Origin of the sequence: Vibrio sp. 99-70-13A1 (assembly GCF_013114625.1) — a bacterium.
GTDB lineage: Bacteria > Pseudomonadota > Gammaproteobacteria > Enterobacterales > Vibrionaceae > Vibrio.
In genome coordinates, this window is record NZ_VTXD01000024.1 from 1 (window position 1) to 57,671 (window position 57,671).

The 57,671-nt window shown below is 40.6% G+C and carries 40 protein-coding genes (1 of these 40 running past the window's edge); 10 read left to right on the top strand and 30 right to left on the bottom strand.

Translation table 11 applies throughout. From position 1 onward, the window contains the following. Positions 1–42 precede the first annotated feature (42 nt). Entirely contained in the window at positions 43–930 is an 888-nt protein-coding gene (locus tag F0226_RS15130) for a sensor domain-containing diguanylate cyclase (protein ID WP_253820838.1), read from the top strand. A gap of 80 nt (positions 931–1,010) precedes the next feature. Here the strand turns inward: F0226_RS15130 and F0226_RS15135 are convergent, their stop codons facing one another. The 8 genes from F0226_RS15135 to F0226_RS15170 form a co-directional block, all read right to left on the bottom strand. Continuing rightward, a complete protein-coding gene (locus tag F0226_RS15135) occupies positions 1,011–3,527 on the bottom strand; it encodes a metallophosphoesterase (protein ID WP_171736415.1) in 2,517 nt (838 codons plus the stop codon). A gap of 8 nt (positions 3,528–3,535) precedes the next feature. Then, positions 3,536–8,179, bottom strand: coding sequence for a cellulose synthase complex periplasmic endoglucanase BcsZ (gene bcsZ, locus F0226_RS15140; RefSeq protein WP_171736416.1), 4,644 nt, complete (start codon positions 8,177–8,179; stop codon positions 3,536–3,538). Position 8,180: 1 nt separating this feature from the next. Beyond that, entirely contained in the window at positions 8,181–10,412 is a 2,232-nt protein-coding gene (locus tag F0226_RS15145) for a cellulose biosynthesis cyclic di-GMP-binding regulatory protein BcsB (RefSeq protein WP_171736417.1), read from the bottom strand. Then, positions 10,399–12,963, bottom strand: a complete 2,565-nt coding sequence (bcsA, locus tag F0226_RS15150; RefSeq protein ID WP_171736418.1) for a UDP-forming cellulose synthase catalytic subunit — start codon at positions 12,961–12,963, stop codon at positions 10,399–10,401. The genes F0226_RS15145 and bcsA overlap by 14 nt, the downstream gene beginning before the upstream one ends. Continuing rightward, a complete protein-coding gene (locus F0226_RS15155) occupies positions 12,960–13,697 on the bottom strand; it encodes a cellulose synthase operon protein YhjQ/BcsQ (RefSeq protein ID WP_171736419.1) in 738 nt (245 codons plus the stop codon). Before F0226_RS15155 ends, bcsA begins: the two co-directional genes overlap by 4 nt. A 9-nt stretch (positions 13,698–13,706) precedes the next feature. Next, a complete protein-coding gene (locus F0226_RS15160) occupies positions 13,707–13,934 on the bottom strand; it encodes a hypothetical protein (protein WP_171736420.1) in 228 nt (75 codons plus the stop codon). Positions 13,935–14,007: 73 nt separating this feature from the next. Continuing rightward, positions 14,008–15,615, bottom strand: coding sequence for a cellulose biosynthesis protein BcsG (gene bcsG / locus F0226_RS15165; protein WP_171736421.1), 1,608 nt, complete (start codon positions 15,613–15,615; stop codon positions 14,008–14,010). Between the two features lie 150 nt (positions 15,616–15,765). Further along, a complete protein-coding gene (locus F0226_RS15170; RefSeq protein WP_171736422.1) occupies positions 15,766–17,193 on the bottom strand; it encodes a BcsE family c-di-GMP-binding protein in 1,428 nt (475 codons plus the stop codon). A gap of 404 nt (positions 17,194–17,597) precedes the next feature. Here F0226_RS15170 and F0226_RS15175 point away from each other — a divergent pair, with 404 nt between their 5' ends. Continuing rightward, positions 17,598–17,885 (top strand): TetR/AcrR family transcriptional regulator, encoded by a 288-nt coding sequence (locus F0226_RS15175; RefSeq protein WP_216606644.1) that lies wholly within the window; start codon positions 17,598–17,600, stop codon positions 17,883–17,885. A 273-nt stretch (positions 17,886–18,158) separates the two neighbouring features. Here F0226_RS15175 and F0226_RS15185 read toward each other — a convergent pair whose 3' ends face one another. Further along, positions 18,159–18,395: a hypothetical protein gene (locus F0226_RS15185; RefSeq protein WP_171736423.1), complete on the bottom strand. Its 237-nt coding sequence runs from the start codon at positions 18,393–18,395 to the stop codon at positions 18,159–18,161. A gap of 51 nt (positions 18,396–18,446) precedes the next feature. Continuing rightward, the gene (locus F0226_RS15190) at positions 18,447–19,355 is read right to left on the bottom strand and encodes a LysR family transcriptional regulator (RefSeq protein ID WP_171736424.1); all 909 of its coding nucleotides are present in this window, start codon (positions 19,353–19,355) and stop codon (positions 18,447–18,449) included. Between the two features lie 95 nt (positions 19,356–19,450). Here F0226_RS15190 and F0226_RS15195 point away from each other — a divergent pair, with 95 nt between their 5' ends. After that, a complete protein-coding gene (locus F0226_RS15195; protein WP_171736425.1) occupies positions 19,451–20,179 on the top strand; it encodes an NAD(P)-binding oxidoreductase in 729 nt (242 codons plus the stop codon). A 48-nt stretch (positions 20,180–20,227) separates the two neighbouring features. Here the strand turns inward: F0226_RS15195 and F0226_RS15200 are convergent, their stop codons facing one another. From F0226_RS15200 to F0226_RS15225, 6 genes are all read right to left on the bottom strand, one after another. Continuing rightward, complete coding sequence (locus F0226_RS15200; protein WP_171736426.1) at positions 20,228–21,799, bottom strand: cryptochrome/photolyase family protein; 1,572 nt, start codon at positions 21,797–21,799, stop codon at positions 20,228–20,230. Positions 21,800–21,821: 22 nt separating this feature from the next. Continuing rightward, entirely contained in the window at positions 21,822–21,977 is a 156-nt protein-coding gene (locus tag F0226_RS15205) for a DUF2256 domain-containing protein (RefSeq protein WP_171736427.1), read from the bottom strand. 409 nt (positions 21,978–22,386) lie between these two features. Next, complete coding sequence (locus F0226_RS15210; RefSeq protein ID WP_171736428.1) at positions 22,387–22,929, bottom strand: hypothetical protein; 543 nt, start codon at positions 22,927–22,929, stop codon at positions 22,387–22,389. Positions 22,930–22,986: 57 nt separating this feature from the next. After that, positions 22,987–23,676, bottom strand: a complete 690-nt coding sequence (locus F0226_RS15215; protein ID WP_171736429.1) for a hypothetical protein — start codon at positions 23,674–23,676, stop codon at positions 22,987–22,989. A 170-nt stretch (positions 23,677–23,846) separates the two neighbouring features. Then, on the bottom strand, positions 23,847–25,046 hold the full coding sequence (locus tag F0226_RS15220; protein WP_171736430.1) for an anaerobic sulfatase maturase: 1,200 nt from the start codon (positions 25,044–25,046) through the stop codon (positions 23,847–23,849). Positions 25,047–25,122: 76 nt separating this feature from the next. Next, the gene (locus F0226_RS15225) at positions 25,123–26,574 is read right to left on the bottom strand and encodes a sulfatase-like hydrolase/transferase (RefSeq protein WP_253820839.1); all 1,452 of its coding nucleotides are present in this window, start codon (positions 26,572–26,574) and stop codon (positions 25,123–25,125) included. Positions 26,575–26,656: 82 nt separating this feature from the next. On the opposite strand from F0226_RS15225, the gene F0226_RS15230 reads away from it, so the two are divergent. Then, positions 26,657–27,586: a LysR family transcriptional regulator gene (locus F0226_RS15230; RefSeq protein ID WP_171736432.1), complete on the top strand. Its 930-nt coding sequence runs from the start codon at positions 26,657–26,659 to the stop codon at positions 27,584–27,586. Positions 27,587–28,037: 451 nt separating this feature from the next. Here F0226_RS15230 and F0226_RS15235 read toward each other — a convergent pair whose 3' ends face one another. The 4 genes from F0226_RS15235 to F0226_RS15250 form a co-directional block, all read right to left on the bottom strand. Continuing rightward, a complete protein-coding gene (locus tag F0226_RS15235; RefSeq protein ID WP_171736433.1) occupies positions 28,038–28,469 on the bottom strand; it encodes a hypothetical protein in 432 nt (143 codons plus the stop codon). Positions 28,470–28,680: 211 nt separating this feature from the next. Further along, positions 28,681–28,824 (bottom strand): hypothetical protein, encoded by a 144-nt coding sequence (locus tag F0226_RS15240; RefSeq protein WP_167494077.1) that lies wholly within the window; start codon positions 28,822–28,824, stop codon positions 28,681–28,683. A gap of 16 nt (positions 28,825–28,840) precedes the next feature. Then, a complete protein-coding gene (locus F0226_RS15245; RefSeq protein ID WP_171736434.1) occupies positions 28,841–29,320 on the bottom strand; it encodes a hypothetical protein in 480 nt (159 codons plus the stop codon). Between the two features lie 57 nt (positions 29,321–29,377). Further along, positions 29,378–29,710 (bottom strand): hypothetical protein, encoded by a 333-nt coding sequence (locus F0226_RS15250; protein ID WP_171736435.1) that lies wholly within the window; start codon positions 29,708–29,710, stop codon positions 29,378–29,380. 484 nt (positions 29,711–30,194) lie between these two features. Here F0226_RS15250 and F0226_RS15255 point away from each other — a divergent pair, with 484 nt between their 5' ends. From F0226_RS15255 to F0226_RS15265, 3 genes are read left to right on the top strand one after another with little or no spacing between them, the layout of a single operon-like run. Beyond that, positions 30,195–30,773 (top strand): hypothetical protein, encoded by a 579-nt coding sequence (locus F0226_RS15255; RefSeq protein WP_171736436.1) that lies wholly within the window; start codon positions 30,195–30,197, stop codon positions 30,771–30,773. Next, a complete protein-coding gene (locus tag F0226_RS15260; protein WP_171736437.1) occupies positions 30,766–32,991 on the top strand; it encodes an integrase in 2,226 nt (741 codons plus the stop codon). The genes F0226_RS15255 and F0226_RS15260 overlap by 8 nt, the downstream gene beginning before the upstream one ends. Beyond that, complete coding sequence (locus F0226_RS15265) at positions 32,988–35,957, top strand: tyrosine-type recombinase/integrase (RefSeq protein WP_171736438.1); 2,970 nt, start codon at positions 32,988–32,990, stop codon at positions 35,955–35,957. The genes F0226_RS15260 and F0226_RS15265 overlap by 4 nt, the downstream gene beginning before the upstream one ends. A gap of 626 nt (positions 35,958–36,583) precedes the next feature. Here F0226_RS15265 and F0226_RS15270 read toward each other — a convergent pair. Together F0226_RS15270 and F0226_RS15275 are read right to left on the bottom strand one after the other, a co-directional pair. Next, a complete protein-coding gene (locus F0226_RS15270) occupies positions 36,584–38,239 on the bottom strand; it encodes an EAL domain-containing protein (RefSeq protein WP_253820840.1) in 1,656 nt (551 codons plus the stop codon). 56 nt (positions 38,240–38,295) lie between these two features. Beyond that, positions 38,296–40,179 carry a methyl-accepting chemotaxis protein gene (locus tag F0226_RS15275; protein WP_171736439.1) on the bottom strand — a complete coding sequence of 628 codons (1,884 nt, stop codon included), beginning with the start codon at positions 40,177–40,179 and terminating at the stop codon, positions 38,296–38,298. Positions 40,180–40,711: 532 nt separating this feature from the next. Between F0226_RS15275 and F0226_RS15280 the strand changes: the two genes are divergently transcribed. Next, positions 40,712–41,617: a MalM family protein gene (locus tag F0226_RS15280; RefSeq protein WP_171736440.1), complete on the top strand. Its 906-nt coding sequence runs from the start codon at positions 40,712–40,714 to the stop codon at positions 41,615–41,617. 91 nt (positions 41,618–41,708) lie between these two features. On the opposite strand, the gene F0226_RS15285 is transcribed toward F0226_RS15280, so the two are convergent. Continuing rightward, positions 41,709–44,522 carry a glycoside hydrolase family 3 protein gene (locus F0226_RS15285; protein ID WP_171736441.1) on the bottom strand — a complete coding sequence of 938 codons (2,814 nt, stop codon included), beginning with the start codon at positions 44,520–44,522 and terminating at the stop codon, positions 41,709–41,711. A gap of 142 nt (positions 44,523–44,664) precedes the next feature. On the opposite strand from F0226_RS15285, the gene F0226_RS15290 reads away from it, so the two are divergent. Then, positions 44,665–45,543, top strand: a complete 879-nt coding sequence (locus F0226_RS15290; RefSeq protein WP_171736442.1) for a helix-turn-helix domain-containing protein — start codon at positions 44,665–44,667, stop codon at positions 45,541–45,543. Positions 45,544–45,825: 282 nt separating this feature from the next. Here F0226_RS15290 and F0226_RS15295 read toward each other — a convergent pair whose 3' ends face one another. Both F0226_RS15295 and F0226_RS15300 read right to left on the bottom strand, forming a co-directional pair. Then, complete coding sequence (locus F0226_RS15295) at positions 45,826–47,157, bottom strand: carbohydrate porin (RefSeq protein WP_171736443.1); 1,332 nt, start codon at positions 47,155–47,157, stop codon at positions 45,826–45,828. 456 nt (positions 47,158–47,613) lie between these two features. Beyond that, positions 47,614–49,155, bottom strand: a complete 1,542-nt coding sequence (locus tag F0226_RS15300) for a glycoside hydrolase family 16 protein (RefSeq protein ID WP_253820841.1) — start codon at positions 49,153–49,155, stop codon at positions 47,614–47,616. A gap of 598 nt (positions 49,156–49,753) precedes the next feature. Between F0226_RS15300 and F0226_RS15305 the strand changes: the two genes are divergently transcribed. Continuing rightward, a complete protein-coding gene (locus F0226_RS15305; RefSeq protein WP_171736445.1) occupies positions 49,754–50,749 on the top strand; it encodes a LacI family DNA-binding transcriptional regulator in 996 nt (331 codons plus the stop codon). A 90-nt stretch (positions 50,750–50,839) separates the two neighbouring features. Here the strand turns inward: F0226_RS15305 and F0226_RS15310 are convergent, their stop codons facing one another. The 5 genes from F0226_RS15310 to F0226_RS15330 all read right to left on the bottom strand — a co-directional run. Next, a complete protein-coding gene (locus F0226_RS15310) occupies positions 50,840–54,283 on the bottom strand; it encodes a hypothetical protein (RefSeq protein WP_171736446.1) in 3,444 nt (1,147 codons plus the stop codon). A 74-nt stretch (positions 54,284–54,357) separates the two neighbouring features. Then, positions 54,358–55,347 carry an ABC transporter ATP-binding protein gene (locus tag F0226_RS15315; protein WP_171736447.1) on the bottom strand — a complete coding sequence of 330 codons (990 nt, stop codon included), beginning with the start codon at positions 55,345–55,347 and terminating at the stop codon, positions 54,358–54,360. 10 nt (positions 55,348–55,357) lie between these two features. Continuing rightward, positions 55,358–56,311 carry an ABC transporter ATP-binding protein gene (locus F0226_RS15320; RefSeq protein ID WP_171736448.1) on the bottom strand — a complete coding sequence of 318 codons (954 nt, stop codon included), beginning with the start codon at positions 56,309–56,311 and terminating at the stop codon, positions 55,358–55,360. Beyond that, positions 56,311–57,300 (bottom strand): ABC transporter permease, encoded by a 990-nt coding sequence (locus tag F0226_RS15325; RefSeq protein ID WP_171736449.1) that lies wholly within the window; start codon positions 57,298–57,300, stop codon positions 56,311–56,313. Before F0226_RS15325 ends, F0226_RS15320 begins: the two co-directional genes overlap by 1 nt. Before the next feature lie 8 nt (positions 57,301–57,308). Beyond that, positions 57,309–57,671: the end of an ABC transporter permease gene (locus F0226_RS15330; RefSeq protein WP_171736450.1), read on the bottom strand. The gene runs 612 nt beyond the window's last position; the window shows 363 of its 975 coding nt (coding positions 613–975); the start codon falls outside the window, past its right edge; the stop codon is at positions 57,309–57,311.

Below are 57,671 nucleotides of genomic sequence, written 5' to 3' on the forward strand. Positions count from 1 at the left end.
GAATATACGGATAAATATTAATTTTAAAAATAGGATTTGACTATGGAAGAGTTAGAGGATTGGCAGGCAATAGCTTCTGCCCTTCCTGATCTTGTCTTTGTACTGACAGACTCAGGAAGATACGCAGAGATTTTAGGTGGAGAAAGCCCCGAACAATTTCATAATGCAGTGAACTTAAAAGGCATGAGTTTGTATGATGTGTTACCAGAACACAAAGCTGATTGGTTTGTGAATCGGATCAATGAAACGCTTAATGCTGACAAGCTTATGATATACGAGTATTCATTATCAGCTTACGATGTTGAAGGCGTTGATGCCGTTTCCGGCCCCGATGGAGAGCTAAGATTTGAAGGTCGTGTTTGTCCTCTCAAAACAACCCGCTACGGTGAGAAAGCTGTTGTATGGGTTGCACGGAATATTTCCGAGCGCTATGAACTTGAGCAACAACTTATCTATCAATCCGAGTTTGATCCCCTCACTAACGCATTGAACCGTAGAAAGCTCTTTAAATGTCTTGATGATTCGCTGCTCTCTTTCAAACGGCATAAAATAAACTCAAGCTTTATATTAATTGATATCGACAACTTTAAAGCCGTCAATGATAATTTAGGACACCAGGCTGGAGACAAAGTTATCTGCGATTTGGTTGCTTTATGCCAATCTGAACTCAAAGAATCCGATCTATTTGGCAGGATTGGTGGCGATGAATTTGGAATCATCTATCGCGGTACTCATAACGCTGCACTTAAATTCTCCAACTACCTACGTGAACTCGTCGTTAGCATGACAAGTGAACAGCATATAAGTATGAGCGTTGGGATCAGTCAATTTCAATTGGATGATGAGACGATTGATCAAGTCTATCAACGATCAGATATTGCCCTATATAAATCGAAGCGTGCTGGGAAAAACATTTCTACACTTATGTAACCTTTTATTCGCCATTAATGGGGTTGCACAAGAACAACCATTAATGGCGCTAGATTACTGACTTAAAGTCGATGGATTACTTAAGGAAAATTAAACTTATTCCTTTGTATTAACCACTTGTGACTCCAATCCATAGGTGCAGCGCTGTACGCTCTTTCGACCGTGGCACTCAGTTCTCTTGAGGGAAGTGTATAATCCAACCTTTCACTGACAGTTGCTAAACTTTCAATTTCTTCGGTTGTAAGTTGCCTTGATGCGAATAGCAGTGCATTTAAATAAACCGTTGATGACTCTGAGAAATTATCCGTATCAGTAAGAAGCCTGATCGGGCTGTCATCAAGTGTCCAATTAGCTAGCACTGTTTGAGAGTTAGCCTCAGCGGTATGAACTAGCTTTCCATCAATATAGAGTTTATATAAGTGCCCATTTATTTCTGAGATAACAAAGCTAAAAGCGATTCGATGCCAAGTATCTGGGAGGATTTCACCATAGTATCCACCAGCACTGGTTTTACCAATAGTTGCATACTGACCGTCGTTACCATCATTATTTTCCAGTTGAAGGTACAACTCTGGTGCATCATCCAGTGTATTTGCCGATAAAAGAGCACTATATTTATTATCTTTAAGGCTATTTGAAGGCCAGTAAGCATCGAATACCAACGTAAAGTGCGTTCCTTCAACCGAGTTATGGATTAATTCTAATGTCGCCTCCTTAGACTCAAGAGAATCTAGACGGATAACTTGACCAATTTCATTATCTGGTAAATCAGAAATTCCAAACTCTTGAGTTGTACCGCAACTCACCGGAATAGCCTCATCGGTACATATATCTGTCAGTTGTGCGCCATCAACATCTACCAATAGTAAGACTGCAGGAGCAGTATCGCCGCCATCAGAAACTAAAGCGCTCGAGGTATTAAATTGCCAGACAGTGACGGGGTCGATGTAGCCATCGCATCCAGGTAGCAATTCTTCTTTGTCAAAAAAATAACATTGTCCAGTTCTATATCTCGCATAAGAATCCAGTAGATACCAAGACTCCCCAACAAACTCGATGTCTTCTCTGGTGAATGGGGGTGTTTCAAAAAACAACTCTGGATTAAATGCAGCCCCTTTAAACAACGCAAGCGTATAAGTGTCGTTGAGTCGGAATTCCTCAGAATCCATATCAAGTCCGGAATAAACCAAATTTATTGTGGCTTCTACATCACCTTCTCCTCGATCTATCCAATTGTTTTTCAAATTGAATAGTTCTGAGCCAGTGACCTCAACTTTGTAGACAGAATTGAACCCAGGTGTATTTGATGTTTGGCGTTCAACAGGAAACATTTGATGGAAATCTTCTTGAGTCATTGCCCCTAATGACCAACTCTGACCATCGACTTCCTCCGTATCAAATAGAGCTGCATCTATCGAATTATCTACGTGTGATGATGCATCATGTAACACTTCCATAATTTTTGTACTGTCCGCGAAATCATACGCTATTGCTATTTCAGTGCTGGCATCTGGCGCATACTCCCCCATTATTTTGTCGATGGCATCCTTCACTTCTTGGTCGGTATCATCGTCTTCTAAAATGCCAATATTGTTAGCATTATATTCTCCATACAGACCAAAGTTATGCGAGACGACTTGTTTATTTTCTGTGTTAAAAGTGATTTCAATGTCGGTATAACCTTTCGCATTGAAATCTGGCAAGAAGACATCGGTCGAAAAACTTCCGTCATCTTTGTTAATCACGTGAGCATATTGTGGTAGTTCATGGCTGTGACCACCAAGCACCAAATCAATACCTTCAACATAAGAAAACTCAACCACATCTGTGTCGATTCCTAAATGACTGAGTAACACGATATAGTCAACTTGATCGCCATAACCATCGATTAATTCTTGTGCTTGCGCAGACCAATCCCAGCGCATAGCGAAATCTTCAATAAAATCCGCGGGAAGTTCGACTTCTTCATCTAACTCATTCCACGGAGCAGAGGTCAACCCAAGGAAACCAATGTTGATACAGCCAACTTCTGCGATAGCAAAAGACACACCGCTAAAACCAAGTGGGTCATCGCCAACATACGTGGTATTTGAGGCTAAAACATTCTGGATATGTTCATCACCATCATCATCTCTTGCATACATGAGTAACTGCTCAGGTCCCCATGCAAAGTCGTGATTGCCTATTACCCGGTAGTCAAATTTCATCGCCTTTATGGTTTCAGAAACTGCATTACCTTGGCTAAGTTGCTCTGCAACTGTGCCCTTTTCATAGTCATCACCACCGTTGGTGAATAAAGTGAACTCATTCTCTTCTTTCGCATTTAGGTAAGCTTTTCTTATCTTGCTAAAATACTGCTCCTCAAAGCCAAAGTGTCCATGTAGATCGGCAACATGAATGAATCGGACAGTTTGGTTTATGACGTCCGAATTACAGACTCCATATGTACTCACTGGCGCATTGGGAAGTACAGGCGTTGGCTCTACCGGTGTAGTTACTGGTACATTAATTACGGTTTCTTCCGGGCTACAACCCAACAAAAATAATAAACCTAGGTAACTCAACTTTTTTAATATAATTATTTGTTTTTTCATCATAATAACTACTAATAATAATCTGAATACATTTCCATCGGACGATGTTGTAATTTCACAATCATTTCCGTCGGTTTAAAATCGTATCGAATGTTAATTTGCAATCGACTTGGTAGGTAGTCTGTCGAAATGTTTTGGCTTGCATATGCACCCAAAGTCCATTGGTTAGACAGCCTATATTCGGTGTAAATTTCCAAGAGCCCACTCAAACCATGGGAGGTTTCAGGCTCTGTATCCTCTTGATAAACAGAGTCAAATTTCGCGGAACTATATGACATCCCAACTCTTCCACCGTAACTCCATTGGTAGCTGTCACGTTTAAAGTAGCTTAGGTTGATTGGTAAAGAATAAAATGACTGTGGACTGTAGTAGTTGCCATAACCCATTTTTAATATGTCTAGGTTCTTCTCGTATTGCATATAAAACAATCCAGCACCTACAGATAATATGTCGGATTCTGATTCATCAAGTACATGATACCCACCTACCATTCCAGCAAATTTCTTATTATCCGCCACATTGACACCGGTTATTGAGTAATACTCACCAAAAGCCCATACACCCGAATCTGCTTTTTCATTACTCCAAGAAACGGACAGTGACGGTCCCATTCTCGTGATACCTCCAAACTCCCCTTTTTGGTCATCTTGTGAGATTCGAATACCAGAATAGGCAACGTAATCCGTGCTGTAAGGTCTTTTCGAAAAACTGGCTTGGTAAGAGAAGCCCCCAAATTCTGTATTTGCTTTTACCCCTCCGAACCAATCTTCAAAGACAAAGCCAATGGGTGACGAACCAATATCTACAGCCCATGAATCGGCTTGCCAAGCCAAAGATAGTGATTGCCCGACACCCTTAGTACTAAACGAATCTTCAGAACCGTAGTAAGTCAATTCTCGGCTATCTAAATAAACATTCTCAGTTCTTACTTTTAAATGTCCTTCATACTTAGGGAGCCCGATACTGAATTCAATTGGAGAGATAATTGTCCAGCCTTTGCTCGGAATATGCACGGACTCAGTTCCAGCAATGATGTAACTCAGACGACTTTCTTTATAGTCTGCAAGCGTACTTTCCAGATCATTGATCATCCATTGATTCGTGCTGTCCTGCACTCCTGATTCTACAGCTTGAGAATTGACAGCTAACGCAGCATTCGCATATTTTACAGCCAGATCTTTGTCGTCAACTTGATGAGCAGCCTCATGTAATGTCCAATAGTGAAATGCGCTAAGGTCATAATTACTGCTTATGTTCGACAACAAGTTAATATCTTCTTGCTTACCTGAATTTATTGCTAATTCATAGAGACCAACAAATTCTTCTAAAGATAACTCCTGCTGTTTTGAATAGAGATAGTTCACCACATCAGAGCTATATTCATTATTACGCTCAGCAAAAGCCACCAGCTCACTGCTTAGGTTAACAATACCCTTACGATCAATAGCAATAAGTGAATCTAGTGCCTGTTTGGTACTTCCTTCATTTTCAAGATTAAGGCTTAAGAAATATTGATGACGAGCATCAATCGTTGGAATATTGCCGCTCCTAATTAAATATTCATTAACGATAGTTTGATGCTTCTCGCTATCTCCAATTTCAAATGCAATATAAGAAGCAAGTTCCAATTCGGATTGACTCAATTCATTGAGCTTTACATTCTTTAGCCATTCTATCGGTTGTTTTAAATAACCAAACTCCATGGCAAGTGAAAAGCCAACCTTATAATCTGAGACCATAAGTTCATCTAAATACTCTTCTAACTCATCACCGACGATCTGACGATCTGTGATAATTCCCCTGTGATACGCTAAACGTACCCTAGTTTGTTCTTGTTCATCTACATACTCGATAAGTGCGAGGGCTGATTCCCACTCATTATTCCCTGTGAGGTAGTAGAAATAAGCCTGACCGCTTTCCTGATTTTTATTACGTTGATGCTGTTTATGCATAAATGAATCAGCGAGATCCTTCTGTCCAAACGCGATTAAACGTTCAGAAAGATCTTTGATGACCCACGGCTGAGCCATCGGCCCATTTTGAACGAAACGTAAGTATTCTTTGAATGGTTCATCACTAGGGTATGTACCGGCTGAATCTAATCTTCCAAGTAAATAACGTAGAGTAATTTCTTCTTCATACTTACGAACCAACTTTCTTTCCTGACGCTTTAGGTATGTGAACGCAGACAGTTCTGACTCTACGCTCTGAACAGGTCCATAAGTCTGGACCCACAACGTGATAGCCAACTCTGAATCATTGGTCATATTTCGTACTCGTTTAGCGTATGAATGAGCTTTCTTTCTTTCACCCTTGAGTACTGCAACCTGAGCTTTAATTAGGTACGAGTGATAAAGGGTAGGATCTACCTTGATTGCTCGTTCAGCATACTGCATCGCTTGTTGATATTTGGCTTTTTCTAAGGCTTGTTTGGATTGATCAATGTACTCCCAGTACTGGACTGATTTAATATTGATATCATAAGCATCGTATTGGTTTGGATTGGATAAAGCTTTAGCTTTCTTGTAGTAAGCCGTGGCACTTTTATATTCGTCTCGATAATATTTGTGCTGAGCAATTGCCTCTATAATTTCGATATCTTCTGGCCAGCTTTTTAAACTTGCGAGTAAGGTGCTGTAATCAGAGCTTCGGTACTCACCTTTAGATGTTCTCTCAACAGCCTGTTTTTTCTTCCTATATAGGGGAACCTCAAGCTTCACTAACTCTTCTTTCCAAAGTCTCTGAGTGGTTTCATTATGTTGCTGGATAGTAAGGCTTGAAGAATGATAGTTCGCTAACATTGCTACCATCTCAACCTTTTTCTCACTTATTGGGTCCGTCTCTAACTCATCAATTATTGCTAAAGCAGCTCGCTCACCAACGTACTGATTTTTGTAAAGATCAAGATACATGGCGATCGCTTCATCACGGTTATAATATCGAGCGATATGCTTGGCTAAATGAAATTTAATTACGCCCACATCAGGAAATAAGCGATTAAGTTGACGAAACAACCTCAACGTTTCTTCAGCCATTTCTGGGATATTGGATTTTATGCTGAGATATTCCACTTGCTGCGTCATTGTCGGGCGAATAGACTTAAATAAAGCTTCATATTCATCAAGTGCTTTTTTGTACGCTTCCGTTTTAACCAAAAGCTGTATTCTATTAAGTCGGCTTACATCATCGGTGTGAAGGGCAATATATTGCTCAAGTTCAGTGACTCGCTTGTATTGCCCGTATTCCTTCATTTTACCGATAATTTCATTTACCAAATCAAAGTAATTATTTCTCATCGCCCAACGGGCTCGTGCATACAAAGCATCTGGACTTTTAGGCTCGACAGCTAACCATTTATTTGTGGCATCAGCCACCAGACTGTCTATGTGATGTAATTCCCCTATAACTATTTTAGTTTGCAGCCATTTGGGTACATTATTATAGAGGCTAGTAAGCTCAGTAAAACCTTTGACTAGCTCTTCATTCTCTTCAACAAAGTTGTGTTCCACTACTTCATCAAATGGTTTAATTTCAGCATGATTGTTAAAACTTGAGTGCCACTTAACCGCAAGATCACCATCTTGCTCAAAGTAAAAACGTTTTTGATACCAAGCTTTTGAGAACATGGTCAGTACACTATTGTAGTACTCATCTTTCTGGTCTCTTTTCCAATTTTTATCGATAAATTCAACAAACAATTCTGATGTATCATTACGACCATATTGCTCTAGCAATGGCAACATTGAAGATACAAACCCAACAGGAGCTTCTCCTTGTTTTTTTCCACTACGGGCATAGGTTTCCTCAGGAACCTGGTTGGGCTTGTTCAACTCTTTATGAATCCATTTATAAAGACTGAGTAGCTCTTTACGACCTTCCATACCCTCAGGCATCATACCTGCCCAAAGGTAGTTTCTTATGGCATCGTAACTGCCTAAATCACTCGTCTCATCTGAGTAGGTATAAGCGCTTCCATCGTAAAGAACCCAATCAGGAGCGACACCTTTCTTTTGAGTCGAAAGTAGTAGATCAAGCGAACTATCGTACAGTTTCTGCCATTGTTGTGATTGCTCCCCCTGCATGAATTTGGTCATAATAGGCAGCACCAAATAGCTAGGATTAAGTTTAATAACCCTGCCATCTTGCTTAATAAAACCATGCTTACCCGGCAGCAAATAAAGCTCGTCACCAAAGCTATAAGTCTCTTCATTAAGAATCCTCATCGCAAGCAGGTAACCTAAGTTTTGGTAGTAAGTATCGTTCCATAATCTACCAGCTTCAATCAAGGTATAAGCAAACCAAAGATCGGCATCAGAGGCTGAATTTGCATCAAGCACAGCGTAATTCTTGCGGTCTTCACGCCCCCACAACCAAGCAGGCAACCTACCTGTCAGATCGCCTCCCGCTAATTCAACCCGCGTCCAGTTGAGCAAGTCATCAAACATCTGCTTGTCATTAGCGACCAAAGCAAAAAACATAGCGTAAGACTGCCCTTCAGAGGTTGTGATCGATTTTTTTGATGAGCCATCAATCACTCGCCCCTGTGAGATATAAACCTCTTTAAAAGTGTTCCAATCTGCCCACGCGCCCGGTTGAGGGCTTGCCAATACAACACATGAAAACACCAAGCTGGTTATTGCACCTAAAAGCCTCATGCTAGTCTTCCTTATGCGTCTCACGCATGCGCAACCTTGCTTGACGATTTAGCCAACGCCATATCATCGCCGATAACACACTCACCAACAGAATCGCCATTATTGCCATTACAAATGGGAAGCGAGAAAGGTGATACCAGATAAGGTTTACAATCGATAATTCTCCCACATGATAGGTCGAACCAAGGTTGTACCCATTAGTATCGTATGGCGTAAGCGTAACCACAGCCCCCTTAACAAGATCGAGTCTTTCTTCTAGTGCTACACCTAAAAGCTGCAAAGACATCGAAGTTCGACCGGAAAGAAGTGTGACGGTTCGCATTGGTGATATAGGCGACTCAAACATAGAAACTGAAGCAAATGTGCCACGCGTTGTGATTCTTGATGATACCGTTGGCTCTACATAATCCTTGGTAAATGCTTCGTCACTCAAATCATCGTTTTGTGAGTTATAGGTGGAATCCATCGCCACCTCGTTTTCTTTCGACTTCACAAATGTGAGTAGGGAGTTTTCATCTTCAATAATGCTCGTGACACCAACACCCATGACCAGGATGTCTTTGTCTTGTAACTCATTAAAATCCCACTCGGTAGCTAAAGTAAAACGATGAGCAGGAAGACCAGTATTAGCCGAAATTCGACCCAGAGTTTCGAGCAGCAATTGCACTTCTGCGGTATCAGTAGGGTCACCAATAATCACAGCGGTTTCCGATAAATCTGCCATTCGTGAATAAGGAAAACCCGACTGAGCAAAGCTCTGAGTATCTGGCATCTTTTTGTAGTGTGAATACCCGGTGAAATCGATCGTGGAATCCCCATCGATAGAGGCATAGAGATCAATAGGTTTCACGTTGCCAATACACATCTCTTCGTTGAGACGAGCGATGTCAAATCGAAACGAAAGTAAGTTATCTGTCTCTGTTTTAGCACCTGGAATACCTAGGGTTTCTTTATTAATATTTTTCGTGCCTAACGGATCAAACCAAACTGATGATTGAGCGATCTCTTGCTCATTTTGCAGCGGATAGGCTTGAATAAACTTGTTATTGATCAGAACGTTTAACCGCGAGCCATTCGCACTCTCACTCGGTGGAGAATATCGATATTGGAAATCAAGAGGCACTGAAGCTGCATTCCACGTAAATAAATCCGGTGGAAGCGTAAAATTAAGATCAATACTATAAAGCGATGGGCCACTGATATTCAGCTGTTCGCGGTAGTCAAGCAGCTCTTTTAGTTGCACTGGGCGCTCTGTCGTCAACCAGTTTGGGGCATCATATGGTGTTCTTGTTTTAAGCTCTTCTACTTTTTCAATGTAAACAAAATCCCCAGACATCAACTGCTTACTGCTGATTAAGCCTGATGCTGCTACAGCTAATTGCTCTACATCTTTACCCAAAACCAAAAGCATTTTCTTATTCGGGTTCTCAGGGTTTGTAACCATCTGTACCGTTGGTTGATGAATTTTAGGTAAGTGCGATAAAAAACGAGGCTTAGATTTATTGGTTGCGAAAACTAGCGTATGTTGATCTTCTGACAGCTCTCTAGATACTGGGAACGCTACGTTTCTCCATCCAGCATGACTAGCAAAATAGTTAGTTACTATTGCTGCTGAACGCAATTCTTCAATGCCAAACTGTGCAGGGATCACGACTGGGATTTCAATGTCTCTTGTATCACGGTAGTCAACAAATGGTGCGGGTAATAAGCTTAGTTCACTTGCCAGTGAGATATCTTTAACGGACAGTTCAATACGGCTAGATGACCCTAGCTCCCACCATTCAAGATGTGAGCCTTGGTCAGGACAAACAATTTTACCAATCATCTGCAACCTAAGCTCATTGTGGTCTTCAAAGAATAAGCCATCGAGGTCAACGACTTTGCTGAGCATTCGAGTCGTATCTTCGTTCTGCATCTCGATGACATCCATCAACTCATTGTTTAAATAAACCTTAATCTGGCTGATATTGTTTTGGAATGCAGGAGACGGCAAAAAGTCCAAGTGTAATTTACCTCCTATCACAATTTGATCCAGTCTCGAACCGAAAAACAGCGAATATTGGCTTCCGTTCCCCACGACAGTGATGGAGCGTGAACCATTCAACTCTTCAAATGTATATGTTGTTACTTCAACATCAGGGCCCTCTATCTCCACCGCATCACTCGCCATTGCAAAACCAGAGAATAGGTTGAAAAACAGAATCAATAATATCGGAAAGCTAGTTAGTCTCATGGTTAACCCCATCTGTATAAACAGGTCGAAAAGAAAGAATGGTGCGGCTTGATAATTCAATGCGTTTGTATACTTTTTTAATCGGTCGAGGACTGCGCTCAATCACCTTACGAACCCCCATAAAGCTTGTTGCTATAATGGATATCAAACTCTTGATAGGACGATCAGAAACATAATTATGTTGCCACTTAGACCAAGTATCAGAGCGAGCAAACGTACACTGTATGTAGTGCTTTTCTTGTTCCAAACTCATTGGTAGTAAACTTACGCCTATCCTACCGTCATGGATAAATTGAACGCGGCACTGGAATGATTCCTCGACACCATATTTGTCTAATACAACGTAAATAACCTCATCGTGTTCAAGGGGAACTTCAGGTCCCACATCAAACCCTACACCTCCAAAAGAGAAGTCGGTCAACGTGGCTACATAGCTGTGCCCTGACTGCGTCATAACTGAAATGGGATAATCGGCGTCTATTCGGTGTGTGTGTCGTATCTGTTTTTCTTCAAAAGCGACCGAAAGACAAACACCTAAAATAATGAGGTTATAAGTCACCCAAAATAGGTTGATTAAAATCGCTGATACTGTGAAATGGCTGACGAAAAATAACTTGCTCACCGCAAATACAAACCCAATCATGTTTAAGATCAGCAACACAATGATCGGCTTACTGATATCCCAATCGAAATGGGTTTTATCATTCAAACCGCCTTTTTTCGTTACGTTAAAGCTGCCTTTCCATGGCGCGATCAAGGCAACCGTTGTTGGAATGGCGATATACCACGCCAGAATGGCTTCATAGACTTCACCCCAATAAGAATGACGGTGGTTTCCTTGAATCGCGCTGTTAGCAATATTGGCGTGAATAATATGTGGCATTACGAACAGCAAAATAGCTAATGCAGGCGCAGCAATAATACGAATGTCAAAAATCAAAAAGGCTAATGGTGCAACCATGAAGATCAATCGTGGAATGCCGCTGAGAAAGTGCATCATTGCATTGGTGTAACATAGCTTTTGTCGCCAATTAAGCCCTACTCCTCGTAGAGGGTTATCCAAGCGGAATATCTGAGCCATTCCTCTAGCCCATCGGATACGTTGCCCAATATGCGTAGAAAGGTTTTCCGTGGCTAACCCTGCTGAAAGCGGTTCTCTAAGATAGGCACTTCGATAGCCTTTCCGGTGTAACTTTAATGCGGTATGAGAATCCTCAGTAACGGTTTCAATAGCGATACCCCCTACTTCCATCAGGTAGGTTTTTCGCAATACGGCACAAGAACCACAAAAGAATGCAGCATTCCAAGTATCATTCCCGTCTTGAACTAATCCGTAAAATAAATTGCCTTCATTGGGAAGCTTCTTAAATTTATGTAGATTCCTCTCAAATGGATCTGGAGAAAAAAAATGGTGAGGCGTTTGTATTAATGCCAACTTGTTGTCTTGCAGGAACTCGCCCATGGTAAATTGTAAAAATCCGCGTGTTGGAATGTGGTCACAATCAAAAATCGCAACAAATTCACCTTGGACTCTCTCTAATGCATAGTTCAGGTTACCGGCTTTAGCGTGTTCATTGGTTGGTCTGCGGATATACCCAACATTGGCATGCTCAGCAAACTCCTTAAATTCATCCCTTTTACCATCATCAAGAATGTAGATATTGAGCTTGTCTTCTGGCCAATCTATCGCGAGTGCAGCCAGTACGGTGGCACGTACGACATCTAGAGGCTCGTTGTAAGTTGGAATAAGTAAATCAACTACAGGCCAGCGAGAAGAATCACTAGGTAACTGAACAGGAGTTCTATTCAACGGCCAGATACTTTGAAAATAGCTGAGAACTAAGATCAGCCAAGAATAGGTCTCAGCAAAAAGTAATATCAAACCACACGTTAGATCTAGCGGATTATCCCAATTAATAGTCGAAGAATAGCGCCACCACATATAGCGAGTTGACACCACTAGCGATAAGACAATCAGCAGCATTTTTGATAATTTTCCTTTTGAGCGTCTTATCGATAATGCAGATGCACAAAGGATGCTCACAAACAAAAACTGAGATGTCAGTGAAAATGGTACCGTGAGGCAAACCAAAGTTAATATGACGAGTAGAGCCAACAAAACCAAATCTAAAAAGTTATGTCGTTGATTGGTGGTCTTTTTCGATGGTAGAACGACTCGTTTTTCTAACAAGACTAAATAGCCATGACCCACTTGGTGGATCTTCCCAATAATCCAACTCGATGCGTTTTTCAATTGCCGACAGTGCTGGGTAAAAATCCATTTATCCATCGAAAACTGCTGGTGTATTGCAAACAGCCATATTGATTGAAATAACACTTTGACGTTATCGGACCATCGGTAGTTATTAATATCTACATGCGGATAAAAAGTGCTCCAGCTATCTTTCGTGAGCGCTTGAGCTGAAAACACGACTGAGAATAAATAGAAAACGAACAGCGGCGAGTGTCGCCAGCTCATTCTGTAAATTGGCAATTCAACCGTTTGGCTAAAGCCGCCAACGAGTTTTGAATTAACTAGGGTCGCTATCATGCAGGTTCAACCTTAGCCGCAAACCTTTCAAGAAGTGAAAGCGTCACAATGGCCAACTGATTGAATTCCTTGCAGGCGTGAGATTCCGAATACTGGTGTTGTTCAACCACATTAGTAAGTTGTGACAATGAATCTTGGATCGCCGCGTCACTACGTAACTTCACCGATAAAAGGCGGTTTGGTAGTAAGGTCTCTAAAAGTAATAAGATACCATGTGTAAGCTGATTATTAGGGTTGCACTGGTTAACGACCAACTTCAACGATTCATCGCTAGAAAAAGTGTCCATTTGCCTTTTTATTTTCACTACAGTATTCACCGTAGGCGTAACGACCATTAAATTTAAAACGACTGGAATATGGAGGTGAGAAACGGGCTTTCGAACTGGGAACAACGCGATAATGAGATCAAACTTTGTCTCTAACATCGGTATCATATTCTCAAAATGCCTAAGCACAACATCAAAATCGATGTTGGTTCCACCATAAGGAATACAGCAAGCACCACTTGCATTTTGGTATATAGATTCCATCCAACCTTTATTATTCGTTGGGTAATCTGACCAACCTTTTTGCTTAGTTAAATCAACCCCCAGCCCAAATCCAACTAGATTTCGGGAATCAAGATCGACGACAACGACTTTTTTACCTAACAAGGCTAACGAGGATGCAAGACCGCTAGTTACCGTTGTTGCGCCACTGCCACCAAGTAAGCTTTGAATAATGATTACACTCATATCTTTGCCCTACACTTGCTGCTCTTTTTCTACCCGCCCAGCTGCTTTGCCAGACATTCCGACTACTTGTTTGTTCTTCGGTACTTCTTCATTAAATATTGAATTGATGAGAGATGAAGAGCTGAACAATTCTTTCTTTTCATTATCACGCTGTATGTTGAGGTATTGAAAATCACTCAATTCGTAGGCATCAATTATCTGTGCTACATCCATGTATCGTGTTCTATTCGTGTCCATGACTTTCCCCTTTTCAGACATTTCTAGGTATTACTAGTTGATGCTAAGTGATCCTCGGTATTGCTAGGTGACGCTAATTTGGTGAATATTCGTCCCAGTTACTTCTATCAAACGTATAATATTGGTGACCATTAACTTCAATGACGGTTGTACCCTTGTTCTGAGAGACAAAAGGAGTTACTGGTAGATCTGACGTGATGTCATTGAGTGCGACTGGTTGCCCTGCGTACATACCACTACTAATGACGTTATTCAGTATCTTACTTACTGCAATGTAACTACTTGATTCATGAACTTCGGTAGCCACGTCACCAGACATTTGATAATCACCAAAAAACCTAACGCCAACCGGAACATGCGTGATCGCTTTAGTTGGTATTTCTCTCATGCCGGAAACTTGCATTTTGTCGCCACTCAATGCGCCACCATGTTCAGGAATCAACACAACAACTAAGTTTTTTCCTGACTCTTCAACTCGTTGAAAAAACACCAATAAATCATCAAGCAACATGGTTTGGTGACGTTTATAGATTTCGACTCGCGAACCAGTAGAACCCAAAGACTGATTGCCATCATGAATGGAGATGGTGTTATATAAACTGACAGAAGGTGATTCATCATTATTTCTACGCCAAGCTTCAAGCACCTCACCATCTCTATAGAGCTTGCTTCCATCAAACGCCAATTGGTTGGGTTTAAGTGTATTTAGGTCAACCTCAGGAGAAAATTCCCCAATATTGTTGCCTATGCTTTTACGAAACCCACCAAACTCACCGTTATGGTTCATGAACACGCCTTTACTAAAGCCAAGATCAGCTAGCTGATCGAATAACAAGCACTGTTGTGGTTGGCGACTTTCTAAAATAGTACTGTGGTCTCTTTGACCGCAGCTTGCCTGCAAAAGGCGTAATACAGCCGGTCCACTGTATGAAGTGGCAGAATTGAACTCAGTAAAAGTTATGTTCATTTGCTTAAATAATGGGTGGTTTAACTGCCCTGTAAACTCCAGGTCATCCCATGAAAGCGAACAAATATTTAAAAGAAGCACATCAAAATTAATGGGATAAGCGACATCATTAATAAAAGCTAATTGCTCTTGATTCTGCTCCATAAAGAATTGATTTAAATAATCGCTAAGACCTTGAGATGAAGTATCGACGATATTGTCTTGAGCCTTTGACTCGTCAATAAGGACAACCTCCACATTCGTATTTTTAATAGGTTCACTGCTCACAGGTAGAATAGTGAGCGGCTTTAAAGCCAAAACTAAAATTCCAACAATAATGAGAGAAGATATTTTGACTATCTGGTGTAAATACAAGTAACCAACGCTCAGAACGACTATCAAAGCTATCAGTTCTATCGACAGGCTATCCCAAATAATCGAGAGCAAGTAAGACGCATCAAACTGGCTCAAGTTTGAAATTTGCGAGGTTAAAAACTGTAGAGGTGGTAAATAAGACTCATGATGTAAAAGCAGTACCGCACACACACACCCAACGGTATTTCTTACCCAACTCAGAGGACGGAAATAAGTAGGAATAGATAGAAGCAGAATCAGTGCAATATTTAAAGGTGCGTCAAACTCTATAACGCCTTGAGAAAATAAGACGAGTTTTAGCGCAAAGTAAATGCTCCACGCACCGAGTTTCCATTGTGAAAAATGGTAATTACTTTGCATTATTTACCACCTTCTTTTTCAAATGTTTTGGCTTATTCATAAGTCGAGTTAAACCATTCGAAGTTTTGTCTTTCATGAATTGAAAAGTGGCGTGTAATAATGCACCAAGCATCATAAATAGCGTGGCAAAGAAAAATAACTCGTAGATATTCATAAATCCTCCCAATTACACTTCGTGGCAACTTTCGTCGAAGAATTTAAAAAAGAATCACTTATATTTACTTTTTCGGGTCTGCCACTATGGACAACTTCCCAACCAGAAGAAGGGCTTTGTAGGTCATCTTTCAAATGGTCGATGACATTAACGGTTGAGTAAATCTCACTAAAGCACTCTATTTTTGCTGCTACTTCCTCAAGTGAAATAACGAATACATGCTTAAGTGTGTTATTCAATTCTTCCAACCTGAGTGAACTAAAGAACAGATACATTTCGTTATTGATAATGGTGGATACATCACCATGTCTAACGAGGTTGCAATAGTTTTTCAGTTTGTAAGTAGGAACCGATTTGAAAGGTTTAATTTTTACGAGTGCAAAAGTCACACCCGCGGGGTTAATCGTATTCAGAGTCTCATCGACAACTTGAATGAACTCCTGCCGATCTAAATGTCCTTTCATTTTTAATGGCGATGAATAAAGCTTGTACAGCTCTTCTGCATTATATGGGATATAAGGTTTCTCACAGCGCTCAACTTTTTTTATGCCATCGAGAACTGCATAGCTTGGTCTGTAATGTTCTACGATCTCCTGAGCACCAGATTTTAAAAGCATATCTTTATCGGTATATCGAATAGATGGCACAACTTCTCTGACAATAACTTTGATGTCACGACCATGCTTTTCTTTTAAAGAGAGAATGGTTTCTACTTTTTCTGGAATCTCTTTTGGATTGGAAACACTCAAGATAACCATGGATTTTTCATCAAGGGTTAAGAAATCGACTATCTCTTCTATGCCGACAAAAAAGAACAAGCCTTGTGCTTCTAATTTCTCAACATCAATTGCATTAATTTCCATGTATACACGGCAACTTTCATCATGTCGGCTATCTGTAATTTCAAAGCCTTTTAGATTAATGATCTTGTTAAACAGTTTTACTTGGCCATCCAATCGCTCAATAACAGAGAATATCGCTCTGGTGTCACTTTCAAAAAATTCCGCTAAGAGATGACGCTCATTATTTATGAGCCTAGTGTCTGCTTGATTTGAATCGATATTAGTGACGATGGTACATGAGGAGTATTTTGAGAAAATAAACTTAATGAGACCTAGTGTCTCCTTCTCTCCCCAAACATCTTGATCGATAACGATCAACATATTGCCTTGGTGAATATGGGCAATTCTATGTACATCTAGTACAAAGGCATCCACTTTTACTGGCTGGTCTAAGTAATACTGATCAGCACTTGCTACTTCTTCAATTGGCTTTCCATAACAAGGTAATTTTCCAAAATCAGTATCAGAAACATTCAATATAATTGTCGAGAAATTAAGTTCTACTACAGCCCTCAACTCTCTATATTCTTGTAGAAGAGTAGATATCCCTGTTATTGAGTTTACTATGATTAGTTGCTGCATAAACTTCCTTAATTACAATGTGATATCCATTCCATTGATCTACATTAATGCTACAACTAAACCATTAGCTTACTTGGTATCAGTTTGGTATCAGAAGTATCTTCAACCTAAACTTAAGACGTAGCATTAAGTAATAAATCAGTTTGAATGGCCCCAATTAAGAAAAGGAGAGAATGATGGTGATTTGCTTTAAATATCTTCTAGTGCCTGTAGTGATTTCTTAGAAAACCGAAGTAGAAGATTTAGGAAGGATTCAGCAACAATACCTTTTGGCAAATACATTGACTGAAACTTATCTTTTTTGATTAAAAACACACCAAGTAGGACAAGATTTATCGAAAATTTAATTACGCAACAAAGCTGACTGTTGAATAACTTTAAAGTTAATATCACTCGGAGTATTATTGAATGACTTCATAGCAACTGGATTATATAAAGTGGTTAGAGCGATATCAGAAAAGGGAACTATTACAAAACAGAAAATTGTTGATGCTGCTTTTGAAATAACGATGGCTGGTGGATTTGATTCCGCTACGTTCTCCGAAATTGCGAATAAAGCTGGCGTTTCTCGTTCTGGAATTAACTCCCATTTTAAGAGAAAGTCAGATATTGCAGAAGAGCTTTGCATGAATGACAGGTTTACTGATTGTGCCTTTAAAGTTCATGTTATGAGCGGTGCACATTCTTACTGAAGCTTTAAGCACTACCTCATCAACCGCACTAGATATGACAATTTCGCCAGCAAAATCAGTTTCAGCAAGTAACCGAAGTAAAGTAATGCCAGGCATGTTTAAGTCACAAATGACCATATCGGTTCGATGAATACGAATATGCTCTAAAGCTTGATCAGCACCTCCAACCGCATCAGCAATGACATGACATGATCAAATTGCTTCAGTAACGTCAGTAGTGCAATCCTTTGAAAGGATGCTCTTCTATTATCAGTATACGTTTTTCTGCCATTCTCACTTTACCTTTTCGCCAAGTTGAGTTGAACGCCAAATATCAATAAGCTGAATATAATTGACGTCACTTTTACCTGCCGTTCCATTTCTAGAGAATGACACCCATAATTCTTTTGTCGTTGCCTGTTGTTTCTCTTCATTAATGAGAGCGGCGAGCACAATGTGAAGTTTATGACTTAAGGATGCCCAAACCGATCCTTTTGACCAAGTAGACCAAGTGTTTAGTGCTTTTGGCATGTATGTTTTGCTATCTAACCCACTCGCCACTAACAAAATATAGGCGCGACCCTATAATTTTTCGCTCAGCTGAGCGTGTAATTGATTAGCGACAAAATCGAATACCCGGCGAATTCTCGGGTTGGTATGAAGCTCTTGATGGCAAACCATCCAAACTGGCAGTCGCATAATTGGACCAAACTGAGGAAATGCCTGACTCAGTTCTGGTTCATGTTCTGCCATATCTTGAGGAAGGTAAATAAGGCCAAGGTGCCGCTTACACAAATTCAGTTGCAAAGGTTGAAAGGAGGTCATCAATTGAAAATTCTCTTTCGTTAGCTGCCAACCTCGTTGGATCATCACCTCCATGATTCGATTTACATCACTAAAGCTAATCAATTGAATGTCTTGTAGCTGTGTTAATTTGGTGACATTGCGATAGCGATGTAAATACTCCGGAGTGCCGTATAACCAAATAACTTCTTCACCTACTTTTCTAGCAATCAAGTCCGGTTGGCTTGGGCGAAAACTACGAATAGCAATATCGGCATCACGCCGTTTGAGATCGCTCACTTCATTAGTCACAACAACTTCGATACTAATACCTGGCTCTGCTTGTCTCAGTTGAGCAATGATATTCGGTAAACGATAGATAGCGTCAACTTCACAAACCGATAGAACCACATTACCTTCAAGCTGCTGAGAATGCCCTCCGGCCACCAAAGAAAATTCTTGTGCGGCATTTCCCATTTTCTTCGCCATGGCAAGCAATGCTATGCCGCTAGGGGTCAGTTTTAACTTTTGACCAACCCGTTCAAAAAGCATAACGCCGATTTCTTCTTCAAGTGCCGCGACTTGTCGGCTCAGGGTTGGCTGAGTCATACCCAATGCTTTTGCAGCCGCAGACAAACTGCCTTCCTCTGCGGTTACCAAAAAAGCGCGAGTTCGATTCCAATCAAAGCAAACAGATGACCAACTCATACAAATACGCATAGCTCCATGCAATTATCGTCAATATTCACACCATAGATGCATAGGTATAGTAACGGTAATTCCAATACTTACAAGGTTACGTGATGACAACACTAATTTTAGGAGCGACAGGTGCAACAGGACGATTAGTCGTTGATCAATTAATACAACGCGGAGAAAAGACGAAGCTAATTGTAAGAAGTTCAGATCGGTTACCACCGCATTTAAAGGTTCATGATCTCGTCACAATCACGACAGCTAATGTACTGGATTTGAGTAATGAACAGCTCATGGAGCACGTTAAAGATTGTGATGCTGTCATCTCGTGTTTGGGTCATAACCTAACGCTACAAGGTATGTTCGGTCATCCAAGAAGATTGGTAACAGAGACAACGGAAAAAATTTGCTTTGCCATAGAAGCGATAAAACCAGATAAGCCGATTAAGTTTATTTTGATGAATACAACGGGAAATCAAAATAAAAGTGCAGGAGAGATGGTTTCGCTTCCTCACATTATGGTCGTATGTTTATTAAGAACACTGCTTCCTCCTCATGCCGACAACGAACAAGCGGCGGCATTTCTACAGCAACAGGTTTCAAAAAAATCCATATACATTGAATGGGTAGGAGTAAGACCCGATAGCTTAATCAACCAAGCAGCACCCAGCGCTTATGAAATCTACAGTTCTCCTATTCGCGACCCCATTTTTAACGCAGGAAAAACCAGTAGAGCGAATGTCGCTCATTTCATGATATCGCTATTGACCGACCCTATTCTTTGGCAATGTTGGCGAGGGCAACTGCCTGTGATTTATAATTCCGATTACCCTTGATGTTCAAGAGACAGATAAGATCTGACCCTATTTTTCATCATGAAAAAGTCATAACTCCTCAACATTCAATATCAGCTGTTTCGCTTTATCTAAGATAACTTGTTGCTGCTCTGCTGATTTTTTATTCCAATTAGCATAAACCATTCGAGTACGTGGGTTATTATTAAACTGCTCAATGTGCGTATGCATAAAATTCCAATATAGTGCGTTTAGCGGGCACGCAGTCTCCTCACTCACCTGCTTCACGTTATAGTGACAATCCGTGCAGTAATCACTCATTTTATTCACATAATTACCGCTAGCAGCGTAAGCCTTAGAAGCAACAATACCTCCATCAGCAAACTGGCTCATACCGCGTGTGTTGGGCATTTCAACCCACTCAATCGCATCGATATAAATGCCTAAGTACCAAGCATCAACTTGGTCAGGTTGAATGCCGGTTAACAAAGAAAAATTACCAGTGATCATTAAACGTTGAATATGATGAGCATAGGCGAAATCAAGTGACTGCTTAATCGCATGGTGCATGCAATTCATTTTTGTATTACCTGTCCAAAACCAACTTGGTAATGCCAATGAAGCGTTGAGCTGATTCAGGTTTTGATAGCCAGGCATATTGCGCCAGTAGATCCCACGTACAAATTCCCGCCATCCTAGAATTTGACGAACAAAGCCTTCTATTTGAGCAATATTTATTTCATCAGGGCGTTGGTTAAATTCCATAATAGCGGCATCGATCACTTGCCGAGGGCTGAGGATTTTTGCGTTTAATGCGAAAGATAAACGGCTATGAAACAAACTCCATTGCTTTTGGGTGAGCATATCATCTAGCTTACAGGTCATTGCATCTTGAAACTGACCAAACAGTGGCAAACAATAACGACAGAAAAACACCAGTAATTCACTCGCCTGCTGCCTGTTAACAGGCCACAATAATTGCTTATCTGCTTGACCAATGGTTTCTATGTTATGCCTTTCTAGACGTTTCAAAATATCAGAAACATCGTTAGCGAATAAAAGAGGCTCAGGCACACTATCAAATTCACTGCGCTTTAATTTGTTTTGATTTGCACTGTCAAAGTTCCATTTCTCCGCAACTGGCTCTCCGTCTTGCATTAAAATGTCAAAACGTTTTCTCATCTTACGGTAGAAGGCTTCCATACGATGATGGTGGTCAGGCTTAAAGTCTTTTTCTATTTGCGCTTCTGACAGGAAGAAATGTTCACTTTCATAAGCTTGAGAAGATATAGATAACGACAGGCAATATTTATCGAGCATGCTGCGTAAACGGTACTCATCGGGTAATTGATATTCAAAGTGAGTAATGTTGTGCTCAGCAATAAGATGATTTAATAGATCATCTATTTTTTCAAATCGTTGCGTATCGTCTAACGTTAAATGTATTACCCGATGCCCTGCCCTTTCTAACGCAGTTGCAAATTGCCCCATGGCAGAAAAAAATGCGCACACCTTCTGCACATGATGTTTTACATAGGTAGCTTCTTGATGCATTTCAGCGATCACATACAGTGTTTGCGGAACAGTTTGCTCAAACCAAGAGTGACTCGCATTCAGTTGATCACCAAAAATAAATCGTAAACGTTGTGGGGTGGCGTTCATATATATCCTCTAACTAAAACTATCATATTGCGCTCGGTTGCTTATTTTGACGTCGCAAAGACTGACAACGTTTGGAGCAATACTTAACCTTAAGCCAATCTCGCTCCCACTTTTTTCGCCAACTGAATGGCCTTTGACAAACAACACATTCTTTTTCTGGTAATTGTGATTTTTTCATCGTTTTTCGCCCGAACTGATCTGTCGTAATGCCACTTTTCCTGCATTTGGATTGTTTTCGACATACTCCAATATAGTTACGCAAAAAAGAGCATTATGGTTCACAAAAAGTAACGAATTCGAGCTAATCGTTTAGTTAATATCATGATTAATGTGCCAGCAGGCTTATGTACAATCTCGCTGCAGTTACGATAAATTTTACGAGTTACGCAATATTTTGCTTACGCTGAAATGTTATGCAATCTAGAAAACAGAGACATTTCCTGCTTAATCAAGCTGTCTTTCAGTATTTTCTGTAGCCAATAAGATGCGACATGAATGCTTGGCTGAGTGGGCTTTGTTGCTTGGAGTTCGGAAAGACAAAGTTCCAGTGTGTTTCTACAGGGAACGTGTCGACTGACAAGTTACACTTAGTATTTACCGAGCGCAATTACGCCTTCTCCGAGTAAAGTAGAGCTTTCATCAACTGACGATGACTTAAATACAGCTTTGATACTAGCGTTATATTCATTGCCTAACCCACCAGAACAAGGTGGAAGATACACTCCATCTTTGCCTCTGTTACTGCGAAACCTCTCTTCAATGAACATCCCTGGAGGCAAGTCATTTGATTCTCCCGCAACAGATGGAATTACCACGGATGTTTGATCATCTTTGATCCAGAGACCAACAATTCCATGACCACCATTATCATTCTTTATGAACGTTTTGTCGTTAAAGGAAACCAGTATTGCATTAGTGCCTTTAGGGATATTACTAATTTTCATTTCAGGTGAGGACCCATTTCCTTCAAACATTTTACATTGTTGACCATTCGGTACGGTCTTGCCATTCCAGTCCGAATTTACGAATGAGGCATCTAACATAGACAGTTTTTTAACAGGGATATATTGCTGTCCGTATGTCAACATTGAAACCCCACAAAGCAGTGGAACTATCATTGAAATTTTCATTTTTAGAACTCTCTACTGTTATAGCAAACGAATTGACCAGTCATAATTTTTAAGTAATCACTTTTGAGCAAAGCAGTAAAACTTCCCACTACCACCAGTTTCATTAAAATTTTCCAAAGCACATCCATTTGTTGCATGAGAAGAATTCCAAGATGTATTCCATGAACTCATCCGGTCATGGTGACCAACCATCGCCTGACCATTAGGACCTGAATAACTCCAATTATCACATGTTAAATTATAATATCTCATCGCCCCAGCCGGAAATGCTCGACCATGAGAGTCTGACCCAGTTAGCATATCGTGTTCATTAGCTGCACCTTTGTCTCTGATTCTTCCTGCTACTAAATTACCGGTTTCTGTTAGGGCTGTACTTTGCATTATTAGATTTCTATCTCTTTGGATATCACCATGAAGATCTGCAACATTTTCAGCTATCATCACACCGTTATAATTGTACCAAGGTCCCTTCCCTATTCTATCTCTCGCATTTATTTGAGGGGTTTTTCTAGATCCCTCAGCGCTGAGATATGCATGCCAACGTAAATGACCAAAGCCGACATTTTGCGCTAGTTGTTGACATGTTAAGTCAGCACCTTTAATACCTCCCAAGTCTCCATTATGAGTTGAACTTGTTACAAAAAATGAGAATTTATCATCAGGAAGTTGTGTCTCAGCTGCTTGTGCTAGAGATAAATTGCCTATTGATGCAAGCAAGAGAACTGATTTCATCGCAGTTAGTTTCATTTTTTCAGCCAAATAATGATCGGAAGAATAAATGTACGTTTATAAATGTGTATAAAATGTCAATGATAAAATCGGATACTGAGTACCCGGTGATCACCGCATCGAATTTAACTATCAGTTTTAACTCACCATTTCATTTCTAACGAACAGTTTGGATTGTAGTGAAGTATTTACAGCATCATCACTTCCGCTGGAGATCGATCTGCAAACCATAAGTCACACATTATTTTCATCTTCTCTTCACTACTTCGGAAGAAGTGTTCATAGCCTGCGCAAAGGTAGTTATCGGGGGAGCTATTACCTCTAGGAATAAAGCGTTGCTTCGGGCAACCGCCATTGCAGAGTTTTATATATGAGCACTGCTTACACTTTTCGCTGAGATCTTTCTTCTTGATACCAAACTCGTAGTTTTGGGCACTGAAGTTCATTTCATTAATCGTTTTTGAATGAATGTTCCCTAATTTATGCTCAGGATAAACATAGTGGTCGCAATTGTAGATGTCTCCATTTGCTTCCATTGCAAAAGCACTGCCACACCGCGGAGCCATTGTGCACATATTGCCTTGTTCACCCGCCCAACCAGCGAGAGTGTTATCGAAATAAGGCACGAATACCTGACCAACATCATGCTTCACCCAATAGTCAAATATGGTTGTGAGGAACTGCCCAAACTTTAAAGACGGTACGCTCCATTCCGTCAACTTAGCTGAGCTATCATGCTCCGGGTCAACTAAATATAAACCCTCTAACGTTGGCTTTGCTGCCGCTCTTTCGACTAAAGGAATATATTGATGTACTTCGCTACCCAAAGCTTTTAAATGTTGATATACCTCCAATGCATGGTCAACATTGTGGCTGCCAATGACCGTTAAAGTGTTGAACTGAACGCGATGTGCACGCAATAAATCGATGGCTTGCGCTACCTTGCGATAAGAACCTTTACCAGAGCGACTCGTGCGGTATTTGTCGTGAAGATGCTCAGGTCCATCAATTGAAATACCAATCAAAAAATGGTTTGTTTTGAAAAATTCACACCATTCATTGTTGAGTAATAGGCCATTGGTTTGCAGCGTATTTTCTATGGACTTTCCTTTCGCATATTTGTTTTGCAATTGGACGGCTTTCTTATAGAACTCAACCCCCATCATCAAAGGTTCGCCTCCTTGCCAAGCAAAAGTCACATGGTCAGTATGCTGAGCCAATATGTGTTGCTCGATATAAATTTCTAGCGTTTCATCCGACATTTTCCAGTTAGTATTACGCTCGGGGTATAGCTTTTCTTTCTCAAGGTAAAAGCAATAGTCACAATCTAGGTTACATATAGAACCCGTTGGTTTACTCATAATATGAACAGACTTAGACACTTCCATATTTATTCCTCAGATTGTTCAGGTAGGTTTTTATGTCCTACCTGCCTAACGTTAATGACAGTCCTGTAAATGGTGATTACTTTTCAGCTTTTCTAAAGCCGTCCGGTATATGTTGAGTGAAATCAACGCCCTTGCAGTCAGGTTCGTACCCCATAGGAGCAGGAAAAGGAATGGTGTCACAACTTACCGCAAGGTTTTGCTGAATCGCGACGTTTCGTTTCACTACCGTAGGGAAAATTCGGACACCATCACCTCGCATGTCATACATTTCTTGAGGGTCGCTAGACAGATCATATACGGCTGGAATCTGACGTTTAACGGGTGCTTCTGGCATAATATCTTGATCGTAGAAATGCAATTTCCAATCATTCCATTTGTACGCCTGAACTATTTGTCCATTGCTTATATAAAAACCATCACGATTAGATTGTTCCGTGTCGCCTTTCAGGTGAGCCCACTGGTTGATACCATCTATATGACGATCTGCTGGCATCTCATAACCGACAAGCTCGCCAATAGATGGCATTACATCAACAACGTGCACAATTTCATTACTGACGTTTTTTTCTTTCACTGTGCCTGGCATAGAAGCGATAAATGGCACACGTATTGAACCTTCAAGCGCTGTAAAATAATTCCCCCTCCATGGTGCCGCGATACCATGATGAGGGTAGTGCCACTCTGGGCCGTTGTCTGACATAAAGATAATCAATGTGTCTTTTCTGGCATCGGCTTTATCAATGGTGTCGATAATTTGCCCTGCGCGAAAATCAATCTCATGCAAAACATCGGCATAATCTCCTTTGCCTGTCACTCCTGAAAAATCTGGGTGAGGAATCGTAGGCAGGTGCGGCTGAGTAAAAGAGACAAAAGTAAAGAAGGGACTGCCTTTTTCTAATTGTTGACTGATGTGTGTCATCGCCCGTTGAGTGACTTGCTCATCAATAGTACGACGAGTATCTAAATTAAAGTCCATGACATCTTTTGTCTTTCCATCGACGGTGTCTTGGATCTTTGGCACGTACCCATCTTCGTTTTCAAAGTGGAGTTGTGACGAATAGAGTGATTCGTCTGAAGTATTAAGCACCCCAAAGAAATCATCGAACCCTTGCTCTAAAGGTGTACGACCTTCAGTGTCCCCAAGGTGCCACTTGCCATACATTGCGGTGTTGTAACCCTGATCCTTAAACTTATTTGCCATGGTAACTTCCCAGTTCACCATGCCGTAATCCATGCCCCAAACAACCTCTGTTGTTGCCGTTCTCAATGGACGTCTACCGGTCATAAATGCTGAACGGGTTGGAGTGCATTGAGGCTCAACATTAAAGTTTGTCAGCCTGATGCCTTCTTCTGCTAATTTGTCTAGGTTTGGGGTCGCGACGCCTCGTGTACTGCCATACGACTGAAGCTCTCCAAAACCCAAGTTGTCGACCATCATAATAATCACATTAGGTTGTTCTGCTGCCGTTGCTGATAGGGAAGGCAGTACACCGGCTAAAACGGTGGCTAACACGCTTTTTCTCATCATATTTTGCTCCAATGACCATTTCTAATTGATTTCTTTTGAAAAGAATAACGGCTGCGCTTAGAATTTGAAGTGATGGATATTTATGAAGGGTATAACTATGAGGAATAGTGAGTTTTCAAAGATTAGAGCGCTTGATCTCAACTTACTAAAAACACTGCTTGTTCTATTGGATCAAAAGCATATTTCTAAAAGTTCAGAACTGTTGTTTATCACTCAACCTGCTGTTAGCAAGCAATTGTCAAAACTTCGAGAGATGTTTGATGATCCTCTTTTGGTGAGAGTTGGGAATCAATTGGTGCTCACGCAAAAAGCGATTCAGTTATATCCCAAAGTCGAGCTGCTATGTAATCAGTTCAAAAATTTAGTCGATTCAGAGGAGCTTGATTTAAGTGAAGTAACACAGAATGTCACTATCATGCTTTCAGATTACGCAAGTCCTCATTGGATGGCTCAAATCATCGAAGAAGTATCAACGCATGCACCCAATGTAACGGTGACCTGCAAGAGTTGGAGTTATGAGAATATAAAGAAACTGACCTTGGGTGAGATTAATTTTGCGTTAGGATCGTTGCCAGAAGACCTTTCTGGGTTCGAGACAAAGGAAATCGGGGAGGTATCGAGTTCATTGGTTGCGAGACGTGAACACGCGATTTTTTCTAATACCGACCAATTAGATCTTTCTCTCTCAAGCTTCCCTATTGTCAAAATTCGAGGCTCGCATCGATATCAGAATATATATGATGAGCTAATCGGTGAGAGCCCGGTACTGCTTGACGAATCGACGCTCTGGTTAGCTTTGGAAACTGTCAAATCAACGGACGCTTATCTGGTTGGACCCAGCAAATTTATTAAAAGCATTGATAACAAATACTGCTACAACAGCATCCCATTGCCAATGTTAAAGCCCATTCCTATTTCGATGTGCTGGTCTATCGGGCTTAGTGACGACCCTTTCTATAACTGGATGAAAGATATGATGATCGAAATAGGATCTCGTATTGTCAATGAATAACAAGGTCTACATATTTCTCTATGCAACTACTAACGTTTACGAATTGAACATTATGTGTCCGTCAATTAGATCGAATACTAGGGTCAGGTCTTGCCTTTGCTAATCATTACTTTTTGTATATCAAAGTTATCAGAACACCTTTGTTCGAACTCATTCGCCAGCAACCCGTCGTCTTATAGCCACCCTACTCCATTTTTTGCCCTCTAAATTTAAACATCCACTATTGTTGAGACGATCAGCTATTTGCTGATGAAGCATCACTTGTGAATACCAACGCTATATTTGAGTAACTATGGCGCACTTAGTCTCTGCTACATGCGTATCAACCTGAGTTTTATCTACAACGCCCGCACCTAATCATTCTAGACTCTTAGAATGTGCGTACATTTCACTGTTATTTTTCTTGGTATACGACAAAACAGCTACTCGTATTGGCCTCAAAGCTATTGAGTCACTCTGCGCTTATTTGAATGTTGTCGTTGGGGAGATTTTCGAATTCAAGAGAGAGTCGAGAAAGAACTGTTCCTGCATGACCAGCAACCTTCGTGCTCGTCTTGAGTACTGATGATACAGACTGTAAACCAGAATAACTTCCTACTACCCCTCGAGAATTTGGAGCATACTTACCTATTGACCAAGTATGGGCTGTAGAAGCTCCAGAATTAGTGAGTGCTGAAAGGTACCCAGCCCCACCCTTGCTAGCTGAATACAAGGAAAACGCTGGAACAGCATCAGCCACACTCAAAGCAGTCACTCCTTTATTAGCTAAATCACCTACAGCCTTAATTGCTGGGTATGAGTCAAATGGTTTAGCCATTGATTCTGGCTGAGGACGCGCCCCAACATAATCCCAAGCTATCTGTTCAACCTGCGCCTGACTCAAGCCATAAGGTTTATCAACCGTACATTGTCTAGACCAAGCCCAACTACCACCAATACTTTGGACTTTGCCCGAGTTTTCGAGTGATTTGCTAAAGCTAGCTCTTTCTCTTCAAACAATAAATCTTCTTCATTCCAACTCCAATTACTTCGGTCATCTGCCTCTGACAACGGTGATACTATCGTGGATGGTGTTTTCGCATCGACCTCGGCAGTTAACCACGCGCATCTGCGCCTTCGGTTAACCATGCTTTATCTATCGGGCTAATCGATGAAGAAGATATTCTATTTTGTTCAGCCTGAATATCACTCGAAATCATATTCCCCAACGCATCAATTAGATATGAAAACCCAGCCATAAGGCTGGGCTAAAAACTACTTTTTAAGTTTACTTGATGAAAACCTCTTCCTAATCCAAACCTCTTGGGAAATAAAGGCTAAAACGCACAGTATGAAAGCGAACCACACTTGAAAAGCGAAACTACCCGCAGTGGCAAAGAATAAAAAAGTATCGATATTAATGAGCTTACTATGTTCTTTATATTCAATCCCCTCGGAGCCATAATACCGTTCCATTTCAGAAAAAGCTTTTTCATTCATGAATGCATGCATAAATGCTCGTCTTGATAGGTACCAAATTAATAAAAAGAATATGGCACCTGGTGCAATAAAGTTTTTCCCATGCTCTCTACCAAAGTCATATGGCCATAATTCAACAATTGTCTCATATTCAACAATATGGAGAAGCAATGCGAAAAACAATGCTGCTAATACATAACTAACCAGCCAGTTTAGCTCTGTAACTGACTTCTCATAGGCATTTTTTTCAGGAAAATCCCGTTGAATTTTAAGCATGCCATAGTAAACAATTATATGTAAGTAACTTAATTTTATTTAACATTTTAGTTTCCGTTATTGGTTCTTCTGGTTATTTAAATAACCTTGAAGGTGCCACTGGGAAGGCGGCGGTGTTGGCCCTATTTCCTTCTGATTGTCGAGACCACTATAAAACAAGGCAGACCATCCATTCACCTCCTGCCCTGCGCGGTCACCATACCTAATTTCGTAACCTTTAAACTGTTGTACAGCAACATCAAGCCCCGAATACGCAATACCAAGAGGGCTGAATCTAGTAAGATAACCCGCCCTACTTAATGTTGATGTCGAGGCAGTCGCATCCACAACATATTTGATAGACTTAGACATATCTAGGTCGCCCTGAGCAACATCTATGAATGCATTCATAACTGTCACCCCTATGCCTAATTTGGTAGTAAAATCACCGGCAGCAGTAAAGGCTCCTTTGAACAACGTCGTATTTATAGGTGAAGTTATAGGTGTATTACTATATTTACCTATTCCATTTGGTCACCGCGCAAATTTCCAATAGAAATGATTACAAAAATAATTTATCACCAGACAGGGAAAACTCTCGCAGCAAAGCGCTAAAAATAAATTTCAATAAGTTTGGGGAGTAAAACATTGCTCTGATTGAGCGAATTGGAGCGTGCAGCGGGAATCGAACCCGCATCATCAGCTTGGAAGGATTACACCCTCTCAATTTTTTTGAACCACACATCATATCAAAATCATTATTTTCAATTACTTAGTATCAATCAACCACTAATCGCATGTCTCATATTTAAACATTTTTTACCATTTAATTTCATTTTGAGCCCCAATAAAATGTACAATTATTGTACACTTCTTCATAGCATTGGGTATAGAAATGCCGCATATTTTATCGGTACACAGGAAGAAAAGATTAGAATTCTTTATTCACACAGCAGCCCTACCCGCGTTTTCATTCTTTCATTCACGTGAATTTTGGGTTGATAAAACAGAAATAGGTCTAGCGCAATTAGAGTCGCTTAGCCTTGGTTTATCGCTTCAAGCTGTACGAGGTTCTGGAAATCGAATCGAGATTATTTCTGGTTTTGAATATCTCAGCTTCTCACTAACAACGCTCAACTTTGTCGACTGTGAAGTTTTGATTCATGACAATATGAGCGATGAAGATATAAGAAAACGCTCTTGGCTAGCGGTGATCCGCACGATGTTGTCTTCACTCGATTCAAAATCTGCTGAAGACTTCCGAAGAACACTGAATCGACAAGCACCTAAACAGATATTAAAGGCACTTTTTTGTAAAAGCATGCTAAGTCAAACAAAACTTTCTGGTCTCACTCATACTTCAAGAAGCGCGCTAGCTCAGCAAAACACCAAGTCTCATCAACCCCAGCAATCACCTTCGGTGACACTTTCAATATTTGAGCAACTCGTTATGGAGCAAAAACATAATGATTGAAGGGATAAGGGAACGTTTCAAACACAAAAATATTGAGCAATTTCTCAAGAAGCTATACCCCTTCAATGCGGCTGATAATTCTCTCATAGCACTAGAAGTAATAAGGTTATGCTCAATTATACGCCCTGAATATCGAAGTGATTTTCCAGAAATTGATTTTCTAATCAGCGAAGCCCAAAAGCATAAACTCACTTCCAATACCGCAAAACTTCATAACGTACTTGCAACTATCAAAGTTAAAAAACAATTAGGCATTCATTATCTACCCGCGTTTTTAACTTCCGATCTTTTATTGACGTCCTACGACCATCAGAAGTTTGATCAATACAAAGCACTATCTTTTTTATGTGCAGCAAGATTATCTTTTATTGGCACTCACCAACCGAAGATCAAGGCCATCTGTGATGACGTACGCCAGTTCTCATTAGGACACAGAGAAAATATGTCCGCTTACCTGCCAGATATATACCAGCTCAACTTTCCGCAACTGGTAGTAACTTTTAATAAACTAGTCAACGAAGAAAATGAGAACAAGTTAGCCACTAAGGTCATCAATCAACTTAATAATTATCGGCGACCTTATGAGTCCTCGCTAAACTACACAGACGGTTATTCTCGAAATGTCACCAGCAATGAATTCAAAAAAAGTGGAAGGTTAGAAGCAGGAGAACTAAAGACACTTGATAGTGATGGAAAAAATGTATTGTTTGAGCTCAAACAGTTTGATGAAGCACCCAAATCTATAACTCATAGTTGGCAAAAAGAAGACCATCATGGAGAAAGCTATAGAACAACCAGTATCGTCAGCATCTATAACCACGCTCAAAATGGTTACGCGGCAGGAGCACTAAACGCACGCGCTATTCAATCTCGAATAATGAAAAGGGATATGAGCCTTGCGTGTGATATAGAGAGTATGACTAACTTTGAAGTAGGCTCACTCGTTCGGTACTGTCTCGAACAAATTAAAACGGATACTAATGCCGTAATGACTGCTAAGTTACTTCTGATAATGTTTTTTACTGGTAGCACATATAGACAAGCTCAAAAAATCAAACCCAAACGAGCCCACAATAAGAAAATCGTTGGATTCCGTAGAAAGCACAAACTCCCGTCACTCAAACAACGTAATGAGTTAATACCATTACTACCCAATGTATCTGACGAGTTTTGGCTACCATTACCGCCAATCATATGCCAAAACCAGACAAACCTAGCATTCAGTAACGTAGCAGATACCGACTTAAAGAACTTACTTAGCCATATCAATAAACTCCAAGGAACGCACCTCACTTTGAGAAAGGTATCTTCATATTTGAAACAAAAGCTGTCTCATGAAAATATTGATACAACTATGGTAGCGCTCATCACTGGAGCCCCTATTAAAACAATTCCTGCTATCTATTACCTACAACTATCAAGCGCCGAACCACTACGTATATACAACCGCTATCTTGACTTCTTATCTAATTTTTCCAGTGAACCATCAAGTTTGACACAGTTTGAGGAAGTACCGTTATCTACATTAGTTGGCTCTCCCTTACACTTATCTACTGACTTACTTTCGTCACTATTTTTCAAACTGCAATCAAACCTCAAATCACAGCATAAGATGCGCAACTCTGATAGCTTCCACAATAACATTACAACCTATACTCAGCTGGTCCTTTCTTTAGCGTCAGGATATCGCCCTGTAACAGGTTGGTTTGGGAAAATGAAACATTTATCCCTACTCACCGGGGATTATTGGATTTCAGATAAAGAGTCTGGAGTCGGTGACAACAGTCGAGTCATTAAACTTCCAGAGACCGCGAGACAAGTTTTGCGATTTTACTTAAAGTATTGTGATTACCGCTTACTAAAACTCAGTAATGACAACCCTTCCCTGTCACGAGAATACCAGCAGATACTTAAGGGGGAAAACCACCTTTTTTTCTATCTCAAAGACGATCAATTGTTGCCATGCACACCGGCGAACTATTCATATTCTATTGACTCAGAGTTCCCTCTTCAGGCCAACTGGGCTCGGCATCACATTCGCACATTATTAACAAACAAACAGGTTGATTCCACGTTGATAAATGCATGGATGGGGCACATGAATCAAGCTAAACGAAGTTTTCATTCTTTCAGCTCATTAACAAGTAAGCAAATGATGGAAGTGTCTTACGTTATTGATGAACATCTTCGAGACATCGGTGTGGAGGTTCCCGAATGAAAGATATAGGCGTCAATGCTCGGAAACAAAATAGACTTAACCAAATTGAACGAATCAACAGAAAGTCTCAGCAAGTTTTTGAAAAATATTACCCAAATCCAGATATTGCACCGGAGAGGCAACAATTCTACGACAAATGGAATAAATACATCGACGAAATAGCGAACACCTTTGGTCGTATAGGGGATTATCGACGCGCCTTTAATATTGGTGTGAGTAACGTACTAAAATACAAGAAACACAATGGCTGGAAAGTAACCCCACCCAGTTACATCGTCACACATAAGTCACCAAAACCACTACGAACACTCACTTGGATGCAACAAGCCTGGGAAGGGTTTGAATTGTATGACTATTGGTACAATGAGGAATTGTTAAAATCATCGGTACAATCTAAGCAACAAGCATTTCGAAATCTTGTTCTCTCCTTTATCTATCATAGCGGTCAGTCTAACCCCGATGTAGTTTACGCATTCCAAAAAATGCTTAATGCACCAACAATCCAATTAAACCATTGGGGTCGTTACCCTTACCTAAGCGTTAACGTTGAATCCAATCGCTTCAATACCAATGTTGTAGTTAGAGGCATTAAAGTGACCCAATTTCAATGCTACCTCCACACAATTACCCTGGGTCTTCTACGAGTCTGGAACCGTTTGAAGCATCAACCTTGGGATATACCGAATGATAAAGAACAATTGATAACAGTGCTAACAAAAGCTCGAAACTCACTCACGTTTACACAGCTTTGCCGCACCTCTGTTTATGCCACTGAAAATCAATCGCACGTTTCTCTCAGTCAGGCATTGGTTGAGTACCAAGTGAGTCGAACAAAATCGTATGGGCTCCCATCAAGCAACCTGACAAGGCTTCACCACCCAACAGTATTTCCAGTAACCAACATCACCTACAATACGAATAAACCCTCTACGTGCATTAAACATCCTAAAATCAACAAAAATAGAGAACAACATCTCGATATCTATCAAGAACTCAAAAATTGCCTTTATCCAAAAAACATGGGACAAGTGCTGACTAGTAATACCTTAAAGCAAAAATTAGAGTCACTTTTAATGTCAATATCGGGCAATGACCAATTAATTAGCATTTGCCCTTTAATTAGCTGGTATCGATTTAAACTCAAAACATGCAGCGTTAGCACAATCAGAGCTTATCATTCAAACCTCAGCCGTAAATGGTGTTATATCTGTGCACAGTTCTCATTAAAAGAATTGAGTAGTACTGAACTTGAAGATGTTTATAAACAAGCAATCGATAGCCATACCAGTAACAAATCAAAAAAATATTTCGCAGGTAGACTAAAAGACTTGCACGCTTTTTGCGTTGAGCACTACTCCTTCCCTAAAGTTTCAAGCAATTATTTACATACCGACCCAACTCAAACTCATACCCGATCAGGGTTTATCGACGAAGCCCTCTTTACTGGTTTACTCAATGCTATAGAGGCTACAGCAGGTTTAAATGATGCCGATAAGCTTTGTGTAAAGTCCATTTGCATCATTTCATACCGGTGTGGGTTGAGGCTCAATGAATTGATGAAACTTAGAGTTAAAGATATCGAACCGTCAAACATTGGATGGATATCAATCCGAGATACCCACTTAGGCACCAACAAAACAGCTGCAAGTTTGAGAAAGGTGCCCCTGTTCCCCATGTTATTGGAGCATGAAGAAGAGATTATCAACCGTTATATGCACATTAAATTGGAAAAAAACTTGGGGAAGAAGTGTCCATTTTTTTCTATTGAATCCGACCCTAAATTACCAATCAAAGCTTTTCAAATATCTATGTTCGTCGGTGACATGTTGAAATCATTATCTCAATTAGACTACTTTGTGTTTCATCACCTGCGTCATAGTTGCATAAGCAGGCTTCAGCTAATACTCGAAATCAATGTGCCATCATCATTACCAAATCAAATGTCAGCCTATAATGAGAAACAAACGAAAAAAATATATACCATATTGTTTGGGCGGTCGAAAATGAACGGCTACGATATCATTTCAGCGTTCGCTGGTCATGAATCACCAAGAATGACATTTGAATACTATTTTCATTTTTCGGATTGGATTATCGCTCAAAAATTAAACATTGCTGATTATTCAATACCCAAAGCCAGTATGAGCTTTCTTGGTCTATTGCCTAAAAGGACCCCAAAAAATCACAGGACGTTGGTAAACGCATTACCTTATTTAGTCAGAAAGCTTCATGTGGAGCCATGTGTATCCAATATTCACAACGGCATCGCGCCAATCCTTAATCCAAGCAACGATAAGGAGCTCATTTCCATTCCGATCTGCCACAGCGCTTTAACGCTTCATCAACAGGGTTTCCTGAACCAAGATATTTGTTCAAGATTAAAGATCTCTGAAGCCACACTCGACAAGTGGATAAACAACGCGCGCTCTATCAAAGCATTATTCGTAAACTCGAAAAATGCTCATTACTCGCGTCACTTTTCAGCATTAAGGCAAAACAAGCTAGTTCCAGCAGAACTTAAAATGCCAATCGAAATTAAAATGCAGAACCAGTACATCAAAGAATTGAAAAAGCATTATAATGTTCACCGAATTGCAATTAACGATGCCATTTCATATGCACTGAACCACTCAAGCATCTCTCGCTCTGGTATTCATTTTAACTCACCTAATGAACTAACTACATTTATCGAAACTACACATCTTTTCATTCCGAAATCTCACTGGCGTGCAGCAACCCAATACCTTAACAAAAGCGTCAAAAAAGCCGATTGGGTCTTAGCTCTAGAAGGCATAAGCACATTTAATGAGCGTACATCACTAGGTCGAAGCAAAAAGACTCAAGGTGCTGTGAGATTAGAATTGATCCACCCTAAAATGCGAGATAATAAAGAATACAAAATTAAGCAATCATCACCTCTTTTGATGCACCTATTTCATATGTTTGGAATAATGATGATGACTTAAGCAAGGTGGTACAAAAATTAAGGGATGATAATCAGAATTTGACCGTAATTGAATTCTCCTACCATTTAAGTTGGTAGTCTAATTAAATGTATCAATGGCGCATCGTACTTCTATTTATCTGAACATTTACCATAAAGGTTATAGTTCTCCCACGTATTTCCTGTCAAATGGCATCTGCTACAGGTATTTTAGTGTATTAATTAATGGTAAATTCATAGTTACCTTATAAAAGCTTCATTCTATATTGCTTCACAGGTAAATACGCACACACCAAATCAGATGTTTTTCCTCAATTAAATGGCTCAGTTTCCTAAATCAGGAAACTAAAATGTTCACCCAATGATTTGATCATTTAAGTCTACGCTAAGCTCAGATTTATAACCCTCCCTCGTTAAAAAAAACTAACCAGCTACGATGTTCTTATTAAGATATTTTTTGGAGTTATATTAAGCTTAAAAACTACAACGTTCTGATTGGAGAAGTTTTACACCTAATAAAAGTACTGGACAACCTGAATGGGTTAGGGACTCCCGAACGGTAGTTCTCGCATCATCATTCAGCATTTAAGGGCTTTTGTCTCTAAACTCTAGATAAGAAACAATGCCCTCAAAGGTTAAGCTATAGAATCACTTACAACGCTCCAGCCAAGCATGTGCCCAAGAAGGTTTGTACAAATAGTAACCTTGTAAATATGGCACACCCAAACTAGTCAGCTTAGTCAGCATTTCTTTACTCTCCACACCTTCAGCTACAAGTTTTACACCTTGTAACAAACAAAAATCACATAAATATGCAACAAGCTTAGAGCAAGCATCCAATTTCATTACTTCATTAGCCAAAGCTCTATCAAGCTTGATTTGATATAGTGGAAGACGATATAGACTAGTAAAAGCACTCATACCAGAGCCAAAATCATCAATAGATAGCTTAAAGCCATGCCTATGGAGTGAGTTGAGAGTACTCATTATTATAGGCTCTTCTTCAAGTAAATAGGACTCCGTTATTTCTATTACAACACGCTCAGGATTAATACCAAATTTTAATGTTGAAGCTAAAACATCATCAACAAAGCTTGTTTTCAAAAGCTGATACCCAGATATATTTACATTAATAAGAGGCTTCTGGAGACTTGTATTATCATGCGTATCTAAAAATTCACATGCCAACTCTAACACTTCCATTCCAAGTGCATGGATATAGCCCATATTTTCTGCTATTGGTATAAACTCGCTAGGAGGAATATTACCTAACTTATCATGCTGCCAGCGAGCTAATGCTTCAAAACTAATAATACTCCCTGTAGAAACTTCAACTATTGGTTGCAAAGAGATGCTTAGTTGATGCGAGTCAATGCCATATTTTAGGGAATCTAGCACTTCAAAATAACGATCTACACCCTCTTTTTCATCACCTAAGTACGCGATAGGTGACCGAACCAAACGGACATATTCAGATAAATCAAATATATTTTTCAATAATAAATCCCGAGATATATTTTTAACGGGAATATACCCAACCCCCAGTCGACTCATTACCGTCGAATTACATTCTTGCCCCCGACTTTGGAAATCTTTTTCTATTTGACTCATTAATGTTACCCCCACCCTATAGTTTGAGGGCTTTTCCACAACAGCTATAAATACATCCCAACTAATACGATATAACTCATATTTTGATGAGAGAAAATGATCCAGAGTTGAAACTAAAATTGAAACTAATTGACGAGTAGCGTCAACTCCAACCTGTCTTTGAAACTGCCGTAAATGAGTTAAGCAACAAACAATAATGCACTGTTCCTCACCCAACTTAGATAAAGTTTGAAGGAACAACTTGCGATTGGGTAACCCTGTCTCAGAGTCATGGTCTGCCGTGTACATCAAGTAGTCATTGATGAGAGTAGCCTCAGAAATGTCTTTATGAGTGCCGACCATAGCAAGCCCACCACGTTCTTCGATCCTCAACCCTGTAGCTTCAATCCAGACATAACAACCTGATCGATTTTTAACTCGATATCGAGTTGTTACTCGCGAATCAACTTTATCTTTTTGATGAATATCAACATCTTGTTTTAATAGCCTTTTATCTTCAGGGTGGACTAACTCAAGCCAATCATCAAACTTTGTGTGTGTTAATGACACATTAAACTGCTTATAGAAGGTATTATTGTAAAATTGGACGACATTATCATCACTCATAAACCATAAACCTTCACTGCCACTGTCAAATAAACCAGCAAGTCTTTGAGGCGTAACCAATCTATTCATACCACCCAAACCACCCATAATAATCTTTCAACATACGACTTCACGTTAACAGCCAGCCAAGAGCGATAAACGAGCTAAAACTTAAACTGACTAACTTGTTTTGCTAATTTTTTTGCGCCAACTTTGAGTTGACTAGCAAGCTCCCTGTTTTCTGACGAACCCTCGTGTGTTTTCCCTGCCAAAGTATGGATATCCGATACTGATTCATTAATTTGCGCAGCAACAACCGATTGCTCCTCCGCCGCAGTGGCTATTTGAACATTCATATCTTGAATCTCTGAGACAGATGTTTGAATTGTACCGAGAGCTTCGGTTGCTTGTTTAGAAAAAACCAATATAGAACTCGATTCTTCTTCATTTAGTCTCATAATGTCTACTGAGCGAGTCGCCTCATTTTGTAGTTGACTAATAAGACCCTGAATCTGCGCAGTACTAGTCTGAGTTCGGCTTGCGAGACTTCGAACCTCATCAGCAACAACTGCAAATCCACGCCCTTGTTCTCCTGCACGAGCAGCTTCAATAGCTGCATTCAATGCAAGTAAATTAGTCTGCTCAGCAATATCTTCTATAACATCAACAATCTGACCAACACTCTGAGTCTCTTTATCAACAGCCAATATTGCTTCTTGAGCTAAGGCGATACTTTTAACCAAAGTATCGATACCTTGGTCAACACATTTGACCAGGTCCATGCCTTTACTTGCGTTGCTGTAAGCTTGTTGTGCTGCTAGAGAGGCACTATTCGCATTTATAGCGACTTCATCAACAGTTGAAGACATTTGATTCATAGCAGTAGCGGTTTGCTCAAGGTTCTGCATTTGCTCCTTAGCATTAAAACTCACCATAGAGGCTGCCGAATCAACTTCCACAGAAACATCTCCTACTTGGTGAGATACACCTTTTACTTCCTGGAGTATAATTCTTAACTTAGCAGACATCCCAAACACCGATGCGTAGATTCCAATCGGCTTTTTGTATGATGAGCGTTTCGAAAGATCTCCCATAGCAATAGAATCCATTAGCTCCATGATTTCCCTAGGCTCTCCACCTAATGGCTCATAAACAAACTTCTTAAGGCAAAGATATAAAACAAACAGAGCCACCAGAATTAACGCTAGTGAAAGCATCAAACTGGATAAGAAATTAGCTTCTGAAGCTCTAGTAATATCTTGCCAAGGCTGCCATCCCCAAACAGTCCAACCATTACTAGTAAGTTTATTCGACGCTACAAAATATTCTTGCCCTTCATATATGTAAGAATGCGAACTCTTAGCTGAGTCTTGATAAGCAGCGTAGCTAGGTCGCTCTTGATACAAATTCTTCCCTAGAAGGTCTGGATATTTGGAAGCTAAGATGTACCCATCTTCTCGCGCAACCCAAACTTGATTGTCCGGAGATAACCCAGAAACAAACTGAGTCAAACTGTTAACTTTAATATTAGTCACCAAGGCACCAACAACAAATCCCCCCCTTCGAACGGGTACTGCCACAGCCATAACTGCATGACCTTCAGCACTTATATATGGTGAAGTGACTACATGAGACTCGCCTGAAAAAATGCGGACAAACCACTCACGCTGTTTCTCTCTTGCATTAAAGTTAGGTACTACTCCGTTTGTGGAGGTGGAATAGGTAACCCCATTAGAAAGGGATAGATATGCGTTTATGACTTGGTTATTTTCTACTATCGAATCCAATTGATGCATGAGCTCACGTAAGTCCGCAACACCTTTACTCGATATTGCAACAATATTAGATACCGTCTTAAGTACGTCAAAATTTCGTTCAACTTTTTGCTCTAGAGCATAACCAATAAGCTTAGACTCGGTCTCTAGTAAGAGGCGGTAGTTTTCAGTTGACTCTTTTTTAAATGAACTATACCCCCAGCCACTGATCGCTAAAACTACCATAAGAAACAACAACCCTAAGATCATCATCAATTTTTTATTCAATCCCATACTTACCAATCCGTGAAAGCGCTTTCTTTCCATTATAATATTACCGGAATTTATAAATGCAAGGTTATTTATACACAGTAGAGATTACTCGCCAGATTAAAGACATACTTCGATCAAACCGAAATCAATTTATAATACATAGCACTTTAAAGTCACAATGGTAATACCAAGGTCCTCGAATCCACAATTATTGGGGATACTTACGTGCGAGTTATAGGACTTAGAATTTTTTGGATTTACCAGAATTCCCTTGAGTACTGGATCTAGAAAGACTTTTAATCTAACTTCTGGAGCAAAACGCATTGTAAAACTTAGAAGAATAGTTAGGGACGACGTTGGTTTCTCAGTGCCTCTAGATTAGAATCTGAAACATCAGAGTCCAAGCAGTCACAAATTAATTTCTCTAAGAACTCCCTTAATTTTTCTCTAAATCAAGCATTCATCAACAAAAAGAAAGCGCTTTCTTGTATAGTGGAGCTATTATCAATTAAGCATCCTGAGTTAATTGTATATTTTTTAACTGAGAGGAATTATGAAATACCTAGCAATGATCCCAACAGTATTGATGCTCAACGCTTGTTCAACAGCAACAGAATCACCGGTTAGCTATCACAAATCTTCTCCGGGGCTAGAGTCACTACAAAACAGCGAAAACTGCTGCGAAACCCTTAGTACTATTCAATATCAAAGCGTCACGAACCCAGAAAGAACATTTGTTTCTATCACCGCAGCAAGCCCTAGGGTCGAGTTCAAATCTGGTCGTTCATTTGCTGGAGGGCTTAAGCTTCCTACAACACTAGATGCTATTCGTTTTTCTGTAACTTCAAATGCTAATTATTCAGCGTTCGTTCCGTCACTTTTGGTCTTAGATCAAAACTACCAACCTTTAGATGTCATTGGCAATGAAACCATAAAGTATCAGCCGCTTAGCCTGCTTGATGGTGCACAATATGGTGCGCAAATAGAACTGCAAGAACGTTACTTGAACGGCGAGGCTCCTGCTTACTTGGTCGTATTCACAACCAGCGAAGCACTCGCGGAAACAACTCCCGTCGAAAAACCAAGTGATATGGCGATACGTTCTGGCGATGTCCAAGCAAACATCGCTCATAATACGGACTACGCGATACCCCACTCTGCGATAGGAAAAATCACTTTTGATTTTGACTTTACGGCTATCACCACCGTTGCTGAAGAACAAAAACGTCAAAATCGAGTCCAACAAATTCTTCCAGAATCAACCATAGCCCAATCAGATTTATTAACGGAAAATACACTGATTAAGAAAGAGGTTTATAAAACTCTTATAGAAAACTCGGTTTCATCTGGAGATTTCAGTGCTGCACTGACTTACGTTGAAGAATCTGAGCGACTAGGAATAGAGGGGATGCGAAACACCTTTGTTGACGCCATGAAGCAATATCAAAAAGCACAGTAACTCAGACTCAAAGCAGTCGTTTATCTTCTTTCTCACTTCACCTCAGTTCTTAGCAAACGAGAGTTGAATAAACGACTGTTATCCCTCAGCCCTATTCAGGCATGAACGTGAATTCTAATTGCTCTAATTCTAAGCCTAATTTGATGAATTCAATATCCAACAGATAAAAACCTTTATCCAGCTTAACGGAAAGCCCCTCAACTGAAACTGTCTCGCCATGAGTACCATTCACTGATAGAGACATCGCATACACTTTATTGAGACTCAAACTACACGCCGATTGAGCCAAAGTACCGCTATCGTAATGAACAATACCCGTACATCGATACACACCAGCCTGTTTAACTTCCAAAACAATGTTACGGTTTTCTTGAGTATTAAGTGGTAGCACTGTTACATGTTGCTCGGTAGTAAGCTGACAAAAATCACCATCAATCTTGTTCTGATACCTGTCTGAGCTTTTCGTCGAGTCAAAGCTCTTAATCGGATCAAACGCAACTAAGAGTCTATCCATTGCTGGAGATTCCATGATAAAGCGGCAAATATTGATCGCGCTTCTTTGCAGCTCACCTAAGCTCAACGTTCCGTTTTCAAGCGCCTGTAACGTATCGTCATTCGACACGTTATTTTCCGCACCATCATGCTCAACAACCATATACAGATCATTTTGAGAGCGAAGCATAAAGGATGTGTAACTTCGACTTTCAGAACCACCTTTGATTGGGTCATTCATTTTTGCCCACCAATCCGTCATCACTATCCCTTTATAACCCCACTCCCCCCGAAGAATCGTGGTATTGAGGTCGTAATTGGATGCAGCCCAGTGACCATTAATAGGATTGTAGGAGGTCATAACACTCGAAGCTCCTCCTTGTTTTACCGCTATTTCAAAAGGCTTCAGATGAATCTCACGAAGCGCTCTCTGTGATACAACACTATCAACATCAAACCGTGACGTTTCTTGATCATTCGCCACCAAATGCTTGATTGTGCCTGACACTCCTGCAGCTTTAAGACCAAGAGTTTGAGATGCAGCTATTACCCCTGAGAGAAATGGATCTTCTGAGAAATACTCAAAATTTCGACCATTCAGAGGGTGACGGTGGATGTTAATCCCAGGACCAAGCAACGTATCAATATGATTGGCTTGCATCTCTTTTCCCATTAAATGAAACAGTTTCTCATTCAGTTCCGGGTTCCATGTACAACCTAATAATGTACCAATTGGGACTTGTGATGCTTTGTGTCCGCTATCCATTCGTATACCAGACGGACCATCTGCAGCAGCAACGACAGGGATGCCTAAATCAAACAAGCTTGGTGATACACCACCAAAAGCCGCAGCAGTACCAGGTGTCACTTTAGGGCTGCACATACCTTCACCACGAACAATTGTCGCTAACTGCTTTACGGTCATTTGCGAGATAAATTCATCAATGTCCGCTCGCCCCTGCTTAACATCCAGTAAACGAATGCCCCTATCTTCACTAAGAGGAATAGAACTCGGAAGCTCACTCAGAATACGTTTACTCAAATCTATAGTTCGCAGTGGCACAGATTCGTAAACGCAACTGTAAACACCATTTTCCCCGTTGCCTTTGGGGATCAATCTCTTAAATCCGCTGACAGGAGCAAGTGCTTCCGTTAATTGCTCAACAACCAACAGCTCTTCTATTTTAACGCTCTCACTAACAGGCTTTGCTTGGCGAACACTTCCTCCTAAATAAAAGTGATATTCTCCAGCTTCAAGTACGTAACTATTTGGGTTTCCCGTTTTACCGCAGTCATCAAATGATGCGAAGGAAGATAGAGGACATGAAATAGTCAAACACACCGTATCTTGCGGGTCCAAGGTCGGTGTTTTCACAAACCCGATCAGTGCTCGTGAAGGCTTACCAAGGTGACCTTGAGGCGCTTCAACATATAATTGAACAACATCCTTACCACTGTATTGGTCGCCTATGTTTTTAACTTCAATATTAAATACCAACTCTTGTTTAGAGCCGGATCCAAGAATCGTTAATGCATTTAATTTACTTGAAAAGTTGGTGTAGGACAGCCCAAAACCAAATTCAAATTGAACAGCTTTTGGGTTAAAGGTTTCAAAGTATCGGTACCCAACATAAATATCTTCTTGGTACAGGTTGCGCTCTTTATTTCCGAAACTAGCGCTGGAAGGGTAATTAGATAAAGAGTGCGCAATAGTGTCTGTCAAACGTCCACTTGGGCTAACATCACCAGATAAAACATCAGCTAATGCATGCCCACCTTCCATCCCTGCAGCCCAGTTATATAAAATCGCCTTGAGCGAACTTGCATCTTTTAGTGAGCTTACCCATGACATATCAATAATGTTGGTCACGTTCAGTATCACAATGACATCATCAAAATGTTCGGTCACTTTCTTCAACATTTGCATTTCGAGTGCGGTTAAATTGTAACTGCCTTGCTGCTGAGCATTATCTTGATCCTCACCCGCCGTTCGACCGATAAAAATAATGGCTTTGTTAGAATTGGCGGCGGAATCCATCACAACAGAAGCTGAAAGAGGCATTTCATCTTGAAACCAAGGTTCTGCTGCCCAACCACCACCGCCGTCATTGAACGGGTTGTCCTTGATCCAACGTTGGTATACCTCTACCAAATTGAGATTGAGATTTATGTTTGGATTTTCATACAAGCCATGTAATGCATTTACGGAATAAGGCACATTCACCGCTCCACCAGATCCAGTGCCACTTCGGTAGGTATCAATCTGACAGCGACCAAAAAGAGACACCGTATCACTAGCCTGCAATGGCAATATTGAATCACTATTTTTTAGTAGCACAATGCCCTCAGTAGCCGCTTGTCGACTTATGGGTGCAAGCTGCTTCTGTGCTTCGAGAATTTCCACAGTATTCATTTTGAGTCCTACTATTTTTTTACTTAGAGCAAAAATTTGACCTCTCGCTCTAAAAGTTAATATTGTCTTTGTTCAAAAAATAGTAATCTTAACTACGGCGTGTAACTACCAAATAAGCGACAGTAATAGGTAAAATAGCGACATGAAAACCAAGTTTAGACTCCAAAGTCATCAGAGATATCCCCAGATAAAATTTGCCTATGTCGATGGGCATCACGATTTCGACTTTGACGTACATAGCCATGACTTTTCTGAACTTTTCTTAGTTGTGAGTGGTAATGGAAAGCATACGGTAGCTAGCCACACTTACCCTTTAAGTACAGGAGATGTATTTGTTATTAATGGGGATATTGAACATGGATTTTGTGAAGTAAATAAACTGAAGATTGTAAACTTGATGTTTGATACTGCATTGCCTTTTTTTGAGGTCCCTTCAATGCGTCAAATGCCAGGTTATCAAGCGCTTTTCAAGGTAGAACCGATTGCTCGACAAGCATCTGAATATCAAGCAAAGCTTACGTTATCAGCTTCTCAGTTGAAACGAATCAATGAACTTCTACAACAAATCAAATCGGAATACGACAATGCAGAACAGGGGTTTGAAATAATATTGACGAGCACAATGCAGCAACTTGCGATAGAACTTGCTCGACTCTATCAAAAACAAAGTCATAACTTGCCTAAAACCACCTTAGCATTAAGCCGAGCACTTGCTCACATTGACAGCCATTACAAAGAAGTGGGATTGGATACAGAAGCTATTGCGCAAGCGGCTTATATTAGTAAACGACAACTAGAAAGGCTATTTAGGCAATTTTTAAATACATCCCCAAATCAATACCTCAAAGGGCTTCAAATTAGACATTCGACAACACTATTGTTAAACGACAGCAACAGTATCCAGCATATCGCTGAGTCTTGTGGGTTTTCTGACAGTAACTATTTTTCGAAGTGCTTTAAGCTTCAAAATGGATGCAGCCCTCGAGAGTTTAGAAAGCAACATACTTCCTATAACTCATAATCCTTTCCTCCTTAAACCTTAAAAGATTAGATATGCCACACATAAAAAAAACCGCTTCTTTCGAAGCGGTCGATGAGTATCTTTGGCAAGAACACATTTGAAATGAAACTCAAATATGGAAAACTCATAGCAATATAAATGAACCTCTATACGCTGCCAAACAAAAGGTCAACTATTGCAAAAAATTACACCTGCAGCCCTGTCCGCCCTAATGACAATGGCTTAATACTCACGACTCCCCCAGTATATTTGGTGTAATTAAAAGGTCTGTAGAGAGGTGATTTACCACCACATGTCAGCTTGAATACCGACAACAAAGTCACCCTCTTTACCTGTACCGTCTTGCATTTCACCATCAAGGTAAGATGCCATGAAGCGAATTTCTGGGGATGGACCGAAGCCAGAGTGCACAACTAGAGTTGGTGCTACTGTTAACTTGTAATCATTAGAATTCTTTGACTCACCATTACGGTCTTCGTAGTTGTACATGTAACCAGCTTCGGTAGCGATAAAGAAGTTTTCTGAAATTGGGAACGTTGGTCGCACCATTGCTGATACCCAGCCGTCTGTGTCGCCATTGTCAAAATCGTTGTACTGGGTTTGAAGAGAGTGGAAAATATTCACACCATTTTCAAAAAAGTACCCACCCCATGCTAAAGCACGTAGTGATACATCGTTTTCATCAACAGCCTTCAAACAAGACGTACCACAACCCGTACCTGTCGTTAACCAACTTTGATAGTCGCTACCAGGCTTGTACGTGTTGTAAGTCGTAAGAGTACCGCCTAAAAGGTTACCCGAACCTAAGCCTTTACCAGCCTGCGCGATGTATTTTGTAAAACCTTTATCTGACAACCCAAAGACAGACTCAGTGTGAACAATTGCCGTCATTTCATAGCCATTCTCAGCGAATGCTTCTGGGCCATTACCAGAACTTAAATCGACCATATTGTCTGGCATATACTTAGCCATAGCATGAAGTTCAACACTGCCAAAGTTCACGCCAGCATGAAGTGCATGCATGATGTTGTTACTGTCTCCCCAGAAACTTGTATCGCCAGAATCATCGCTTGCAATATAAGCAAAGTCCCACTTATTACCACCTAGCTCAACACCTTCAATACCAACACCTGTACCTGACATGTCTGTGTAGAAAAAGTCCGTCATAAAGATGTAATTATCTTTACCATAAAAGCGCTTACCACCCCATACAACACCGGTTTCAGATACACCTTCAAACTCGACAAAAGTTTCTGCCATACCAATTTCGCTGTTGGTTGCATCGGCATTGGCGCCAAGTTGGTTGGTTGCATATTCCGCATTGTTAGCTGCAGCTCGTGTCTTGATTCGAATTTTCTGCCCACCGTCATTCTCAAAATTTTTCTGCAGTGCTAATTCAAAGTGGCTATCCGACTCAACACCCAATCGACCTAAACGTTCTTTAGATGCAGGGAACTTTGCACGTTTGAAATCATCATTTTCACTAAATAGAACACCAGCACGGAAATAACCGTGAAATTCAAATCCATCCGATTTTTCAGCATGTACAGCAGGTACAGTAGACAAGCCAGCAGTAGCGACTAAACAAGCAAGGGTAAGCTTAGAAAGTTTCATAATAACTCCATGTTCCAAATTATACTTTCAAATAAGAAAGCGCTTTCTTTGTTTTTATAAAAAAAACCAATCGAACAGATTCAAATAAGATCAAACCTAAGCCCACATTCACTATGTACTCTTAACCTTATTGGCTTTAACCGCTCAGTTGGTATGGAAAGAGTATAAATCGATCTCGTGAATATAAACCGTGATCAAACCCACCAAAGAAAGCGCTTTCTTGTGTGTGAGTCACAAAAATAGAGATGTTAAGTATTTTGTTGGAACAATTATGGAGCCAAGTAAAATATCACCGTTCACATATTAAAGATGAATTGATCCGTGCAATCATTCAAGGTCTGTTTCGGTATACATAGTCGATTGTCTTCCTCAATAATCGTCAAAATAAAAAAGGGAACATACAGTGTATGTCCCCTTTATATTCAGAATTTTATTCAAACCCCTTAGTTAAAAGGCTTACTTTTCAAATCGAATATTGTCTAATTTAAAGCTCATTTTCCCTTGAGGTTCAAACACTAAAAGGTTGGTGATCATTGTTGGATCAGCCTGATTCCCACCAGCAAATCGATTGCCTCTATTTAAAATGTCGGCTATTGGAATACGTACCGTCTTCCATTCATTCATTGCTGAAAGCGGCACGGTATAGTCACTTGTTTTCGGCCAGCCACTGTCCATCTTAACCAGTAGCTCAACCCCGTCGACCATGCTTTCAACTTTCAAATCAAAAACCAGTTCACCCGTTTCTTGCCAATGTGTCACATCTGTTACAGGAGAACGAAAATAGATATTTCCTGATCCTTCATTCTTATTCACTTGCAGCACTGTTCCACGATCTAGTTCGGTCACTTCTTGATAGTCAACAATATCCAATGGGTCATAACTTGCATAAGCCAAGCTTGCGTTAAGAGTTTCGGTAAAAATCTCCAACGTTGGTCCATCAGCATAACTATCATCGGTTGCTAAGATCTCTGGAGCTTCGTGCCCTATTACTTGTATTGCATGTTCAGAGCGACTTGCACACCCTTTTCCTTTCCAACGATCAACCTTACAACGGTATACCTTTACTGAATCAACTAACATTGTTTTCGGAAACAAACCTTCGTCGATGCCTTTATCATTTGCGTTTGCTGACCACGCTCCACCGACAGCTAAGTTCAATAACAAATGAAACTTTTCATCAAACGGAGCTGCTCCACTCGCATTAATGAGTTTCCCTTCTTCCGCTTCATATTGGCTGTACCAGCCCTCTTGAGTTTGAGTCGCGTAATGAATATTGTCTACATACCAACGAATTTCGCCTTCTTCCCACTCAATCGCGTATGTATGGAAGCCCTCAGTAGGGTTCACACCATTTGGCAATGTCGCGGCCTGCCCTTTATAAACATTGTCTGGCCAATTTCGTCCGTAATGTAACGTCCCATAGACCCGGCTCTCTAGATCATCATTTTTCGCTCCTGCCACATCTGAAGGTGTGTTTAGGTTAACCGCTTCCATAATATCGATTTCGCCAGAAGCTGCCCATGTGCCATACTTATTTTCGGTTGGCAACATCCAAATTGCGGGCCACGCACCTTGCCCACCAGGTAACTTTGCTGTGATTTCATAACGGCCATATTTGGTGTCACGCTTGTCTTTTGTGCTCAGCCTCGCAGAAGTATAAGGGAGTGTCTTAGTTGCTCCGCCAATCGTACCTTCCGCATTGTCAGGCCCAGTATGACTTTGCTTCAGCGCGACAATGTGTAAAAAGCCATCTTTAACAAATGCGTTATTCTGATCATCCGTGTAGCACTGTTGCTCATTATTCCCTCCTCCCCAACAGTTCACTTCTAATGACCAATTACGTTTATTTATTTGCTCCCCTTCAAACTGGTCTTCCCACACTAATTGCCAGCCTGGACTTGAAGCAACAGACGCATGAGATAACATGATAGGTTTTTCGGTTTGAGCTAAGTCAGCACTTTCGGAAACTAGCGGTTCTATCGACGTACAGCCAGACATCAAAGCGACAGGAATCAAAGACGTTATTATCTTTACCTGATTGGTTAGATGTTGCATTACAACTCCTTGTATCACGACTTTCTATGTAGGCGACGCGTAATATCGGAACCCATAAAAGAAAGTCGATTAATGAATAACTCCGCGAACATAGCCCATATGCTATGCACGCCTTTATCAAAATGAGTATATAAAAGTGCTTAGTTCAAAAAAGAGACAACGCTCACCTAAAGAAAGCGCTTTCTTGTTTAGTTTCACATTTTATCAAAGTTCATTGTAGATTGTGTAGGTTCCCAAGTTTTTATGACCGGAAGCCTGCGAATAATGACCTAACTGCCTTTATTCGCAGGTTTCTGTTATTTCAGGCTCATAACTAAGCTCAGAAAACAGATTTACTTCCGTCACAACAGAACAGAAAGCGCTTTCTTGATATTTGTTCGAGTATATGAAATATTCGTTACCTTACTTTGTATGCTTAATGTTCAAATTTAGCGTTAAGCAGTTCAGAGTTTTAAATATTAATCATTGGATTACTAGGCTCTTATTGATCACGCAGGTAATATAGCTTAGTTCATTCCTTGTAGAGATAAGGTCACTACCATTGATCACCATTAAAGAAGTATCTGAACTTGCTCAAGTTTCTCAATCAACCGTCTCACGAGCATTAAATGGTCACCCTACGGTAAAGGAAACCAATCGCGAAAAAGTATTCAAAGCTATTGAGCAACTGGGTTACAAGCCTAACGCGTTTGCACAAGCTCTAGCCTCCAGCCGTTCAAATAGTATTGGCATGCTAGTTGGTTCACTTGATGGACCTTTCTATGGACCATTAATGCATACAGCTGAAGATACCGTTCGCCAGAACAATATTCACTTGATCGTTACAAGTGGCCAGGAATCACGTACTAAAGAGCTCGACTCTATCCAGTTTTTACAATCTAAACTTGTGGATGGTCTCATTGTGCACTCAGACAAGCTCAGTGATGACGAACTGATCAAAATTGCAAAAGACAGTGAAACAATGATTATTCTCAACCGTTTTATTCCTGAGATTTCTGAACGCTGTATCTACATTGATAATGAGCTTGGTGGCTACCTTGCAACTAAGCACTTACTTGAAAATGGGCATAAAAAAGTCGCTTGTATTACAGGTCAGTTAAGCAAAGTTGATAGCCGAGATCGCTTTCAAGGATATCGAAATGCATTATCAGAATTTGGAATTGAATACAACGCTGGGCTATTTGTTGAAGGGCGCTTTGATCATCAAGGAAACCATGACGCAGCTCGACGTTTACTCGACCGAGATCCTGAGATCACCGCTATTTTCTGTCAAAACGACAACATCGCACTTGCTGTATATGATGTAGCAGCGGAACGAAACTTAGTGATTGGCCAAGACCTCTCGGTTGTAGGTTTCGACAACGATACTCATAGCCAACATATTCGCCCTCGATTATCGACAGTCGATTTTCCAGTCCACGAGATGGGAGAAGAAGCTGCAAAAGGTGTTTTATCGTTAATTAATAAACGCGACTACCCATTAAAGCACAAACTTACACCGACATTGATTGTAAGAGAATCCGTGGCTAAGCTTTAAATTTCGAAAATCAAACACTCCATTTTTACAATAAAAAGAAAAGGCTCTAAGTATTCACTTAGAGCCTTTTTATTTCATTTCAAATTAGAATTAAAGTAATTGGTGCTTTGACAACACGACGACCACTTTCTCAATGAGCCCAGTACGAGTAAAGAGTTGTAAAGCCACTTCTTGATTTAGCTTTAACGATGCAAACGCCTCACTTGTTCCGTCTTTAAAGTGAATTTCAATGCCCTGTGTTAGTTCATCATTGAGTTGATAAATAAACGGTACCTGACAGTAAGTAAAAGCCAGTTGTCCAGCTTGAACAATAAAGCTTTGCATTTGTCCTTCAATATTTTGGCAGTCAAATGTCGCCGCTTTTTGTAAGAACTCTTTAGGACTAAGAAGTGATGGATTAATTATAATTTTCCCATCGACAACCTCTAGACCTAGCTCTCCAAAGCGGGTAATCACTTCTTCCTTAACTTGTCCGGTCATACCTGGCTGCTGTGCTCCAGAGTGCTTTGGCGTATGAGAATATGGATCCGTCGGAAACGCACCGTAGTTTTCAGGCGTTTTGTTGAAGCCAATACCTGCTCGAACTTTGTAATAGTAATCCGCTAGTTTAAGAGTTTCCTTACTATTGGAGTCCATACTCCAAGCGTGCTGATAGTTTTCTTGCACAGCTAGCAGCAACTTAGAAACCATATGCCAATAGATACAGCCTAAACCTTCATAACCAAACATAGTCCCCGAACGACCAGTAAAGGCTTTATGATTAAATACACGCTCATACAAATTAGATACATGACAAAATTCATCATCACTAATTGACGAATAGTCGGCTTTGATTTCATCAACAGCAGCCTGAAGGAAACCTCGATTCTCGAAACTCGAATTGAAGTGATATTCACCTTTACTGTCTTTGTTGACTAACCTGTAGTCTTTAGCTGAGTCCATCATGCTTAACAATTTGCTCTGCTCGATGTCTCTAACACTCAAACGGTTTTTTCCCATAAAAGATACGAGTTCCCGATCAGGGTAAAGCATAAAACTATTTTGATCAGAGCGATACATGTCACTGGCAAACAATTTATCCAGCAACTTGACCGCTTGTTTAGGTGATAATAGACCCGAACTTAGTGCCGCAACCTGCCCTTCAAGCATAGGGTACAGCTCTTCAACCATTAAGCTCTCACCAGAACAACTCAAGATGTTATACGCATTGTACAAGCCGTCTTCACGCAAGTTATTTGCGATCGTCGAATCCAGAACTTTTAAGCTAGAGCTCATCAATTGAACAATTGTCTCTTTCTCAACTTTCGTTTTCCCTGAGAACCCATTTACTCTATAAACTCGTTCACGGTAATTTGCCGCCGATTTAGCCAACTTAGTCAGCATTGCTTTTCGAGTTTGACGTGTTACCGTTCCTTGACGAATCTCTGTATTTGCCTCAGAAAAGATCCGTGTAACAGAAGACATCCATTCAAAGACTTCTTTCGAAATATTGTATGACGATGGTGATTTCTCTAACAGGCGTTGCATAAATGCAACATAACGACGCATATAATACAAGGTAACCATAGACAGTCCGTTGCCAACGATAGCGTTATTTGCATCATTCCACTCAGGGCGTTGTGTATTAAGCCAAATACCACCATCAAGAACTAAGTTACTCAGCTTAGCCAATAAAGGGACGAGTATCTTTTCCATTAGATTAACCATATAAACTTCTTGGTCACCCGTCATCAGCAAGCGACCGTCACTCCCTAAGCTTTTAACGCGTTGCTCAGTCAAATCCTGCAATTCTTGGTTAAACTCTACGGTATCTTTCGGGTTATCAAAGAGTCCTTTAACTCCACAAAGTTCATAAGGTACGTTTGCGTAACTAAAGATGTCACTTTCTAGTAATTCAATAAGATCGTTTTGCTCAAACTTTTCAGCTAATTCAAGAAACTTCAATAGATAAATAATTTGATGATCGCCCCAGTAGCCAATATTGCTCCAGGGGTCATCAGCCTCTAGTAGTTCCCAATCTACACCATCTTTCGTGATTCGATACGGATTATAGCCATCCACAGTTGAGGCATTAACGAACTTAGAGATGAATGATTTGATATAGCCCGGATAGCTCAACGCCATAGCTTCCCAGTTTTGGAAAATATCACGCCAGTTACCTTGGTAAGAGAGCAAGCGCTCACCCTTGTCATCTTTAAGTTTGATCTCGTAGTGGTTCCAAGGTCGACTAGGGTCACCATGACGACGACCAAAAGTAAGCGGCAGATATTCGTAACTCAATCGAACTAACTGTAAATCCCCTGTCTCTTTAGCGCGAGAGACTAATTCTGCATGAGTAAAGGTATCTGCTAACTGTCTGAAAAATTCCTGATGACGACCAGCAACCTGAGAATTTGCATTTTCCATGGTTTTAACTACATCAGTTTTTTCTAGTATGTAGCCATTTTCAAAAACTCCACCACGCATGTTATTGAACAGGACATTGGCATAATGGTGCACACTGGTATTCTCTTCAGCCGTTACTTGCCAAGCATCGGCACCAGACATTAGGGTGATCAACTCATTTTGATTTTCTGCAATGCTCTTCTCTAAATTAAGAGCTAGAGCTGCAGGAGAGGAAAGTTCGAGTTGAAGCTGACAGATATCTGAATGAGTCTTGTCTATATCCGCAACAATCGACCAAACTTTGGTTTGGTGAGCTCGAAGTGTAAGCAATTTGTGAACCAAATAGCTTCCTCTAACCCCTTTAGTCAAAGGCTCACTTTCAATAGGTCGTCCTTTTCGAAATGCATTAACTTGAGCACTCGTCAGTAAAATCTGGCTAGTTTCTGTTTCTAAGCTGAACACTGTCGTCGCAAGCAATGATTCAGCAGGGTCAGCTCTATCACTCAACTTGGCATACATGCTGAAAAGTGCTAATGAACTATCATCAACTTGTTCATTCCACTTGTACGCATCAACTAATGCACTTCTTGTTTGAAGTGCTGATAGCGGAGCGCCTGAAGGAAGTAAATTTTGTAAGCCATCTAGTGCTTCAACTTTACGCTCGAAGTTCGCGAGATTGGTCAGCTTTGAACGACGAATAAATCCGTATTTTTCACTCGTATTCCAGCTGTATTGGAACTGCAGTTGCAAAGTATGGTTTATTTCTTCAAATACGATTTTGTCTCCAATCGTATTTTTGTAAAGATTACGTTCAACATCAAAAATACCATCATGGAATATATTAAAAGGTTCCCAAAGTACAACCTTGTCACAATGTTCAACACGGAAGATGGATTTTGAACCTGTGTTTTCCGCATTTTCATGAATATGGTCAACAGACTTGTAAGGAAAAAGAGCATTTTCCGGACGAATGCGCCCTGCAGAAAGGCTGCCTGTCGATGAAATAAATAACCAGTGATCGCTCGACGATACAACGCTAATGAAGAATGGTGTCATTTGGTCAACATTAGATATTTGGTAGTAACGCTCACCATCTAAATCAACGAACTTGCCATCGACCTCTGGTGTTAATTTATAGTCTTGTTTCATATTAAAATTCCAAAAATTCTTACACATAATTTTTGAAAGCGCTTTCTTTTACGCTTCAAAAAAGGATTAAAGGTTTACAAGTGATGACAACGAGCAAAATGCTCTTCTGCAATTTGAGTCGGTTCTGGGATTGACTGTGTGCAAAGCGTATCGGCTTTCATACAACGGCTGGCGAAAGGGCAACCTACGCTACTTGGCTTCCAAGAAGGGATATCGCCCTTTTTCACGTTCATGTCACGCTTTCCCGATTTACCGACTTCTGGCACAGCTGAAAGTAACAGCTGAGAATACGGGTGCTGCGGATTCTGAGTGACATTATCGCTATTGCCCCATTCAACCATGTGTCCGACGTACATAACTGCCGTTTTCTCGGCAAAATAACGCGCTGTAGCGATGTCATGAGTGATGTACATAAACGAAATGCCGTGCTTATCTTTCAAGTCAGCCATTAAGTTTAGAATTCCTAATCGCACAGACACATCAAGCATAGAGATCGGTTCATCAGCCAAGATAACTTCAGGACTCACAGCAATTGCACGTGCAATTGCGACACGTTGTCGTTGCCCACCACTCAGTTCGTGCGGGTATTTCTCCGCAGTCTCTTTAACTGGTGTAAGCCCAACCATCTCAAGCAATTCATAAACAAGGTTTGGAATCGCTTCTTTTTCTGCTCGTTTATGGATCAGTAATGGCCGTGCAATATGGTGGTAAATCGTGTGTACAGGGTTCAGCGAGCCAAACGGGTCTTGAAAAATCATTTGCACTTGGCGTGCATATTCAAGCTCGCCATATTTTGCAATGTAGTCAGACAGTGGCTCACCTTTAAATTCGATATCACCCGCAGTCTTATCGTAAATTCGAGTAAGAATTCGAGCTCCGGTGCTTTTCCCAGATCCAGATTCACCAACAATCGCTAATGCTTCTCCTTTGCGGAGATCAAATGAAACATCATTTACCGCTCGCATCATGTTGCTTTTCACTGACTGACCTAGTGGGAAATCTTTTACCAAGTTCTTAACTGATAAGATAACTTTGCTTTTATCAACGTTCTTTAAAGTATTCATAATCTTTCGCTCAAACTAGGTGACAAGATACATTATGCCCAGTCGTAACTGTGCCCAAACGAGGTTCATTTTTAATACACATTGAAATGCATTCACCACATCTTTCCTGGAAGTTACATCCCTGAGGTGTATCCAGAAGGTTGACAGGATTTCCAGGAATTCCGTACAAGCGCTCTTTTGGCCCGTGGATAGTCGGGAATGAAGAGATTAGCCCTTTTGTATAAGGATGCTTAGGTTCACTAAATACCTTTTTAGCATCGCCTAATTCAATCAGGTTACCCGCATACATCACGCCAATTCGGTCTGCAATTTCGCCCATCAGACTTAAGTCGTGGCTAATAAACAGAATAGAGAAACCAAACTTACTCTTAAGCTCATATAGCTCATTCAAGATTTCACGTTCAACAACCACATCAAGTGCCGTGGTTGGCTCGTCCATGATGATCAGTTGAGGTTCCAGCGCCAAAGCAATCGCGATAACAACACGCTGACGCATTCCTCCACTCAGTTGATGGGGAAAGCTCGACATTCTATCGCCATGAATTCCAACCGTTCCTAAGAGCTCAACCGCACGCTCGTGAGCCTTCTTATAAGGTATTTTCTTATGCGCTAGAATAACGTCCGTTAGCTGCTCACCGATGGTAATAACAGGGTTAAGTGAGTTCATCGCACTTTGAAAAACAATAGATACGTCATTCCAGCGGAAATCACGTAGCTGCTTGTTGCTCATTTTTAATACGTCCTGCCCTTTGTAAAGTATCTCGCCTTCGGAGATGAGAGCCGGCGCTTTATGTAAGCGTGATATAGCAAAAGCTAATGTACTTTTACCGCAACCAGACTCACCGGCAATACCGAGCGTTTCACCGGGAGCAATGGAAATACTAACGTCGTTAACGGCTCTCGCTACGCCATTAGGAGAAACGTAATCGACACACAGGTTGTTAATTTCTAGTAGATTGCTCATTATAGACCTCGGCGCTTATCTGCTTCTTTTTTAAGTTTGTGCCACAGTTTAATGTGTGGACCAGTACGTAACTTAGGGTTGCTCACTTGGTCAATAGACATGTTAATCAATGCAAGTCCACCACCAGTAATCGCTAACGCTAATGCAGGAACCAACATTTCCCACCACGCACCGGTATATAACGACGAAGAGGTCTGTGCCCAATACAACATAGAACCCCAGCTCACTTCGGTAGCATCACCTAAACCTAAAATACCTAGACCAGCTTCAGAGCCCATTGCGTAGATCACAGTGCCTAGGAAGCCACCAAAAACAATAGAAACTAAGTTCGGAAGTATTTCGACCAAAATAATGCGGACTTTTGACTCCCCCATAACCTCTGCTGAAATAATGAATTCTTTACTTCGAATCGCCATAGTCTGCGCACGAATCACCCTCGCCCCCCAAGGCCAGGAGGTTACCCCTAACAACACAGTAATGACTAATGAGCCCACTTGACCTAAGAATGCGGCGAGAACAATCAGCAAAGGTAACTGAGGAAATACGAGAAATACGTTAGTAATGAAATTCAAGCGTTCATCTATCTTTCCACCAAAGTAACCAGAAGAGACTCCAACAAGAACCGCGATGGTCATTGCAATGACACCAGCAGAAATCGCAACAGCAAGTGACTTTCTTGCTCCAAAAAGGACTTGACTATACACATCTCTCCCGCTACGAGTGCTACCCATAATATGTTCAGCATTTGGTGCTACATGCGGACGCGCAACCCGTTTTTCTGGGTTATGAGTCGACAACACAGGCGCAAATAACGCTCCAACTAAAACAATTGTGAGTAAAAATGTACCAATGATTGCGGGCGGATTACCGTAGAAAAATGCATAAGATTTACCCAGAGTTTTCTTCATGTTTTTCCACGACCATTTCGGCTCACGAGCCGGAATATTCGGTCGATTCGAAACATTTTGAGTGTCAATTAAGTTATCCATGATGCGCCTCAATTCGAAATTCTTGGATCAAGCCAGACATACAGTAAGTCGGCAATAAAATTAGCAGTAAGAACTGCTGTCACTAAAATAAGAAGGATGGCTTGAATCAAAGGATAATCACGAGCCACAATTCCTTTAAGAAGGATGTTCCCCAAGCCTTGATAGTTAAAGACCACTTCAGTCATGATTGAGCCAGCGAATGAGAATCCTATCGCCATTGCAATAGCTGTCGCGACAGGAAGAATGGCATTTCTACCAGCGTATCGAGACATCACGCGATAACTGCTCAAACCTTTTGCCTCAGCCATCGTCACATAATCCTCACCCAATACATTTATCATCGCATTACGCATGTTGAATACCCATGTTGC

What these genes read in the sequence shown, in the direction of transcription:
- F0226_RS15130 (WP_253820838.1), top strand. Translation starts at nt 43, where the DNA reads ATGGAAGAGTTAGAGGATTGGCAGGCAATAGCTTCTGCCCTTCCTGAT.
- F0226_RS15135 (WP_171736415.1), bottom strand. Translation starts at nt 3,527, where the DNA reads ATGATGAAAAAACAAATAATTATATTAAAAAAGTTGAGTTACCTAGGT.
- bcsZ (WP_171736416.1), bottom strand. Translation starts at nt 8,179, where the DNA reads ATGAGGCTTTTAGGTGCAATAACCAGCTTGGTGTTTTCATGTGTTGTA.
- F0226_RS15145 (WP_171736417.1), bottom strand. Translation starts at nt 10,412, where the DNA reads ATGAGACTAACTAGCTTTCCGATATTATTGATTCTGTTTTTCAACCTA.
- bcsA (WP_171736418.1), bottom strand. Translation starts at nt 12,963, where the DNA reads ATGATAGCGACCCTAGTTAATTCAAAACTCGTTGGCGGCTTTAGCCAA.
- F0226_RS15155 (WP_171736419.1), bottom strand. Translation starts at nt 13,697, where the DNA reads ATGAGTGTAATCATTATTCAAAGCTTACTTGGTGGCAGTGGCGCAACA.
- F0226_RS15160 (WP_171736420.1), bottom strand. Translation starts at nt 13,934, where the DNA reads ATGGACACGAATAGAACACGATACATGGATGTAGCACAGATAATTGAT.
- bcsG (WP_171736421.1), bottom strand. Translation starts at nt 15,615, where the DNA reads ATGCAAAGTAATTACCATTTTTCACAATGGAAACTCGGTGCGTGGAGC.
- F0226_RS15170 (WP_171736422.1), bottom strand. Translation starts at nt 17,193, where the DNA reads ATGCAGCAACTAATCATAGTAAACTCAATAACAGGGATATCTACTCTT.
- F0226_RS15185 (WP_171736423.1), bottom strand. Translation starts at nt 18,395, where the DNA reads ATGCCAAAAGCACTAAACACTTGGTCTACTTGGTCAAAAGGATCGGTT.
- F0226_RS15190 (WP_171736424.1), bottom strand. Translation starts at nt 19,355, where the DNA reads ATGAGTTGGTCATCTGTTTGCTTTGATTGGAATCGAACTCGCGCTTTT.
- F0226_RS15195 (WP_171736425.1), top strand. Translation starts at nt 19,451, where the DNA reads ATGACAACACTAATTTTAGGAGCGACAGGTGCAACAGGACGATTAGTC.
- F0226_RS15200 (WP_171736426.1), bottom strand. Translation starts at nt 21,799, where the DNA reads ATGAACGCCACCCCACAACGTTTACGATTTATTTTTGGTGATCAACTG.
- F0226_RS15205 (WP_171736427.1), bottom strand. Translation starts at nt 21,977, where the DNA reads ATGAAAAAATCACAATTACCAGAAAAAGAATGTGTTGTTTGTCAAAGG.
- F0226_RS15210 (WP_171736428.1), bottom strand. Translation starts at nt 22,929, where the DNA reads ATGAAAATTTCAATGATAGTTCCACTGCTTTGTGGGGTTTCAATGTTG.
- F0226_RS15215 (WP_171736429.1), bottom strand. Translation starts at nt 23,676, where the DNA reads ATGAAACTAACTGCGATGAAATCAGTTCTCTTGCTTGCATCAATAGGC.
- F0226_RS15220 (WP_171736430.1), bottom strand. Translation starts at nt 25,046, where the DNA reads ATGGAAGTGTCTAAGTCTGTTCATATTATGAGTAAACCAACGGGTTCT.
- F0226_RS15225 (WP_253820839.1), bottom strand. Translation starts at nt 26,574, where the DNA reads ATGATGAGAAAAAGCGTGTTAGCCACCGTTTTAGCCGGTGTACTGCCT.
- F0226_RS15230 (WP_171736432.1), top strand. Translation starts at nt 26,657, where the DNA reads ATGAAGGGTATAACTATGAGGAATAGTGAGTTTTCAAAGATTAGAGCG.
- F0226_RS15240 (WP_167494077.1), bottom strand. Translation starts at nt 28,824, where the DNA reads ATGGCTGGGTTTTCATATCTAATTGATGCGTTGGGGAATATGATTTCG.
- F0226_RS15245 (WP_171736434.1), bottom strand. Translation starts at nt 29,320, where the DNA reads ATGCTTAAAATTCAACGGGATTTTCCTGAAAAAAATGCCTATGAGAAG.
- F0226_RS15250 (WP_171736435.1), bottom strand. Translation starts at nt 29,710, where the DNA reads ATGAATGCATTCATAGATGTTGCTCAGGGCGACCTAGATATGTCTAAG.
- F0226_RS15255 (WP_171736436.1), top strand. Translation starts at nt 30,195, where the DNA reads ATGCCGCATATTTTATCGGTACACAGGAAGAAAAGATTAGAATTCTTT.
- F0226_RS15260 (WP_171736437.1), top strand. Translation starts at nt 30,766, where the DNA reads ATGATTGAAGGGATAAGGGAACGTTTCAAACACAAAAATATTGAGCAA.
- F0226_RS15265 (WP_171736438.1), top strand. Translation starts at nt 32,988, where the DNA reads ATGAAAGATATAGGCGTCAATGCTCGGAAACAAAATAGACTTAACCAA.
- F0226_RS15270 (WP_253820840.1), bottom strand. Translation starts at nt 38,239, where the DNA reads ATGGGTGGTTTGGGTGGTATGAATAGATTGGTTACGCCTCAAAGACTT.
- F0226_RS15275 (WP_171736439.1), bottom strand. Translation starts at nt 40,179, where the DNA reads ATGGGATTGAATAAAAAATTGATGATGATCTTAGGGTTGTTGTTTCTT.
- F0226_RS15280 (WP_171736440.1), top strand. Translation starts at nt 40,712, where the DNA reads ATGAAATACCTAGCAATGATCCCAACAGTATTGATGCTCAACGCTTGT.
- F0226_RS15285 (WP_171736441.1), bottom strand. Translation starts at nt 44,522, where the DNA reads ATGAATACTGTGGAAATTCTCGAAGCACAGAAGCAGCTTGCACCCATA.
- F0226_RS15290 (WP_171736442.1), top strand. Translation starts at nt 44,665, where the DNA reads ATGAAAACCAAGTTTAGACTCCAAAGTCATCAGAGATATCCCCAGATA.
- F0226_RS15295 (WP_171736443.1), bottom strand. Translation starts at nt 47,157, where the DNA reads ATGAAACTTTCTAAGCTTACCCTTGCTTGTTTAGTCGCTACTGCTGGC.
- F0226_RS15300 (WP_253820841.1), bottom strand. Translation starts at nt 49,155, where the DNA reads ATGTCTGGCTGTACGTCGATAGAACCGCTAGTTTCCGAAAGTGCTGAC.
- F0226_RS15310 (WP_171736446.1), bottom strand. Translation starts at nt 54,283, where the DNA reads ATGAAACAAGACTATAAATTAACACCAGAGGTCGATGGCAAGTTCGTT.
- F0226_RS15315 (WP_171736447.1), bottom strand. Translation starts at nt 55,347, where the DNA reads ATGAATACTTTAAAGAACGTTGATAAAAGCAAAGTTATCTTATCAGTT.
- F0226_RS15320 (WP_171736448.1), bottom strand. Translation starts at nt 56,311, where the DNA reads ATGAGCAATCTACTAGAAATTAACAACCTGTGTGTCGATTACGTTTCT.
- F0226_RS15325 (WP_171736449.1), bottom strand. Translation starts at nt 57,300, where the DNA reads ATGGATAACTTAATTGACACTCAAAATGTTTCGAATCGACCGAATATT.